We start from the raw sequence: 57,671 nt of genomic DNA, 5'->3' as shown, positions 1-57,671 counted from the left end.
TAATATGAGGAGATCGTACATAATGCATGACACACAGATTGAAGATTGGTTGAAACTCGCAGGAGGCAAGGAGAACATCAAGCTCGTAGAACACGATAAGGGCACGACGACGCTGGTACTGAAGGACAGTACACAATTGAACATGTCGGTTCTTGCCTCCACAGATGTTGTAGCAGATATTCGGGTAACAGGTGAGCAGTGTCATCTGACAATAAGAGATGAATCTTCCCTGATCTACAATGCGTTACTGGGTATGGACGCTTGGGATTCGACAGGGACAGCGTTGCAGAAAGCGGGACACGCGAAGAAGAACAGATTCTCGATCTTACATTTTGTATCCGATGTATTCAGGCCCTTGATGCCTGGGATTCTCGGAGCCGCTGTTATTAAAATTATAATCGCCATTATTGCGTTAATGGATACGTACAGTTCTGCGGACTCTTCTGCATTGATGGACAGCCAGACCTTTACGATCTTCAGGATCCTTGGAGACGGTGTATTTTATGTACTGCCTGTATTGGTAGCAATCAGCACAGCGTATCGGTTGAAGAGTAATATCTATGTTGCAGCATCTATTGGCGGATTGATGTTTTATCCGGAGATGACCATGCTGATGTCAGGTGAAAAAGACGTGCATTTCCTTGGCTTTCCACTCGTGTCCCAGCCGGCTTTTTACACTACTGCCATCTGGGTCATTCTAACGATCTGTGCAGCGTCCTATCTGGAAAGAGCCGTTCAACGAATAAGTCCAAAATTCTCCAAAGGGATGTTTGTTCCATTCCTGACGTTACTGATTCTTGTTCCGCTAGTATTGATGATACTTGGTCCAGTTGGCACCTGGATTGATGAATATCTGCCGGAGGCATTGGATTCACTAGTAGCTAATGCTCCAGTGGTGTCGGTGATGTTACTGGGAGCAGTCTTCTCACTAATGTTAATTATGGGATTACACTACTGGATGCTTGCCATCATCATTAATGATATGGTCATGAATGGTTCTTCCATGGTGATTCCTGCTATGTTAGTGGCGATTGTAGGACAAGCGGGGGCCGCGCTTGCAAACGCTTTGCGCTCGAAAGAGTCAGCTTCCAGAAGAGTTGCTTTCTGGGCAACGGGAACAGCCCTCCTCGGAGTGGTAGAGCCTGCATTGTATGCAGTCAACATGAGAAAAAGATCCTCTTTCTATGCGGCATTGCTGGGTGGAGCTGCGGGTGGACTGTATTATGGTTTGTTATCTGTCAAGGCATTTGCTATCGTTGGGAATCCGAGCTTGGTCAGCCTTCCGCTTTTCATCGAAGGGGGCAGCCTGAATCTGTTACACACATGCATTGGTGTGGTTATTGCGTTCGGTGTCTCAGGTGGACTGACGTATTGGATGGCAGGAAAAGGACAGAAATCGGGACAGGCATCACCGAATGCTAGCATCGAGTAATACGTAGAACGTATTATTGCAAAAGTAGCATTACAGTTGTAAGAAAGAGCCTATATCTGATGGTACGGGCTCTTTTTGTTGTTTTTTATCTGAAAATATAAGTATGAAATGTATAATAGCTGTCCTCCATTTTATTCATGCCATAGCTTGTTGGATATGGGGATGTCATGTATTTTGATATAGTGAAACGTAATAAATCAGGATGATTAATCCCTTAGAAAGGATAACGATATGACTGACAACATGGAATGGATCGCTCAGTGGAAGTCGACGAAGGCATTAACCAGTGCATGGATAACTAGAGGCGAAATGCACCACTTTTTCAGTCACACCTTGATATTTATTATTGATGGAAAAGCGATCTGGGATATAAATGGACACCGAGTTCACGTTTCCTATGGAGAATTAATTGCGCTTGAAGAGAACTCCGTAATGGAGGTCATTGAAGGTGGCAACCTGGATCTGGCAGGCTGGCATGTTCAGTTCGATACATATTCGGTGCTGCATGATAGACGGGAAGCTGAGAAGTTCGAATGGCAGTTACCGTCAGGAGAGGCGTATCAGAAAGTGCAACTGTCCGGTGGAGCTCTGGCAAGTATCATTCAGCATTGGAGTGAAGTGCATTCACAGGATCAGAGTGCAGAAAGGGTTGGCCATCAGCATTTGTTATATGAGTTGTTAAGTAATCTATATCGGAAACAGCCGGATGACGAGTTGAAGCCAGAACACGGTATAATTCGATCCATTGACTACATGCAGCAGCATTATGATCAGGTCATTACACGTACACAGTTAGCTCAGATTGCCGGTATTAGTCCATGGCATTATTCCCGCAAATTTAGTGAGCGATATGGTAAGCCACCTCTGGATTATCTGGCCCACTACCGGATCTATCGCGCGCAGGAAGAACTGATATTAACCGCTGCAACCTCACAGGATATTGCCAAAAAGTCTGGATTTGAAGATGCTCATTATTTTAGCCGACGCTTCAAACAACTGACTGGCGTATCACCTAAGATATATAGGCAGACGATGACGCAGCGAAAGATCGTATCACTTTCTCCAATCTGTGCAGAAATTATGATTCATCTGGGTGTCATCCCCCATGCCGTAGTGGTCACCCCAATCCTGCTGTCCCCACATCACCATGAACAATTTATAGCGCATGGAGTGCAGATGCTGGAGGTTACACAGTATGAGGTGGAGATAGAACTTGTTCGACAAGTTCAACCGGAGATGTTGATAGGAAACGTATTGACGGAAGAGGTTAAAAGGGAGCTGCGCACAATTGCACCGATTCTTACCGGACTTCATCAAGATGTAGAACCAATGCTCGATCAATTGGCAGTCTGGTTTCTCAAAGAAGAAGAGGCTTATAGACTGCATCAGCAGATGAAACATGAAGTCAGCGTAGCTAAGCGACAGTTGCAACCCATCATCCAATCCGCGTCCACTGTCATGCTGCTGAGGGTAGAAGCGTTTGGTTATCGATATCTGGGTGGGCATTCACACGGGGTATCACACTTGTTATATGAACAGCTTGGATTAGCACTGCCGCAAGCACTGGATTCAGGTACAGCCTGGTTTAACCCTTGTTCGCTTGAACTGCTCACACAGGCCAATCCCGATTACCTCTTTGTTGAGAAGCGGATCATGCAGCACTTCAGCGCTGAAGAGAATATGAGGAAACTATGGGAGAGCACGCAATGGAACGAGCTGAAGGCTGTGAAAAATAATCGGGTATTTTACGTAGATACTCACCTGTGGGTAGACGGTCACGGAATTACGGGTCACACTCTGATTCTAAATCAGATCATTCGCCATCTTACGGAACCTCTTCATGAGAGAGCACAATAATCCAACGGAATACGCACGATATGCTATGGAAGCAACACTTCTTATTTGATACTATTTGATAATAATTATCATTATCAATATACATAAGGGGCGAAGTATATCATGTCACGAAGATTTAAAGGGTTTGGTATCATGCTGTTGGTGATTAGTGTAATGCTGGCGGCATGTTCCGGTGGAACCAAGGAAGAGAACGCTACAGCTGGAACAGCAGGTGCTCCAACTGAAGGAGCAGCGAGTACTGCAGAAGAAACAGTGACTGAAAGTGGGACTAAAGTGGTGAAGGATCAGTTTGGAGAAGTAACGATTCCAACTCATCCTCAAAATCTGGTTGTGTTTGATTCGATCTATGCCGAGTATCTGATTGAAATGGGTGTTACACCCCAAATCGTTTTGTTAACTCCAGAGGTTGAAGCGGAATACCGCCCTGATTATTTGAAAGAACATGGAGTCCAGATCATTGAAGTCGAGCAATATCAATATAATTATGAGCAGTTGCTTGCGCTGTCACCGGATATGATCCTTACAGCCGGCGAAGGTATGGAACAGGGCGTATATGATGAATTGTCCAAAATCGCTCCTACAGTGGCACTGGATGCCAACAGTGAAATGAAACGTGCTATGCCAAAGCTGGCTGCCATATTTGACAAGACCGAAGAATCTGCCAAAGTACTGGCTGAATTCGACGAGAAAGCCTCACAAGCGAAAGAGAAAATTGCGACAGCCCTGGGAGACAAGACCGTATTGGTTCTCCGGGTAGAGCACAATCGTTACCGTTTCATGGGTCCCAAAGGAGGAAGCAGCAGTGTTTTCTTCTATGATATCCTGGGTCTGAATAGTCCTGAAGCGATCAAAGACTCTACAGATTGGTTTAGCCAGTTCTCACTGGAATTTTTGCCTGAGATGAATCCGGATTATATTTTCCTGGAAGACAGAACCCTCGTAGGTTATGACACGAAGAAATCTATGGAAGATCTGAAAGCAAGCCAGGTGTGGTCAAATCTGGAGGCTGTGAAGAATGATCATGTCTTCCCGTTGAAGACAAGCCAATTCGTATCCGGTGTAGGTCCGATTGGCTCTGTAAAATTGATGGACTATGTTGTTGAAAAGTTGGTGCCTTAAATGACAACGGAGACACAATTGGATATCTACGATATTACGATTATAGGTGGTGGGCCTGCTGGAATGTACGCCTCCTTTTATAGTGGCATGAGAGCCATGCGTACCAAAATCATTGAAGCCAAACAGGAACTGGGTGGATTCATGCGTACGTACCCGGAGAAGCTGATCTGGGATGTAGGCGGAATTGATCCGATTCGCTGTGAGATGCTGATTGAATCACTGGAGAGACAAGCGAGAACGTTCGATCCAACGATTGTGTTTGGGCAGGAAATAGCCGAGCTTGAACGACGTGAGGATGATATATTTGTACTCATTTCCAAAACAGGCGAGCGTCATTACACACGTACCATCCTGTTATGTGCGGGCAGAGGCATGACTCAGGTGCAAAAGCTGGATATCGAAGGTGCCAATCGGTATGAGCTGACAAATCTGCACTATACGATAACCGACCTGTCCCGATTTGCCGGGAAGCGTGTTCTGATCTCGGGTGGCGGCGATTCCGCAGTCGACTGGGCGAATGAAATGGTCAAGATAGCAAGTGAAGTCACGGTATCACACAGACGTCATGAATTTACCGGACACGAGTCGCCAGTTGCTCAGATGAAAGCTCAAGCGAGCGTCATGACGCCATTTAGCATCTCACGCTTATACGGTACAGGTGACAAAATCGATCGTGTTGAGCTAGCCCATGTAGAAACTGGTGAGATCACACTTGTTGAAGTGGATGAAGTTGTTGTAAGCCATGGGTATGATCGCGATTTCGGTAACCTCGTGCAATGGGGACTGGCGCGGGAAGATTACGGCGTATCCGTTGATCAGCGCATGCGTACCAACATTCCAGGCATATTCGGAGCAGGTGATTTCATTACTTATGGAAGCAAAGTCAGGCTGATCGCAGGTGCTTTTAACGATGCGGTGCTCGCAGTCAACAGTGCCAAGACCTATTTGGAACCTGCTGCTTCCGATATGGCAGGGGTATCTTCTCACAATGCCCGGTTTTATGAAAAAAACAAAGCTCTCTCCAATACGTAGATAGGTTTGCGTGAATGGAAGGCAATCTGAAGAGCCCGACACAATTTCGAGATCTCCTCGAACTTGTGTCGGGCCTCAAAAAAAGTTTACACAAACAGCGCCCATCAGAACGAGGTTGCGCTGTTTTATTTGGTTTGAACAAGTCACTATTATCAATAAGGATACGCCGAGATGGATAAGGAGTCTTGAATCACCAGACCGATCTTGGCGAATGGAAAGAGGATTTTCTAAGGAACTCAGGACATCTTATTTGGCCTTCAGGTCCTCTTTTTAAATTCTAAGGAACATCAGACACGTTATCGAACAGAATCCCCTGATAAAAACATTGAAAACGGCTTTATAATCCGAAATAGAGTGTCTAAGGTTCCTTAGATTTCTGCAGACGCTTCAAATCGTTGAATAAGACGGCTCAGATTCGTTAGTGCTCGCTCCATGTTATGATCCAACCGGGAGTCGTGAGGACGACCCTGAATCACGCGATAATGGTCCAAGACATGGGCTTGATCAAGCTTCAGGCAAACCATGGCAGAAGTCCATCGAGACAGATCACTGCCGGATTATGGCATATTAATTGTCGCTCACGCAATGAACTGTAAGACTTATCGACCAGATATCATACATATATGCATATCCCGAAATGAACCAACCATATATGTGAATATCTGGTGAATTTATCGATGTTTAAGTCCATCATAGTTTATTCTCTATTATACTTAATGAAAACGGACGAGGAGATGGACTCCAAATGAAGAAACAAATGTGGATCATTGCAAGTGTTGCAGTTGTAATTGTAATCGGAACCTATCTGTTTGCAAACAATACGGGCAAGGATGAGGCGGGTACAGCCAGTGCACCCAACATCCGAAAATTGGTGGAAGATATCAGCACAGGAAAAGAGACACCGGAATCTGCTTCCATCACTGCCAAACAGTTAATCGTCACCGATCAAGATGAAGAGACCACTACATACGATTTGCCTGAGAACGAATTTTTCCTTTCCATTGCACCCTATGTGGACCAGACCCATCCCTGTGCAATTCATAGCTTGACCGGTTGTCAGGGGGAAATGAGTAATAAGGAATTCAGCGTTACCATTCATGATTCTCAAGGCAACACTTTTATGAAAGATGAAGTGATTAAGTCTGGTGCAAACGGATTTTTGGATTTTTGGGTGCCAAGAGACAGAACCTATCTCATTCGTATTGTTCGAGATGGAAAGGTTGCAGAAACGCAATTGTCTACATACGAAAATGATAATACATGCATCACTACGATGCAGTTGAGTTAATGCAAACAGAGAAGCGATGGAAGGGAAGGATGGCCATTGAGCTATCCTTTCCTTTTTTATTTGATAAAAGAATGGGAATAAGGTACTTTCCATTGACAAAAATTCATTCCTACGGCATAATCCAATAGTGATAATGATAATTGTTATCATATAAATACATATTAACAGGGGAGAAAAGAGATATGAAAAAAGGGTTGAATGGACTGTTGATTATGCTGGCCTTTGTGCTGGTTTTGGCGGGTTGTGGTAAAACCACGACTACAACAGATACAAGTCAAGGTAGTGACTCGGGTAGTGCTCCGGCTGAAGAGACAGCAGGTCCTGTTACCGTGAAGCATAAACGTGGAGAGCTTAAGCTGGACAAGCCAGCAGAACGTGTCGTTACACTTGAATGGACATATACGGAAGATGTTATTGCCCTGGGTGTTCAACCAGTAGGTAATGCAGATAACGCTAACTATAAAGTGTGGGTAACATCCGAAGCAGCACTGGATGACAGTGTAACGGATATCGGAACACGCAGTGAACCAAATCTGGAAGCTATTGCTGCATTGAAGCCAGATCTCATCATTGCTAATGCAGATAATAATACGGCGGTCTACGATCAGCTGAATGCAATTGCACCAACAATCGAATTCGATCCGTACGATGGAGACGGTTATAACTATGATAAAATGACAGAAATTCTCAACTCAATTGCAACAGCTCTCGGTAAAGAAGACAAAGCAAAAGAAGTTCTGAGTAATCTCGATCAGCACTATGTAGAAGCCAAAGAAAAACTGGCTGCTGCGGGTAAAGAAAACTTCAAATTTGCACTGACACAAGCGTTCACATATCAAAATGCAGTCAGCCTGCGCATGTTTACCGATAACTCGGTTGTGATTGGTACATTGGACAAAATCGGACTGGTGAACGATTGGCAGCCGGATAAATTGGAAAACTACGGCTTCTCGACAGTAGGAATTGAGTCGTTGACCGCTGTAAAGGACAGTAACTTCATTTACATCACCCAACCAGACGATGATGTCTTTGGCACAGCTATGAAGGATAACTCGGTATGGAATGGACTGAACTTCGTGAAGGACAAACGCACCTATCAACTGGATAGCACAACATGGACATTTGGTGGACCGATCTCCTCCAAAGTATTGGTTGATGGGGTAGTCGAGGCGATTACCAAATGAGTTCGGTTCAAGGATCTAAGCCAGCTATGAATTGGCGCACAATAAGCATATATGGGGGCGGTCTAACCGCTCTCATCGTGCTTTTTTTTGTAAGTCTGTGTTATGGAGAGGCATCCATTCCTTTGCATGTCGTGTGGGATGCACTTACAGGCAGACAGGATTCATTAGAGCACAATATGGTCTGGGACTTGCGCATGCCGCGTACAGTGATCGGTATTCTTTCGGGTGGTGCACTGGCTGTTGCGGGCGCTTTGCTGCAAACGATTACTCGTAATCCATTGGCTGCTTCAGATACATTGGGCATTAATGCAGGAGCATACTTTGTGGTGGTTCTGGGAGCTATCGCTTTTCCGGGTCTATTAAGTCAGTCGCCTTTTCTTTTCGCAGCCCTAGGTGGTTTGCTGGCAGCATTTGCGGCTTATTTCATGGGCGGCGGACGAACATCAAGCCCGGTTCGACTTGCGTTGTCCGGTATGATTGTATCGATGGTGCTTGGTTCATTTACAAGCGCATTACATATTTTTTTCTCCATGGAGACACAAGGGTTGTTCCTTTGGGGCTCCGGAACACTTGTCCAGAATGACTGGAGTGGTGTGTTTTATGCTTTGCCTTGGGTGGTTGGTATTACCCTTCTCGCGTTAATCCTGTCCAGACAGTGGGATATGCTGGAGCTGGATGAATCAACGGCTTCTTCCTTGGGACAAAAGGTTACATTGGCTCGTGCAGTAGGGTTAATTCTTGCTGTATTGCTGGCCGCTGTGATTGTCAGTGTAATTGGACCGATTGGCTTCGTGGGACTAGTTGCACCTCATCTGGTTCGATTAAGTGGTGTACGTTCTAACCGATTACTTTTACCCGGTGTGTTCATATGGGGCGCAGCGCTCCTGGTTGGAGCAGATGTCCTCGCCAAGATGGTGCATAACTCCAGCATGGAACTACCAACGGGTGCCGTTATGGCGATCATTGGTGCACCGTGGCTCATCTGGCTTGTTCTTACACGCATGAAGGCTGCAAACGGATCAGGCATGTCAACTTCAATGAGCACAGGAGGAGCTGCGCGTCGCTTTGCATTTGGCCCGATGGCTGTATTATTCTCAGTCATAACGGTCGTGCTTATCTTGCTCAGTACGATGTTTGGTGGTATGCGAATTCCCCTGGCCGATTGGTTACCAAGTCTGTTCCAATCGGATGGACTGTTCTCCGCGCTGATTCAGCTTCGGATTCCGCGTACTCTTGTTGCCGCAGGTGCAGGAGCTGCACTGGCAATTAGCGGTGTGCTCATTCAGATGGCGGTACGTAACCCGCTGGCAGATGCTTCAATTGTTGGTGTGTCCTCAGGTGCAGGGCTTGGAGCCATGATGGTCATCATCTTATGGCCGGGTCTTCCGATATACTTGCTGCCAATTGCGGCAATCATCGGTGCAGCCATTGCTGCAGTGGTGGTGTTCTCCCTCGCCTGGAAGAAAGGACTGAACCCTTCGGCGGTTGTGTTGCTGGGGATCGCGATGTCTGCCATTGCTGGAGCAGGTATTCAGATTCTGATTGTCCGTGGTGCGGTATACGGTAGCAGCGGATATATCTGGTTGACAGGAAGCACCTATGCTCGTACCTGGGAACAGGTGAAGGTTATCGGATTATTTTTAGTTATTCTGGTACCGGTGGCTTGGTGGCTGGCACGCAGATTCGAACTGCTGGTATTTGACGACAATAGTGCATCCGGGCTTGGTCTCGGAGTACGTCGTACACGATTATTAGCCATGACAGTGGGTGTATTACTTGCAGCAGGTGCTGTTGCTTGCGTAGGAACCGTTGGTTTTATCGGCCTGATTGCACCACATATGGTTCGGTTACTGACGGGGAATAAGTTAAGACGATCCATGTTCCTATCCGCATTAGCGGGTGCAGTCATGCTGGTGCTCGCCGATACAATCGGCAGAACCGTCATGGCACCGACAGAGATTCCATCAGGCATACTCATTGCGATCATCGGAACGCCGTACTTCCTGTATCTGATGTATCGTTCCAACTGGCGCAAGTCTGTATAAAAAGTTCAAACCAAAAGCCTGCTCTCCGAGCAGGCTTTTCGCTGCCACGGTATGCCCTCCAGCCATGATCTTATGTTCCTGTTTAACCCGGTTGCATAGATATTGGATCATTGGACCTGACGTGGTACCCACAGATAACCTCTCCCGATGAATGTCTACTCCCGTACCAAATGACAAAATCCCCTCACGTCTACAAGAAGTAGAGACCACGTTATCAAACGTGAAACTCTTACTCCCTGTGGACCTTGAAGGGATTTTTGATTGAGAACATTCGAATCGTGCTCTCGTTAGCTGGATTTCAAAATCCCGCTTTCATCAACTGATTGTACCGCTTGTTGCAATATTTCATTGTCCTGAACGAGGGCGAAGCGCACATACCCTTTACCTGAAGGACCAAAGGCACTGCCTGGCGTTGCGATGACTCCTGCATGTGTAACCAGATCCATGGCAAATTGCTCCGAGCTGTCGTAGTGCGCCGGAATCCGGCTCCAGACGAACATCGTTGCCTCAGGTTTGGCAATCGGCCAACCCAGACTGCTGAAGCCTTCACAGAGGATGTCTCTGCGCTGTTCATAGATTGCTCTGACCCGTTCAACCTCGGATTGATCACCGGTAATGGCGGCAATTGCTGCTTTTTGGATCGGTAGAAACATCCCGTAATCCATATTGGATTTTAGCTTTTTCAGCATGGAGACCATGGTTGTATTGCCCACACAGAAGCCGATTCTAGCTCCTGCCAGTCCGTACGTTTTTGACAGGGAATTGAATTCCACACCGACGTCCATGGCGCCAGGGAATGCGAGGAAGCTTCCACATGACTTTCCGTCAAATACGAGCTCGCTGTACGCATTATCGTGAAGCACGATAATATCATACTTCTTCGCAAAGGCAATCAGGTCGAGATAGAACTGATCTGGTGCCATCGCAGTTGTTGGATTGTTAGGATAGGAGACCAGCATGAATTTCGCTCGATGAGCGATATCTTCCGGTATATCCTGAAGCTGAATAACATACCCGTTTTCTTCTTTTTGCGGCATATAATACAGTTCTGCACCTGCCAGTAACGGTCCATCCGCGAAGACGGGATAGCAGGGGTCAGGGACGAGCACCAGATCACCTTCATCGACAATGGAGAGGGATATATGTGCCAGCCCTTCCTGTGAACCGAGCAAGGAACAGATCTGTGTTGCCGGGTCTAACTCGACCTGATAGCGTTGCTTGTACCAATCGCTTGTAGCTTGCAGCAACTCACTCTGATCATTCACAGCATATATATAATTAGCCGGATCAGCAGCGGCCTCGCATAGTGCAGTTATAATATGCTGCGCAGGTGGGATATTCGGCGTACCCACACTGAGATCAATAACGGGCTGACCGTTCTCCAGTCTGCGGCGTTTGATCTCCAGCAACCGGGTGAAAATTCCTTCGTTGAAATGATCCATTCGTTTGGCAAAGTTCATGATGATGATTCAGCCTCCAATCCTCTTCGTACGCATATTCATTAATAATAAATGGACAGCGACTAAAAGAGAAGAGCAAGGGAACGCTTGCGGATCATGACTTTACTTTAAACTGGCTTAGTTCGTCTTGCAGTTTGCCAGATAGCTGGTTCAACTGTTTCGACAGATCCGCTACCTGTTCGATACTATCCAGCTGATCCTGCGTGCTGGCGCTTACTTCTTCCGTCGATGCCGAGTTCTCCTCTGTGGTGGAGGAGATAATCTCCAGTGCCTGGAATATCTCATCTTTGTGTTTGTGTACATTGGCGGTATTAGTGGTAATCTGCATCATACGTTGCTGCAGATCTTTCAGGTCTTTGTTAATACTGAAGAATACATGTTTGGTATCTTCTACAGATTTGGCATTCTCCTCCGCAATCTTCATACCGCGCATGGTATGTTCAACCGACAGGGTTGTTTTCTCTTCAATAACATTCACCTTTTTGTTGATTTCCTCTGTTGCCTGAGCCGTCTGTTCTGCAAGTTTGCGGACCTCTTCGGCAACGACGGCAAATCCTCTTCCATGTTCGCCAGCACGTGCAGCCTCAATGGAGGCATTCAGGGCGAGCAGGTTCGTTTGAGAGGCAATCTGTTTGACTGTATCCACAAAACTGGATATTTCATTCCGACTCAGGTCAATCTCCTGAATAATAGAGGACATTGCTTGGGTGGACTGATGGTTTTCCTCGGACCATCTCGATAATTGTTCCACGACCGCAAGTCCTTGGCTGCTTTGATCAGCAGATGTCTGCACGACCGTTCCCATAGCCTGCGCATCGGTAGCAATTTCATCAATTTGGCTGGATAACGAGCCTGTTTTACGTAAAATATTTTCCGTTTCGATGGACTGATAATTCGTTGCATTGGCAATCTCGTTGATGGCTGTTGATGTGTCATTCATGGTCACAGCCGTTCGTGAGGAGATGGCTTGCAGATCATTCGACGACTGGTTCAGGATTTGCGCCGAGCTGCCGACCATTTGCAGCATGCCCTGAATTTTCTGCACCATGGAATTCAAACCTGTGGCGATCTGTCCAATTTCATTATTAGATTTGATATCCAGTTTGACAGTCAGGTCACCTTGTTCAATCTGATTAATCTTGGCCAGCAGCTGTGGTATGGAGCGTAACAGACGGCGAAGGGTAATGTAACAGATAATCACAAGCAGAAGGGTGGCTGCAGCAAAACCGCCAAGCGTAATCCACGTGAATGTTTTTAATTCCGAGAGAACTTCTTCTTCGGATATGGTCAGACCAACGGACCATCCCGTATCTTTGCTGGTAGCGTAGCCGATATATCGACGTTCCCCATTGTCGTTCATAAGTTGTACGCCGTTTTCACCCGCAAGCATTTTCTTGCCGATGTCCCCCATGTCCCCCGTACTGTTCAGGATGTTCTCCTTCAATACCTTTTCTTGATCTGGATGGTACAGAATTTCCCCGCTCTTGGACAGCAACATGGAATAGCCCGTGCTTCCAAGGGAATAACTCTCCATAATCGCCGGAATATCCTTGAATGCAATATCCGCTGCGGCAAAGCCGATCGTGGTGTTGTTTTCGTCTTTGATCGGATTAAAGATACCCATGAGTACATCGCCTGCTGCAATATCAATGTACGGATCGGAGAAATAAAGTCCGTCTGCGTCGGTAACCGGCTTGTAGTATGGACGTGACTGGATATCAAAGTCCGGTGCAGATACGACACCATCATTTTGAATCCAAAAGCCTTTTCCATCCAAGCCCGCGACCCAGGCATCGGCAAACGAAGGCTCTGCCTTAACGATAGCGGCGAGTGTCGCCTGTGTTTGCGCAGCGTAGGTTGAACTTGCCGCATCCGCAGCAGATGCTGTTGTTTCTATGTATTGCTGAAATAATGTATTAGTGGACATTTGCTTGACCAGCGCACCTTTTTCCTTGAATAGTGCATCAAATTCACTAACAATGGCTTGTGTTTTGGTCTGGAGCATGGATTCCTGCTGTTTCACCAGAATGTTTCGTGTGCTTGCAAACATAAATGTTCCCAGCACGGCAAAGACAACTACGATAATGATCAGCAGCACAATGGACAACGTATTTGCCATACTGGATGTCCGTGCTCCCGTTTTCCCCCACTTGTTCAACATGTTCGACATATTCCATCTCCCCAGATGATTAATAAAAAGCTCAAAACGCCTAAGTTATATGTCGGCTTAATTTATAGTTTTATGTAGATTTCTGTCGAATAATCCCGAAAGCAACGGGAAGGAAAGACATGAGTATGAGAAGGATGAAAGGGGAGGGATGAAAAAGAAGAAAGGAATGAAAAACGGGGATCGGTAGTGGTTCATCCAGACGATCTTGTTTATAATGGAATGAATTGGAACTATGGATGGAAAAGGGGGATTATCTGTGAGTGAGTTATGGCATGCTTCAATACAGGGGGTTCCATGGAATGCCGAAAAGATGCACCAGGCGGTGCATCTGTTGCGCCGCAGAGCAACGGTTCATTTTCGTGTTGACGCGGATACATACGAGGACCTTGCCGAGCTCGATGCCAAAGTGTTCTTTGCCCGGCCGGATCTGATCCTACACATATCACATAAGGACCCTAAAGGGGTATATTCATCCGGATTTTTGGGGCGACTGGCACAGTTGAAACATGTGTCTGCCTTGCAGCTTGATCTTTCGCAGGCACAGGATTTGACGATTCTGGGTGCGATGGAGCAACTGCAGTTTCTAAGATTGAATTCACCTGCAAAGGCGACCGTGCTCGATTTTATTAAACACTACAAACGATTGACCTTTCTTGAACTGCGTGGCAAATTCAACGGATTTGCTTCCATTGCGGCATGCCTCCAACTGCATACGCTCATTCTGAACTGCACGGTCGAAAGTGCTGATGTGTTGGCGGAACTGCCTATGCTTCAGTATCTGTCCCTGGATCACTGTGAGTTAAAAGGGGGACGGGATGTATTGACACAGTCAACCATCTCGATGTTGAAGCTCAGCTCTGTTCGCAAACTGACGAGTATTCAGGGACTCGAACAGATGCGCGGGCTGGAATATCTGCATCTATCCTTGCCCAAGCTGGAGCATTTATGCGACTTTTCCCATATGACCTCTCTCAGACAGCTCGAACTGGACTATATGAAATCGTTACGGGATACCACACATCTATGGACAGCCCGTGCTTTGGAGTCTATTGAACTGAAAGAGATGAATACGGCGCTCAAGGCGGATTCGTTTGCTGGACTGACCGGGATGGAGCACTTGCGTCAAATCGATTTTCGTTTTATTGATGTTAACAAAGGACGAATTGCAGCTATGCGTGATCACCTGGCCAAGGCTGGAAAATCCCATTTGTTATATGAAAATATCCCTGAGCATGAACGCCTGAATTCCATAGGTATTACACACTTGTCGCATGTATTAATTTAAACGGGCTTCTGTCCAGCGTGTGTATACAGAGCGCACTCCGGTGAACGGACCGATTGAGGCGTGTAGATGTCATTGCTATCTAGGTGTTCGTATCCGTTAATGCAGGCATGTTGATCTCTTTTACGCAGGCCGCTTTGGACAAGCTGATGATACATCGAACGATGGCGACCATATCCTGCAGGGGAATGCGGGTCCCATCATACTCGGCCAGTGCACGTTCCATCCCGTCTTCATACGGAATTTCTGCCGCCAGTTCTCCCGGGTTGATGCATGTCACCGCGATGCGGTCATTCCTCGTATGTTCTCTTAGAGCTTCCGTAATACCCCGTATGGCAAATTTGGAGGCGACAAAAGAAACCTGGCTGCTGCCTGCATTGCTCAAACCGGCTGTTGAACCGATCAGGATAATCTTCCCTGCTTCAGACAGGCGGAGCTGAGGCAGTAAAGCCTGTATACATACAATTGTAGAAGTCACATTCACATGGATCAGCTGACTGATATCTGCGGGTTCATCCTTATCAAACGTGTAGTGCTCTTCAAATCCTTCCTTTTCCCAGATCCCCACGTTATAAATAAGCACATCCAACGTCTCGCCTTGAAGTTGGCTGGCAACTTGCTCTGCGGCCTGAAGCTCGGAAAGATCAGCCTGAATCCATATTCGCTCGACGCCATCCTCCACGGACAGACTTTCCGGCTTGCTGCGGGAGACCCCCCAGACCTTATCACCGGATTGTGGCACGCCTCTGACAAATGCATCGCCTAATCCCTTGCTTGCACCAAAGACAATTATATTTTTCAAATAAAGCCCTCCTTATCAATTAAAATTTAATAATATTTACATTAATCTATATCTTACTATAGAGGTGATATATGGAACATGAAGTTTACATGAGGTATGCTTCATCCTTATCAAGATTCGGGATTTTTGAAGTTGAAAGGTGAAGCTCTTCATAAAAAATGTACTGAAAAAGACCTGGCTCCACACATGGTGAAGTCCAGGTCCTGATCAATAAGTGAAAAATTAATAACCGAATAAAACTACATTTATTCTACGCGGAAATAATCGAAATCTGCATATCCTCCGGTAGACTTCGTTGCATAATTGAATAGTGCAAACCGGTATCCCATAAAGTGTGGCAGGGTGTAAGACATTTGAAGTGTATTGCCAATGTTTGTCCAGTTGCTACCATTCAGGCTATAAGCAAAGTAGGCTTTGTCGGTCTGGTTCGTAAAATCACAGATGACGCGGAGATAGATTCTGTTCTGGTTTAATGGCACAGTTGCTACTTCAGTCATGGTGCCGGAACTGGCATTAGTCATAATAATGGATTTGTTGCTGCCTGTCATTTTAACGCCGACAAAACCATATTTGGCCTGAAAAGCAGCGAGTCCAGCATAATCACCATCCTTCATGCCGGCTGTATCCAAAGCGGTCATCCCTGTGCTTTTTGGACCAAAGGTTCGTTGTGTCAGCGTGTTGCGGGCTTCTAACAGGTTTTTGCTGATTTTGCCTGCGGTTAACCGCATGAAACCGGGCCGCTGGAGCAGGGACCAGTTGGCAGCATCAGGGTTATGATTCCACTGCCAGAAAGTAGCGAGACTGGATGTACCAGAAGATGAATTGCTTGTCAGGGAGAGGTCATCCACATAAAACGCCATCAAATCATTGGTCGGGTCCGGATTCGAGTTATACGGTGTTTCCACAAAAATGAAGCTTTGGGACAGGTCTGCATTCGACGGAACGGTATACGTACCTTGAATGGTACCCCACTGTCCACGGGTTAACGTCGCACTGCCCATAATGGTAATTCCGGTATAACTTGCACCGTTCTGGATGCTAAGATTGAACGTTTTGGTTGCAGGACCAGTAGTGTATTTGATCTTTGCCGAAAAAGAGTATGTTCCTCCCGGTACCAGCTTTCCTGTAACCATCTGTTTGGCTCCGCCTGCTGTCTGCTGTCTGCCGCTGACGAGCAGGCTTTTTGTACCGCTGAATGCTTCGGCATTTGTTACGGTGATGTTTGCCGTATTGTTGCTGGTCCACGGCTGAATGCTGCTTTCCTCAAAGCCGCCGTTCACTAACAGTTGCGTTACTGAGGGTATGCCTGATGTGGATGCGTTGAACTCATCGGACCCGTAGATTTTGGCGGCAGGCTGACCTTCAACGGGCATATTCATGTTAAGGGGAACCTTGCCGTTCACCCCAAACACAGGCCAGTTATCCGACCACGTGACTGGAACGAGATAGGGGATGCGTCCAATGGCCCCGCTATCACGAAACAGCAAGCCGTACCAAGCGCCGGATGCGGTATCCACGATGCCTCCTTGGGCGATTCCCGAGTCTCTGAGTACAACTTTACCTGTGTATGGACCTGTCAATGTGTTTGCACGATAGGCAAGCTGAATGCGACCATCACCCGAAGGCCAGGCAATCAGGAATACATAGTACATACCATTGATCTTCTGAATGTGTGCTCCTTCTGCCTTTACAATCATGTTGGAGCCGGCAACACTACTCGCGTTTGGAATCAGGACCTGATTGAGCCCGCCGGACTTGACGGCCTTGGCATCAGGTGTCAGCTCAACAATACTGATGTTATCACTGCCATGAACAAGAAAGGTTCGATTCCCGTCAAACAAAAGGGAGGGGTCATGGTAATAACTGTTCAATGTGTAAGGTGTCCATGGCCCTGTTTCAATATTGCTGGTTTGGTAAATATACGTCTTGCCCGTAGAAAGCGAGCCAAAGGCCACATAATATATACCGTTGTTGTACCGCAAGCTGCTCGCCCAGGAACCACGCCCATACTCGTTTTGTCCATTGTTCAGATTCTGTATATCCCCGTTTCCAAGCGTATCGTATACATAGTTTACGATGCTCCAGTTGACCAGATCATAAGACTTCATGACGGGTACTCCCGGATTCATGTGCATCGTTGTGCTTGTCATATAAAATGCATTGCCCACCCGAATGACATCACTGTCAGGAACATCCGCGTAAATTACCGGATTGCTGAACGTTGCTGCGGAAACAGATGGACTTGTCAGAGGGAGTGATGCTATAAGCAAAGGAAGAGCGAGTAGAAGAGTACTCATTTTTTTCCACATATTCTATCCTCCCGAACGATCATGTCTCTAGAATTATTGCGAATGTTCAAGGTAATCAATATAGGCATCCCATGTGCTATTATCCGTTGTTACGACTAGTTTAACTTCCTGATCGCCTGTAGCATGTGTGATGTTCGAGAGGGTCTGTACGGTCGGTTGTGTTCCGGTAAAGTAGAATGAACCTGCAGTTACACCCCCGATGACAAGATCGACACGTGCAGTATTATTGTTGTTGGAAGCACCGCGGACAGAAAAATTATGGGTCGGGAAAGCATAATATTGATTGTAGGCTGCATAATCATTGTTCCCGTAAAGAGCGACTCCATTAAAAGGGGAACTGACTACGCCAGCGTATTGACCGCCAAGCGTCATGTTTTCCGTTTCGATTCGAGTAACGGACGGGTTAGGATTGGGGTTACCGCCCGAACCGGATGTGAACTGCCAGTAGTCCAGTTTGAACAGATTTCCATTTCCCGAGCCTGTAAACACCAGATACAAACGATGTACCCCTGTAGCGTTGGTAACATTGGTCTCCATCTCGCGCCAAGTTTGCGAACCGCCAGTTGAACTTACGTTAAGTGTTCCAACTAGTGGGCCTGTCGGACTGTCCAGTCGAACCTCGATGTTGCCATTTCCGGTAGAAGCGACATTGGCCTTGAATTTGGAGGCTCCAGCTGAGCCAAAATCAACATTGCCGACCGCGATCCAATCCCCGTTATGAATATTAGTGACATTCTGATTGGCTACAGGTCCACCGCTCGCTTGACTTGGTTCAGTGTTAATTCCTGCTTGCCAGCCAATGGTTTCCGCTTCCACCCGGACATACGGGTTGAGGTTGGACGTTTGGGATACACCAGTCATGTTACCCTGCACTTCCTGGATGGAGCCATCCGCGTTGTGGGTCAGCTTATTGATATGTGTGGAACGGTACCCTTTGCCATCACCGAGGAATGCCTTACTCACCGTTTGTGCATGGTACGCCACATACCATGCGTTGTTGAACTGAAACACGGCATGGTGGTTATTGCCGCCTACGCCGAAGAACGTGCCGGGATTTTTCAGGAAGTGTCCTTTATACGTGAAAGGTCCCATCGGGCTGTCGCTGACCATGTATCCGATCTCACCTTTTGGATATGCAGTGGGATGTGTTCCCGCGAAGTTGATACAGTAGGAGTAATAATATTTGCCGTTATACTTGTGGATGCCAGAATCTTCGAACATATAAGGAGAATCAATAGTCACAGCACTGCCCACCACACTGGTCATGTCGGCACCGAGACGAATGACCCGAGCTGTTTTGGGATTGGCAATGGAAGCAGCGTTGGTATCGTTCGGAATGCCGCCGCCAGCATACAAATAAGCAGAGCCATCATCATCGACAAGTACAGCCGGATCAAAGAGCCAAGTTACACCGGACATACCCGGTGTTCCGTGTGTCAGGAGGGCACGTCCGAGCGGGTCGGACCACGGTCCAATGGGGGAATCCGCCGTGAGCACGCCAATACCTCCACCTGAGTTGGCAAAATACAGGAAGAACTTTTCTTTGCCAGCAATGGTTTTCTTCGCCATGGCAGGAGCCCAGGACTGGGTAGCCCATTTGGCAATTCCTTGTCCATTATTGGCATTATTCGCACCTGCTACCGGGATGGAGCCATGGTCTGTCCAGTTCACCATGTCAGCTGAAGAGATGACGTTAATTTTCCCGATCGTGCTGTACTGGTTCTCTTTGACAGAGCCGTCACTGTTATACAGATATGCATCACCTGTCATGTAGACATAGACCCGATTGTTATGGACGAGCACATAAGGGTCGGCTCCCAGTTTATGATCGATGAGGGGATTGGAATTTCCAGGAAGTTTGGCAACGGCTGCATTGGCTGCATGGCTCGATTCAACGGGCAGGGTGACAAAGATTAGCAGACAAGACAACAACAAAACTAGCGGTTTACGAATCATACGTTTCGCCTCCATGAGATTGGATTAGTTGGTGAGCTGAAATTCAGAATAGCAGTGATGATGAAATGCCGAAAAAACGAAGAGATTTCCCTCATGTCACCCCCTTCTTGAAATAATGGTTAGGTTGGCTGTTAGGTTAAGTCTTCGTGTTGTCATATATGGTTTAAGCCAGACGACCTGTGCACCGGGTACGTGGTCACGGCAGCAAGGGGAGTGGCTATAACCCGAAGTAAGCCTGCATCTGTGTGTACGATTAGAAAAGCTATAATCTGTCAGGTTTCTTTTTGTAATCGCTTTCAATAAAATGTGTTAGAACACTGAAATTTGGCGAAGAAAGAGGATTGGTCACATTTAAATGTAATTATTTTTCATATTTTCTTTTAAATGTTTATTATCTTGACGATATCATATCACAATTTTAAGATAATACAATCTTTTTCTATTTTTTAGTAGAAGATGAAGAAGTTTATTATTATTCTATGTGTTTAACATTGGGCTTGATGATAAAATACGATCTCATATTCTATAAAACTACACTTTCAAGCAGCTTTACCCGCCCCATGAATTAGATACGAAAAAAAGACGTCTTAAGCTGTGACCGTTTCCCTGGAATCTACCGGGGGGGCGGTCATTTCGTTTTTTTCTGGAATCGATCCTGGTTATATAACAAAATACTCGCTTACTTGTTGTTCAACTTGCACTAGCATAATTTCATCCCCATGTTGTACATATTCCAGTTTTTGTATAGCTAAAAAGCGCAGAAGGTTGTTGTTTATTGATATTGGTGGATTGCCCCCTGTGTTTTGTCCACACCGTTGATTGAGTGTTTGAATATTACTATCTAGTGAGCTTATGCCAAATACTGCTAGAGTCAGAGGTTCATAAAAGGTGGGATGGGAAAAATGGCTATTTTGTCAACTGGACCGATTGAAAACAATCCGGTTTCCGGGGTTAGACCGACACAACAGGTAACTATTAGATTGGTAAGTCGGGCTGATGTGGATTCTGTAACAGTATCCATTCAGGGTTATGTGTTAAGCACAACAAGAACGCTGTATGTGAGTGAAGTAATCGGTATTGCCCCTAATGAAGCAGTGACCAGAAATTATTTTGCAGATTTAGATGCTTTTGAGTTTGTTTTTGGAACAGATGTGGAAGGCGTGGAGGAAGTAGAGATTTCAGTGTGGGGCAAACAAGCCTCTGGACAATTGGTTGATGCACACCGGGTGGTGGAGCACGAACAAACAGTTAATAACAGCTAAAAGATAAAATCTACTCAAAAAGGAGATGTAGCGATGAGCTTTTTATCAACAGGGCCAATAGAAAATAATGCTGTTAGCGGTGTAAGGCCGACTCAGACAGTTACAGTCAAAATTGATAACCGCAGTGATGTGACTACCTCAACCATACAAATTCAAGGGTATTACATGAGTGGTGGAATGAGGGTTCTGTATGTCAGTGAGTTTTTTGACGTCGCACCCAATCAAGTAGTAACCAACAACTATTTTGCGAATCTTGATGCCTTCGAGTTTACTTTTACAACAACAGCGACGGTTAATGATCCTGTGCAAGTATCCGTATGGGGTAAGAGCAGCACAGGCGCATTGGTAACAGCCCATCGTTTGGTTTCTTCCGAATTGCTGGGTGAAACCCCAAGCATCAACGGAGCTACAGGCGCAACCGGAGCAACAGGAGCGACAGGCACAGCAGGTACAACCGGAGCAACAGGAGCGACAGGCACAGCAGGTACAACCGGAGCAACAGGAGCGACAGGCACAGCAGGTACAACAGGTGTAACCGGAGCAACAGGCACAGCAGGTATAACAGGTGTAACCGGAGCAACAGGCACAGCAGGTGTAACAGGTGTAACCGGAGCAACAGGCACGGCAGGTACAACGGGAGTAACAGGAGCGACAGGCACAGCAGGGACAACTGGAGTAACGGGAGCGACAGGCACGGCAGGTACAACGGGAGTAACAGGAGCGACAGGCACAGCAGGTACAACGGGAGTAACGGGAGCAACAGGCACAGCAGGGACAACTGGAGTAACGGGAGCGACAGGCACAGCAGGGACAACTGGAGTAACGGGAGCGACAGGCACAGCAGGGACAACTGGAGTAACGGGAGCAACAGGCACAGCAGGTACAACGGGTGTAACCGGAGCGACAGGCGTATCAGGTACAACGGGTGTAACAGGAGCGACAGGCACAGCAGGGACAACCGGAGTAACGGGAGCACCAGGCGCACCAGGCACAACCGGGGCTACGGGTGCAACAGGTTCTGGAACAATTATTCCTTATGCATCAGGACTTCCCGTTGTCTTGACTACAGTTTTGGGTGGACTTTTGAATACTTCCAGTTTAGTTGGTTTTGGCAACAGTGCTACCGGAGTAAGTGTTAGCGGAGGAATTATTGATCTCACAGGCGCTGCAGGCACATTGCTTAACTTTGCTTTCTCGGCATCGCGTGCAGGAACGATTACTTCACTGGCAGCTTATTTCAGCACGACAGCCGGACTTAGTTTGGTTGGATCTACAGTAACCTTAACTGCACAATTATTCCGATCCACTACACCTAATAACTCCTTTACAGCTGTACCGGGTGCATTGGTAACCTTAGCTCCTCCACTGACCGGCATTTTGGCACTGGGCACAATATCCAGCGGGGTGACTACAGGACTGAGTATTCCGGTATCTGCCGGTGACCGCCTGCTTATGGTGTTCTCAGCATCAGTAACAGCCGGAATTGATGTGGCTACAACCGTAGCCGGATATGCAAGCGGCGGCCTTACCATCACTTAACGGAAAATCAGCTATATCACAAGTTCATAAACAGGGGCCCCTTGCGTTCATGGTGAGAGGTCCCTGTTTATGTGTGTGCTTTTGTTTTCAAACTCTCTTCAAATGAAAGATAAGGACTATACAAAAACATAAAAAGACGAGGATTGCTCCTCGCCTCGTACATACCGTGGTCTACTCAATTTCACTCCGTTTTGGTTAGGGTGTCTACCACAAATTTAAGTTGGGCTTCCAACGAAATTGGGTCACTAAACACGAAGCCACGGCTTTCCTCGCGATAAACGTGATTATTCTGGACAGCAGGGAGGTTATCCCAGATAGGACCTTCAAAAACAGAATCCCCACTCTCATCACCTGTCCATCCACTTTTGAGTTTTTTTTGGATTTGTACTTCACCGTTTCCTTTACAGTCTTCCAAAGGCTACGATCAATGCCAGAACTATAAAAAAAGATATTTACGCCGAGCTCCCGGTACTCTTTACGCCAAACATGAAACAGCATCCCGAACAGGGTGACCGTAGCCAAAGCGATTGCGGCGATAGGTGTAAGCACCGGAGTGATGTTCAGCGCCCAAGGCAAAACAAGGCCCAGCGCTCCGAGTAGCTCCGCGATTCCGATCAAAATAACTAGACTTTTTGGCACATCATTGACCCAGGCCCAGGTCTTTTTTGACGACTCGATACGAATGGTTTTCATCCATCCTGAATATATGAAACCTAGGGCCAATATGATTTGCACGATCCATAACGTTACATTCATCTTTTCTTATCCCCTCACTTGCTCGATTTTAATATCTGCCTCTATACTAAAGTGAGAAGGCCCAATCTGGAAGTAGGCACTTAAACCTAACCAGGTAACCAAAAGTATACCCGGGTATGGTCAGAAAGTGAGGAATAAGAATGACGGTATATTGCAAATTCGGAACGGCCTTGGATATCCTTACGGGTAAATGGAAATCTTTGATTCTTCTACGACTGCTGAGCAACGGTACAATGCGGTTCAGCGAATTACAAAAAGCCATTCCAGATATTTCAAAAAAAATGCTGACCCAGCAGTTAAAAGAACTGGAGTATCACGATATTGTGCATCGCGAAGTATATGCTCAAATTCCGCCTAAGGTCGAATACTCGATTACGGAGTACGGACAGCTCATGAAACCTGTGCTCCAGACAATGAGCGACTGGGGAGCCGGCCATATGCAGCATATGGAGAAGCTGTACAGCGAAGAAGACGAAAAAGGAGCACACCCATCCGAACCACGGAGAATCGATTCCTTGGGGGGATAGGGTGACAAGGGAGAGTTAGTTTTGAATAAACAAAAAATTGTGATTATTGGTGCAGGGATTGTTGGGGCGTGTATGGCCTATCATCTAGCCAAACGAAATCAAGATGTAACTGTTATTGAACGGCACTCAGCCGCGGCGCGTGAAGTCACGGAAAAGTCATTTGCCTGGATACATACGACGCATAGAGTGGCTCCTGAATACTGGCATTTGTACGATGCATCTGTGGAAGAATATCACACCCTTCAGCAAGAGTTGTCCGAACTGAACATTCATTGGCATGGTGCGCTAACTTGGGACACTCCGCCTCTAAGGGATCAACACTTTCAAAAATTAAACCGGGAGCAGCTTGAGGCATTGGAGCCCAATCTGAAGGAATATCCGGATGAAGCCATGTTTGTCAGCGAAGAAGGTGCGGTGGACCCTATAGCGCTAACGGAGCTGTTGTTGAGCAAAGCGCAAGAGTACGGAGCAAAGATTCAGTTCGACACCAACGTTACACAGCTGAAGCAAGAGGGTTCCCGTCTGGTTGGTGTTCATACATCCAAGGGTTTTGTGGAGTCGGATGTTATGGTATTGGCCGCAGGAACAGGTACACCCGAACTTTGTAACCCGTTAGGTTGTCACGTGCCGATAACTTCGTCACCATCGATTCTGATTCGGATGAAAACTGCTAATAAACTGATACACACATTAATCTCCAATGCGCAATTTGAAGCGCGTCAACTGACAGATTATACGCTGCTGGCTGCGGAAGATTATATCGACGAGTCGGAGGCAAACGGACCACAGGCAGTCGGTAAGCGAGCTTACGACACATTGCGTCGCAGTCTCAAGCACGGTAATCAACTGGAACTGGAGAGCATAAAAGTTGGATGGAGACCCATGCCTGAAGACGGTTATCCGATTGTGGGCTTCCATGATCACATGAATGGACTTTATCTGACGCTAATGCATTCTGCAATTACGCTGGCGCCGCTGATTGCGAATCTGGCTGCAAGTGAAATTATTGATGGCAAATCAAGATATGAATTAGACCCTTGTCGCCTCTCACGGTTTTAGAATCACCACACAACGAAAAGTACATCGCTCAAGTGGCGATGTACTTTTCGTTGTGTATATTTGTTGGAGTCTTCTACACTTCCCCAGTAGCCACCGGATTCTCCTCATAACTGTATTCGCAGCCACTGGCGATTGGCAATTCCATGCTAGCTATTCATCTACCTGTGAATCTCGCTAGCGGATTTGGCACCTTGACTTTCAAGCCACGGGATCAGTTCGGATGAAAAATTACGTTTTGCTGTGTCCAGTGGAGTCATTCCATCCCAGCTGGCTATCCAGTTCAGTTCGGCGCCTTGGTCAAGCAAGTATTCGGCTGTTTCTCTTTGACCTCCATGGCAAGCACACCAGAAGGCAACGCTTACTGCATCGGGAGGAGAAGGGGAGGTGCTTGTTCCCCAAGGATAACGTTCCGGGAGTTTGGCTACTTTAAAATGTTCTTGTATAGCGTGAATATCTCCAAGGGCAGCCGCATGCCAAAGGGCAAAGATCGCGCCACGCTCAACCAAGCGCCGTGCTGCATTCCATTGTGCAAAAGCAATAGCATCATCCAGCGGCGTGCCACCGGCGATCACCGCCCCAGGCGCTTCAATGTCTGCGCCAGCATCAAGAAGGGCATCAAGCACTTGAACATCATTGGAGCTTGCAGCCCAATGCAAAGGTGTCTCGATGTTTGGACCGACAAAAGGAGCGTTCACTTCCGCACCGAACTTGGTCAATACTCGCACGGCATCCGCTCCATTAGGGAAGTGCCCCGGCCAATCCGTCACCACGTGCAGCAGCGTTCGAGAGATACTGGAGTCTGCATCTACGTTGTCAGGCTTTCTTTCCAATATTCTTATGTTTGCCAATCCCGGATTCTCTGCCAGCAGTTGCTCTAACGTTGGAATATCTCCAGTGTGAATGGCTTGAATAACGCTCACTGCAAGTTTTTCATCTTCGTGAATAAACTCCATGCTCAAATCTCCTTCCAGGCTTATATCCATATTCATGAAAGCATCTGAACTACACATCTGGCATGATACTCCGCGAGCCCCCTAGCGAATTGTTGATCGGGGAATTGTCTGTGAAGCAGTTTCAGTCCTCCTGATATCAAGGACAAATGATGGCAAAATCGATAAAATGTCATCCGCTCCGGGTCAAGATCGTTATTTTTTAAGTAATGATAAAAGTCTCCAAATCGAAACTCCAGAAAGCTATGCTCATGTTCGAGATCGAAGAATCCTGCGCCCTCAATATCAATAAGGCATGGTTGCATAGCATGATCTATCCATATATGATCCGGACCTAACTCTCCATGAATGAAATTATAGAGATCTCTAGGTTGAATTGCTGCTTCCAATTCGCAAAGTTTCTCAAGCAACCTTTTGTCATTTTTCCTTATATCTTTCATGTGTTTGGATGCATAGGATAAGGCTGTTTCGGCATCCAACCGTTGAACTTGGTAGCAAGGCCCAGCCTTTTTGCTGTTATCGTTGGCGTTTCCATAAACGTTTCTTTGGATTCCATGCATATTAGACAACATATCCCTGATCCGTTGAAACAACTCATCCCGATCTTTGTGATTTTTATGCTGGAAATACGCTTCGGCTTTCTGTCCATCCACATACTCAACAAGAGCAAAATCATAAGAGTGCCGGTCTCTATCGTTATTTAGATCATACAAGATTGGTGTTCGAATTCCATGTTGAGCGAGAAAGCGAGTATTCAAAGAGAAAAGTTCGCTGCCATAGGAACTGTGGAAAGTGGGTTCATTCAAGATCTCTTCTTGAAAATAGTTGCTGGAAATATCCCAAACATACAGCATACAAGTGAAACCATTCGTGCAGTCAATTTTGTAAATGACTTTTTGTGCACCTCCATGTATTCTTGCGCTCTGCGTTATGAGGTAACTGGCGCCAAATACATGTTGCACATAATCCTGTAATTCTTCACGAGTAAGATGGTTGTTGGACATCATCGACTTAAGCTCCGTTTCAACTGTATTTTGCCGGCCAGCAACCTAAATATATAGAACATTTTCCCAAAAATATAGACTGTTTCTTTTCGATCTGTTAAAGTGTTGATTAAGGTCTGTATATCGATATGTATATCAAAGCAAGGGGTCGGGTACTCACGTTAGTGGGTGATCCGGCCCCTATTTTGCATGCAAGTTGACTCTCTGTTGACTATATATGACCAATGATTTTAAGGAGCTGGGAAGCCATCTTACATTTCAATGAAAATCTTTTATTATGGAACAAGGCATCTATTAAAATAATGGATATTCGCCATATAACTATGCAAAGGAAGGAGGGACTTCACTCCTATCGATTCCCTGCGAGCTGTTTCTTATACACGGTGCGTGGCAATGCTGTTATACGGTTGGATGGAAAAGATCATCAGGTCTCACGATTCCATGTTTTGCATGGTGGGAAGGGCTGTTGCCTGAACATTTTGCCTGTTGAAGAGGACCTTGAATATTATATGATTTATTACAAAGCCATCATCCCGCTACCTGAGCGTCAGGATATTCTGGCCTTGATGGAGCACCGTAATCCCTTCAAGCTTCAATACGGCTTTGCACCTGATCAGCCTGTTTCCTTGTTAAGCAAAGTACAATACATGATGACAGCTTGGGAAGAGCAAGAGGCACTGGAACAGTTCCATGTAAAGTCATTATTTTATCAATTTGTATACGAGTTGTTATGGCAAATCCACAATGGGCGCGTGCCAACAATAAAGCCAGATCTGGTAGCGCAAATGAAATACTATATGCAGGAACACTATGCTGAACCCATTACAATGGACTTGTTAGCAGAGCTTATGGACAGCAGTCCACGTCATTTATCAAGGCTATTCAAACGCCAGACTGGTTGTAGTCCGATTGATTTTGTCATTCAAAATCGAATGAACAAAGCGAAGGAACTGCTGCTTACTACAGATGCTACTTTACAGGAAATTGCCAAGGCTGTTGGTTATCCGGATGGTTATTATCTTGCTAAAATATTTAAAAAATATATGGGGATTGCACCTATTCGTTATCGAAAGCAGCATGAAAGTCCTAATGTACCATCGACTGTGGCACGATTAGGCATTGTACAGGATCTAACTTCCTTATATATTGATAATGATTATCATAATCATAATCAGCATATATTTGAGGAGGAATTATTGATGTACAGAAGTAGAAAGACACCCTTGGCTATCACATTATTACTTTGTTTAACCCTATTGCTCAGCGCTTGTTCAACTGGTGGGGTAGGAAGTCCTGCAGCCAATGAAGGTTCTCAGAAGCCAACGAATCAGGTAGCGGCCAACAACGCTAACCATACAGATACACAATCTCAAATGAAGACTGTAACCACCTTAAAAGGGGATATTGAAGTACCGGTTAATCCACAACGAGTAGTTGTCCTGTATTTAATGGGTGATTTGCTTGCTTTAGGCGTTAATCCTGTGGGGATCTCTTCTGTAGAAGAAGGTGCGGCTTTTGCGAGCGAGCTGGAAGGTGCCACCTCATTAGGAGCATTTAATCCGGACCCGGAAGCAGTAACTGCGCTTAATCCCGATCTCATTATTGTTACCAATGAAGAAATATATGAAGGACTTAAAATGATTGCCCCTACAGTATATATTCCTTATGACCTGCCAGTAGAAGAACGTATGAATTTGCTTGGAGAAATTCTGGGTAAAGAGGGACAAGCTCAGGAGATGTTAGATAACCTTCACAAAAAGGTTGAGCAAAGCAAGGAAAAACTTGAACAAGCAGGTATCTTGGATAAAACCGTCACAATTATGGAAAGCAACAAAGGTTCCATGGCTGTAATGACAGGCTTGGGCTATGGCCGGGGGTCGCAGATTATTTATCAATATTTAGGGATGAAAGCACCTGAAGTCTTGCAACGTGAAATTGAAAATGCAAGAAACGATGCAACAAGCAAGGACGTTTCTTATGAAGTATTACCTGAATATGTGGGTGATTATATATTCCGTTCTTCCTTTGAAGGAATGGTTGATCTGTCAGACAATTCAATTTGGAATAACATCCCCGCAGTCAAAGAAGGACGTCTGATTGATATGAGCTTTGGTTTATTTTTCTACAATGATATTTATTCGTTAGACAAACAGCTTGATTTTATTGTGGATAACTTGCTTAAAACCGCGGAGTAATTGGAGGGGCCGCTTAACCTGTATAATTGATTGAAAGGCACTTTATTTGGAAAGGAGACATCATTCTTTTGAACTATTATTTTCTGGAATCTCAATATCCACGTAGAGGGTTTATTAGTGGCGGAACAACCTTCACTCCCCAATTAGATATGAATTATTTGGCGATAGAGAATCCGTTTCCTGAGGGGACAACGGCAGAGGTTGAGTTAGTGTCTACGGTACGCAACCTGAACGTAGATTATTTTGAGACGATCACAGGAACGAGACACGTATCAGATCTTTTTAAAACGCTGTTGGAGGAAACGAAAACGAATACACAGTTTATTCCAACAACGGTGTGTTACCACGACGGTCGTGCGGTTGAAAAAACCTATTGGACTGCACATCAGCTTGATCGTTTGGATGTTTTTGATTATGAACGTTCGGAATATGGGCGCAAAGCGGTCATTGCTGCATCTGTACAACAACCTCCACGTAAGATCGTCAAAGTTGTATCTCGAATCTGCCTTCATGAAGAGCGAATTGGCGAGCATGAATTTTTTATGCTGGATTATATAAATATCTTCAAACCCATTGTTTCAAAAGATTTTTACGAAGTATGCCGAAAACATAGGCTGAATCTGAACGTTACAGAGGTCGGAAATGTAAGCATCTAAAATAATACATGAATATAATGAAAACACAAAGAAGCCCACGTTTGACGTGGGCTCTTAGTCTTTATTTTTCCCCGATAGCCACCGGATTCCCCTCATAACTAATCCAGTAACTCCAACTTCCGGATTACAACTTCACATTTGAGTATCCCGCTTCTTCCAGTGCAATCACGTGTGGACAGGTGATTAAGCCTGAACCGGAGTGCAGTAGTATTCCTGGGGCGGGTTCATAAAAATCAAAGACATACATAGTTTTCCTGTAACTTAATTTCGTTTGTTCAAATCTCTGAAGAAGGTTCCTTAAGTTTACTAAATGTATTTAAGTTTTACATGACCTAGTTGTGGTAAGTATATTTACATGTTATTTATATTTATAAGTTTATTCTTGGAATGTAGTTCATTTATGTTATTTTTGTTAACAAAAAAATATTGTTGTAAATTTATTTATATGTTAGTGTTTATTTGTGTTAGAAAATATTACATAGGATAGAGGGGGAACATAATGTTTATTAACCGAACGATTAGGAAATTTGGAGTTTCAGTAGGGATTATAAGTATGTTTACATTTGCTCTACCTTCAGTGGGCTTTAGTATGCCACTGCAACCAACAACCATCGATAAGGTAGAAGGTGATTATTATGTAACGTCTGCGATTGAGAACATTCGCTGGGGATCACTGCCTAATCGAGAAAGCTCTCCGATTCTTACTGTACCATCAGGAAGTGCTGTAACATTTGATACGGTATCGCATGAGGGACTGATAGAGGATCAAGGGAGAAATCCAGTGGAATACTTCGGCAAATTCGGGATCTCACCCGATGGAGTATTGGATGATGCGAAGGTGATTGCGGCTTCTGAGATTAAGCATGATTATGTAAAAGACGGACCTCATATTATCACTGGGCCAGTAGCGGTTGAGGGAGCAGAGCCAGGAGATGTTCTTAAAGTAGAAGTCCTTTCGTTGCAAACTCGAGTTCCATATGGTGTCATTTCTAACCGCCATGGTAAAGGGGCCCTTCCTAACGAATTTCCAGAAAATACAGGCCCACAAGAGGGAGCTAGCGCAACAAAACCGGAATTATATAATAATGTATCTATATTTACGCCTATTGAAGAAATCAACGGCAATTGGTATGGAGTATTACCAACAAAAGCTGGCAAAAATGTACGTTTCCCAATTAACCCGTTTCTAGGTGTTATGGGGGTTGCACCAAATACCAGTGAAGTTGTAAGTTCTATCCCACCTATTGAAACAGGAGGGAATATGGATATTAATGAGTTGGGTGTTGGTGCAACTATTTATTATCCGATTCAAGTTAAAGGCGGGCTATTCTATACTGGAGATCCACACTTTGCTCAAGGAGATGGGGAAGTAGCGTTAACTGCATTGGAAGCTTCCTTAAGGGGGACAGTTCGTTTAACGGTGTTAAAGAAAGGTGATCCATCACTACCACACAGTGGAGAATTTACGCAACCCTTTGCTGAAACAGAGGATTATTGGATTCCAATTGGACTGGACCCTGATTTGGATGAAGCCATGAAAGAATCAGTACGTGAATCGATTCAATTCTTATCCGATAAGCTTGATATGGATAGAAGTGTAGCATATGCGTACCTATCGGCCGCAACGGATTATGAAGTATCTCAGGTCGTAGACCGAACGAAAGGGGTTCATGGACTCATTCGAAAAACCGATTTCCTTGAACATGTTGACGTTGCAATGAACGTAGGTGGTACGTTAATCAAACCGGTTGTTCATAACAATGAATTCTACGTACCGATTCGAACAATTTCGGAGTTATTGGGCGGTACAGTAGTGTGGGATAATAAGACGCGTACAACGCAAATCAAATTAGGTACGAAAAATATAAGTGCTCAAATTGGTTCAGATGTGTATTCAATTAACGATAAACTAGTGTTCAATAGTAACGTACCTAAGCTTTTAAATGGCGAAACCGTAGTTCCGGTTTCTGTTATTAATGAAATACTAGGTGCTTATGTCAACTGGACGACGATCGACAAGACGTTAACAGCTAATGTATCGTTAAGTAAAAAGTAATAATAGATTTCATTATTCAACCGTGGTGGACAGATGTCCATCACGGTTTTTCTGTCATCATGAATGACTCCGAACATAGAAAAATACATCGCCGGGGCAGATAAGCCACCTAGCGATGTATTCAACATCAATACGCTGCTATACGTCTTTGTCCGCTTCCGAATTACCTGTAGCCACCGGATTCCCCTCATAGCTAATCCAGTCGCTCCAGCTTCCAGAATACAACTTCACATTCGAGAAACCCGCTTCTTCCAGCGCAATCACGTTAGGGCAGGCCGAGACGCCAGAACCGCAATACACGATAATTGCACCATCCTTGTCCAGCTTACTGAAACGCTCTTCTAACACCCCAGTATCTGTCCAACGTCCATCCCAATCCAACACATCTTTCCAAAAATAATTCACCGCACCCGGAATATGTCCGGCCTTGGCATCAATCGGTTCCTCCAGACCCGCATAACGGCGAGCATCACGGGAGTCAATTAGTACGGCACTGTCACTTGCCGATGCCTGCTGAACATCATCAACACTTGCCAGCATGGCTGGCTGCACATTCACCTCAAAGGAAGACGGGATCTGAACTGGCTCATCCACGGTCACCGGGAACTTGGCGTTTTGCCAAGCAGAGAAACCTTCGTCCATGATATACACCTGTTCATGACCGATATAGCGAAGCAGCCACCATAGCCGAGATGCATTCATTCCGCCTTGATCGTCATAAGCAACAATACGACTATTGGAGCCGATGCCAGCTTTGGAGAGACGACTTGCGAGCACAGCCGGATCAGGAAGCGGGTGACGTCCTCCGTGCGCAGACACAGGAGAAGAAAGATCTTTTTCCAAATCGAGATAGACAGCTCCTGGAATATGTCCAGCTTCATAGGCTTGTCTTCCAGCCTCCGGCTGACCGAGCAAGAATCGGCAATCTGCAATGACGACATCCGGTTCATACATTCTGGCGAGCAGCCAGCGCATGGATACAATATTTTTCATCAAAATACACCGCCTTATGAGAGTGGTAGAGTCGTTTATTACTATGATTTACGAAAAAATACGTTATACCGTTGTAGGTTCAATAGGCCCTTTTCCCGCAACAGAAGCTTCTGTTGAAGCAATCTGAGGTTTGGTTTTGCCATATCGAATGAAAATCCATACCCCGAATATGATGACGACCCCGGCAGACATCTGTAATGCACTGAGGGATTCGCCGAGCAGCATCCAGGCCAGTAATGAAGAGAATACGGGTTCCCCAAGTACGCCCATGGATACCGTTGTGGCATTCATATATTGAAGCAGCCAGTTGAAGAGATAATGTCCAAAGATCGTTGGCACAATGGCGAGCAGCAGGAAGATTCCCCACTCTGATGCAGCGTAACCTCCGAACGGATGGCCCATGATCAGATTATATACCGCCAGCGTGCAAGCAGCCACGAAGAACACCCAGAAGTTATACGAAAATGCACTAAGTCCCGCTCGCAAAAATTGACCCAGCAGCATATGAACGGCGACTGCGATTGTGCCAAGTAAAGACAGGACATCACCTTGCAGGGCAGTACCTGCCAACTGGAAATCTCCTGCGCCAATGACGATTGATCCAAGCAGGGCGATGCCCATGCCGATGATCATCATGCGGTTAATTTTGGCTTTGAACAGCCATACCGAACCGGCAAGAATCAGTATAGGCTCCAGCGCGAGAATAACTGTGGAACTGGCAACACTGGTGAGCCGTAGCGAACCCATCCAGAGCAGAAAATGAAGGGCCAGCATCACACCGGATGCAAGCAGCAAGCCCCACTGCCGTAAGCTTAGACGCATCATCTCATGTCTGTATTTCCAGACAAACGGAAGCATTAGCAGGTTGGTGAGAAAAAGACGGTACATGGCAATGACCGCAACATCTGCGGTAGACCAGCGTACAAAGATCGAAGAGAAAGAAATGGCAATAATGCCGACAAAGAATAACAGATAGATGGATCTGCCGGCACGGTTCAAGCTTGTCATGGGTGTAGCTCCTTCTTGAAGTCTGATAGCGTAAATCACTTCATTATACAGGAGAAGACAACCGCAGGAAAGATAAAGTGAACGAAGAGATAAGTAGATTGTAACCGGGCTTGTAACTATTCTGTCATTCTCCCGATCCATTTTTCTATTAATCTTCTATATAGAGACATGAAACGAGATAATATACCAATAATCGGGAAAAAATGAAAGTAAGGAAGTGGCATGACAGTGAGAGTTCAACAAGAGAGAGCGGGAGAACGTGGCAGTATTCCGCCTAGCACAAGTCGCACGAAAACACATAAACGAAGAAAAATCCGGTATGGAAGGGTAATCATAGCTCTAATGCTCCTGGTTCTGTTCGTTACCGGTATTACATATGTATTCTTTGGCATGACGCATTGGATCAAAAGCGTTGTGGCGCCGCCTCCGATTACTGTAATCGAACAGCCGGCCAAGCTTGGCATGATACAAGTTACTCCTGATGCGAAGGAGGAGCCGGCACGGTTCCAGGGCCAGGTTCGCAAATTGGCTTACATAACGTTTGATGATGGGCCAACTGAATATACAGAACAACTGCTGGATATATTGAAGCAGCATGAGGCGAAAGCTACCTTTTTCATGATCGGACGTCAGTTGAATCAGCATCCGGAAGCAGTGAAACGGCTGTTGAAGGAAGGCAGTTATCCTGGGCTTCACAGCATGACGCATAACTATAAAAAGCTGTATAAGAGTGGCAGCTCTGCGAACTTTGTGAAAGAGTTCAAGAAAGAGCAGAAGATGGTGCAAGACCTGATTGGTTTTACACCTCATCTGATTCGTGCACCTTATGGCAGCAGTCCACAGATCGGTGAAAAGTTCAGAGGTGACATTGCGGCGGCTGGATTCAAAATGTGGGACTGGACGACAGATTCACTCGATTGGAATCTTCCCGGTCAGCCGGACAAGATTGTGGCCCGGGTGAGCAAAAGTGTACATCGTGATAAGGAAGTGATTCTGATGCATGAGCGGGAGCAGACGGTTCAGGCTTTACCACGCATTCTGAAGTTACTCGAAGATCGGGGTTACGAGTTCGAAGTATACGATCCGGATGCACACTGGGTAGCCAATTTTAGCGGAGATACCCGCTTGTAATATAACAACAAGATGATGCAAGAGAGGAAGGACTTGGGTGCTAACGAGTAAAAAAGTGGCGCTTGCGGCAGTCAGTGTATTGCTAATTCTGCTGGCGAGTGGTTGTGGAGATCCGCAGGAGCCTGCGGCAAATCAGATAAACCAATTGGTGCTCAGCGGTCAGGAGATCGATCAGAGTTTGAAGACGCTGGCCAGTCATGAGCAGGAAGATATGAAGTTATACAAGTCTATTTTGGACAAAGGCAAGAACAAAAATAGTGATCTCGAAGCACTATTGGATCAGGCAGCAGGTCATATTCATGAACGAAGAACGTTGTTGAAGCAGGCGGAAGAGGCCATGAAACTGACCAACGAGAAGACGGTGGCTCTGCGCAGTTCCCTTAAGGAACTATCATTTGAAAAAGAAGAAACGTTGGCACAGGCTGAAAAGGTGCTGGATCAATATGAAGCAAGAGCACGTGCATTGGAAAATTTTGTTGCTTCGTATCAGTTGAGTCTGAGTGCCGATGAGCAGTTGTATGATCTGATGAGAGAAAGTGCAGAACCTAATCTTGTTAAGATTAAGCGAGCCATTCGGGTACGGAATAGCGAATATGCGAAGCTTGCTGAATTCCGAAAGCAATTTAACCTCCAGACCAAAGCATTTAACGGTGCCAATGCCAAACTGGTACAGATGGATCAGGCCAGCTGAGCAGAGGATCTGAGCAACCATTCAGACATTTTGCATGATTGAGCTGCCTGTCTCCCGTGTAAGTACTAGTATACAGCCAAGCCAATGGATGAGAAGCAACATGGACAAGCATCATTGCGTATAAGCTAACGGAGGTGTTCATATGCGAAAAGGAAATACAATGAAAGTCAGTGCATCACTCCTGGTTTTACTTATGGGATTCTCGCTTGTGGCTTGTGGGAACAGTAATCCTGCTGCACAGCCAACAGTGAATAATACGGAAGAACAGTCACCAGCACTGGAGCAACAACCAAATGAAAGTGCTGCAATAGAAGCAGAAGGTATTCTGACTGGATGGGCTGATCCGCATACCGTTGAGATTCGAGTGAATGAGAAGCCGATGTCATTCCAGGTGAGCGAAGATCTGCAGAAGTCTCTGGATGATATCGATGACGAAGATTCCGTTCGTTTCAAATATGTAGAGAAAACGATTGATGCAACAACGAAACAGTTGGTACTTACAGAGATTGCAAAGATTGAATCGAGTGATGACAATAACGGTTCCAATGCAGGCGGTACAGTAACGTCCGATCGTCCGAAGACATCAGAGCTGGAAGTGACGGTAGAAGGAATGACCGAGAAACGCCCAGTGAAACTGGCACAAGCGAAAGGTTATTCACTTTATGTGTTTGAACCGATGGCTTTTGACGCCGAAGACCATGAATTAACAATGAAGATTGATCCGGATTATGAGGTAGAGATTGAGAAGCTGCCGGCGAATTACAATCTGGATGCGCTGAAGATGGATGCCAAGGAAGAGTTGTCCGAGACCGGAGAAGTGAAGCAATTAACGGCTGAACAACTCAGCAACGGCTCGATGAAGGATGCAAAATTATACATGATGTCCCAGAATGATAAGAAAACAGAGTACTTTATCGTGAAAGAACTGGACGGCAATGGTTTCATTTTCCACATCCAAGCACCTATTGGTGAACCTTCGGAAGGTTTCCTGCCCATGGCATATGCATCCCTCAATTCCATTATGAATGAGTAGAAAATTAAAAAGATTCCCTAAACAGCGTGTTTCCTTGAGAGAGGAGATACGCTGTTTTATTAACGTTACTACAATATAGATAGATGTGCCGTGCCACGCCGTGCATAGACAAATAGCCGGAAGGAGCGATGCTGCTGCATAGGTTCCTCCCGGCTTCTTGGCCGTGCTTCTATTCAGTTTGCAGGATCAAACCCATGCCCTGATCCGTTACTCAGGTTAGTATGGTCGATTCCTTGCGTCCTCTGAGTTCCTGATAACGGGCGATTACATTCTGATGAACGGGATGTTCGTCGGGAATTCCCATGCGCTCACGGATGAAGGCGGAGACGCCATCTTCGCGAATCATGTGTTGTAGTTTCATGGCTTCCTCGTCGCGCTTGTCATTAAACAGCATTGCGGCCGCCATAGCAGAAGTTAAATGAGGAATTTCAATTCCGAATTCACTGGCTTGCATCGCTGGGCGAACAAGCCGATCATGAGGTGAAAGCTTGCGAAGGGGGGAACGTCCGACCCGGGTAACCTGATCCGTCAGGTTGGGATTGGCGAAGCGTTCCAGTATGGTATCGATATATTTGTTATGCTTCTGAGCGTTGAATCCGTGCTTCTGGATGAGCATCTGACCGGTCTCTTCCATAACATGACGCACCTTGGCCCGCAGGGTAGAATTACTCATCACCTGGCGGATCGTCTTGAATCCTTCGAGATAGCCGAAGTATGCAGCGACACAATGACCTGTATTTACCGTAAACATTTTACGTTCAATGTAAGGTTCAAGCGAATCCACATAGTGGACGCCATCTATTTTCTTAAAACCATCCAGAAGTGCTGGACGATGAACGACCCATTCGTAAAAAGGTTCAACAGTGACCTGCAGCGGGTCTTTGTGGTTTTGAGCCGGAACAATCCGGTCCACAGCTGCGTTGGGGAAAGAAACATAACGTTCGGCTTTTTTGCGAGTTTGTTCATCTAAAAATGGATAAATGCGTTTCTTCAGCCTGGTGCTACCACCGATGGCATTTTCGCAAGCGATAATATGCAGTGGAGCCTGATTATTGTTTTTCATGCGAAGTTGAATGCCTTTGGCGATCGGTTCGGCGATATCTCCGAGTGCAGATACCCCCACCGCGGTTGTGATCAGATCGGCTGAAGCGATCTCTTCAGCAACGAGATTCTGCTCACTCACATTGATAGCCGTCACGTTGTTGACAATCGTTGTATCCTGATCTCTATTGGCAAGGGTAATCGGATATTCCTGTCTCTCTTGAAGCATGGAGATTTTCTTCGGGTTACGTGCGACAAAGCAGACTTCGTAGTCGGAAGCGGACAACATATGACCGATAAAACCGCGGCCTATATTGCCCGCACCAAAATGTACAGCTTTCATGTGTGGACTCCCCCTTTAAGGATTAAATCGCGAAATTCGTGCAGACCTTAGACGGTAGTGACGAGTGGCTTCGAAATCAAATCGTTAAATGTAAGGTCAGTCAAGCAAGACAGCCGTTGGTGAGGCATATCGAATTCCAGTGTTCCTGTGATGGTATTCGAGATGACTACGCAGTGCATACCAGCCGCAGCAGCTGCACGCGCGCCGTTAGGTGAATCCTCAATCGCTACGGCTTCGTCTGCAGTTACTCCAAGGGCTTCAAGCGCTTGAGTATAGAGTTCCGGGTCAGGCTTCACATTTGCAACATCATCTGCCGTACGAATGACTTCAAAATAATCTTTTAGTTTCAGTTGTTCCAGATGTTGTTCAACCCACTCACGTTTTGAGCTGGATGCTACAGCCAGTTTCAGCCCGGCTTCACGTGCTTGTTCAAGATATTCCTGAATACCAGGACGCACCTTTTCTTTGTTCATCAATGCAGCGTGCTGCAACTGAACGGATTCCCTGAACGCTTCCCGATCGATCGGAAGATTCAAATCTGTGATGAGGTACTCATATGGATTAAATGTTTTCAGACTGGTACCGATGCATTGTGAATACATCTCCAGGGTTAAATCTACGCCGTGTTCCTTGTAAGCATCACGAAAAGCAATATACCATGCTGTCTCTGTATCAATAATCGTTCCGTCGAAATCAAACACCAGTGCCTTAATCATAAATTTGTTCCTCCTGTTTCAGAATTAGTTTGGGGATAAAAAGTGAAAATTTTCTGCAAATTCATTCCCTGTATTCATTAACCTGCGGGATATTAGTTGACGCAATACACCGAAAATGAATATTAATTTGGGAAAAAATATGCGTTTTAAGCTAATAAAACCGTAACATAGGACAAACCGAAGGGTCAAGCGCGTCATGATTGTTTACATTGAAAATTTTCACATATATGATTTGTTTTCAGAAAATGATGAACGTTGCAAACCGTTAACCCTTTTGCATGTAAGCGGTGTACTGAATAAACTGTTTTTACAGCTCAAAAAAATAAAACTTTTTTTATGAAAATTTTATAATCTGGTAGTTCAACAGCTTTCGACACTTTTATAATAGAAGAAATGGAGCTGAATTTATTGGATTTTATTAGCTTTACGCCAGATCAGGCCCTGTGGGAGAATGGAAGAAAGGTTCTGAAAGTATATGGAGTAAGGGAGGAAGACAAGCATGTTGCAAAAGGACCGTTTTAATGGCTGCTTCATCGGGCTTGCAGCGGGTGATGCGTTGGGAACTACCGTGGAATTCAGCAGCCCGGGCACATTTGAACCCGTAACGGATATCGTGGGTGGCGGTGTATTCGGGCTGGAGGCAGGGCAGTGGACAGATGATACATCCATGGCTCTGTGTCTGGCAGAAAGTTTGGTACGTAAAGCAGACTTTGATCCTGCGGATCAGATGCGAAGATACACCAATTGGTACAAGGTCGGGTATATGAGCAGCACAGGCGATTGCTTTGATATCGGCGGGGCCACAAGAAGTGCCTTGGAGAGGTTTGAGATAACTGGAGAAGCCTACAGCGGATCAACTGACCCGATGACGGCGGGCAATGGCTCTATCATGAGGCTTGCACCTGTCGTGATGGCTTACGCTAATCAACCTAACGAGGCGGTTCGTTATGCTGGGCTGAGCTCCCGGACAACACATGCTGCAACGGAAAGCGTGGAAGCATGTGAAGTGCTGGCCGCCATAATTGTTGCCGGTCTGCGCGGAGCGGACAAGAGCGTCATGCTGATGCCGGAGACATGCAGACAGTGGAGGGAAGAACCTACTTTTTCGCCCGCTATTGAAGAGGTTGTTATGGGTTCCTATCAGAGCAAAGAACCGCCGGAAATTAAAGGCAGTGGTTATGTGGTTCGTTCACTTGAGGCAGCACTATGGGCGTTCTATAAGTCCTCAAGTTTTGAGGAAGGCGCGTTGTTAGCTGTTAATCTGGGTGATGATGCGGATACCACGGGTGCGGTGTACGGACAAATCGCAGGTGCTTATTATGGATTGAGTGGTATTCCGGCACACTGGCGGGACAAGCTGGCTATGCGTGAAACATTCGAACAACTAACAGATGCCTTGTGGTTGAAGGCGACAGAAAATCGTTGATTCAGAGACAGGAGAAGAGAACATCTATGAGCACGACTGGACACACAGTGCAACCACAGGTTTCACCGTCAGGTAAACGAGGGGCGTTTCCATTATCCCTGTTATGCCTGACGATAGGAGCATTTGCGATTGGTATGACCGAGTTTATTATTATGGGCTTACTGCCTAATGTGGCAACAGACCTGAATGTAAGCATTCCACAGGCTGGACAACTCATTACGGGATATGCGCTTGGTGTAGCGGTAGGTGCGCCGATTTTGACCGTATTTACACACAAGATTCCGCAGAAAAAACTGCTGGTGCTGCTGATGTGCATTTTCATTATCGGAAACGCATTGTCCGTTATCGCTCCCACCTATGGGTTGTTAATCTCAGCACGGATATTAACGGCATTTGCCCATGGCACGTTCCTTGGAGTAGGTTCAATCATGGCGACGCGGCTTGTTGCGCCCGAGAGAAGGGCAGGAGCTGTATCGGTTGTTCTCGCAGGGCTAACGATTGCCAACATTATTGGCGTTCCGTTTGGTACATTTATCGGGCAACAGCTCGGATGGCGGTCATCTTTCGGGGCGATTACGATCTTGGGCATCATTTCGTTGATTGGTATCATTCGTTTCATCCCCGTCCTCCCGCATGGAGCACCAGCGAATCTCGGACAGCAATTCCGGAATCTGGTTCGTCCCCAAGTATTATTGGTTCTGCTTGTTGGAGCGATGGGATGTGGGAGTCTGTTCGCCGTGTTTACTTACATCACGCCCATGCTTGTGGATATTAGTGGTTTTGCCGAGCAGAATGTGACTTGGATTTTGGTGCTCTTCGGCTTCGGTGTTACCTTGGGTAACATGGTTGGCGGCCGTCTGGCAGACTGGAAGCTGATGCCTTCCCTGATCGTCAACTTTGGGATCTTAGCTGTTCTGTTAGCTGCACTTACGATTACACTAGATAATCCTTATCTCGCGGTAATCACCATATTCTTCTGGGGTGTAGCCGCTTTTGGTATTATGCCGGGACTTCAGATTCGGATTATGAATATGACTCGTGAAGCGCCGCTGCTGGCGACAACATCAAGTCACTCCGCATTTAACCTGGGGAATGCAGGTGGTGCCTATCTGGGCGGATATGCAATTACGCATACGGGACTTATATCTGTACCTTTGTATGCCGCAGTTATTGCCGGATTAGGTTTGCTAGGACTGCTCTTCAGTCTGTTCATGGAGCGTAAACATCATGGGCCAGAGATTGTCGAGGTTGCAGAGGCAGCGTCGGCAAGTTGAAAATGAAATCGGTTTGCCTCAATTCTTCCGTTGAACACGGAGCGTTGAGGTTTTTTTATATCATGATGAGATACAGAGTAGGGGAGCGAATAGACGGTCTGGTGGTGTGAAGAAGTATACTTTTTAAACTATAAGATATAGTTATTTAAGTTTTTTGATGATGTACAGGCCTTGTGAGGTGATATAATAAAGATGTAATTGGAATTGATTGTAAATTATGGATCGCGGATGTTTACTTCCGTATTGGGAAAGGTGAAGGATAGCGGTCCGTATTCATGCGTGGAAAGGAGGGACTTCGTTTTAAAATGTAAGGGCTTTCAATTTTGGTTTGTGTGTATCTGAAAGACCTGTTATGAGGTTCGTACACGGTTTAAAATCATATTCCAAAGGAGATTGATATTTAATGAAAAAACGTCTGTCCAAGATTCTGAGTCTCTCCATCACAGCAGCACTCCTTGTGCCAACGATGGCGTCTGCAACGGATATGCAGGAAACTCCAGCTCCAGCCCCCTTTCAGTCTGTGATAGATCAGGGAGCGACCGGCACCATGGATAATACCGGGCAAAATGCGCTGGCTAACACTCCGGTGGTGCCGGCACCACCGGGTTATGATGGCTATCGAAACAATATTCCGCACGGAAATACCAATCTGATATCCTATTACTCCACAACGGTAGGCAATACACGGAAAGCGACGGTGTATACACCGCCAGGATATTCTCCGAATAAAAAGTATAACGTCCTGTATCTCCTGCACGGCATCGGCGGAGATGAGCATGAGTGGGTTAATGCAATGAAACCAAAGAACATTCTAGACAACCTGTATTCTGAAGGTAAGTTGTCCCAGATGATCGTTGTTATGCCGAATGGTCGTGCCATGAAGGACGATCGTCCAGTCGGTGACATTTTTGCTCCGGACAAAGTGGCTGCGTTTGAACGGTTTGAGCAAGACCTGATCAAGGATCTGATTCCTCATATCGAGGCCAATTATCCGGTGTACAAAGACAAGAATAGTCGTGCGCTAGCCGGACTGTCCATGGGTGGTGGACAGTCGCTTAACTTCGGATTGAAAAATCTGAATACCTTCGCTTGGGTAGGGGCCTTCTCGGCTGCACCGAATACGCAATCTGTATCGCAGCTGGTTTCCAACCCGGGACAAGTCGCTAGCCAACTCAAATTGTTGTGGATCTCCTGTGGATCGAGTGACGGTCTGTTATGGGTCAGCCAGAACTTCAAAAACGGCTTGAGCAGCATGAACATTCCGCATACCTTCTATGTGGATGTAGGTGGACACGAACCATCTGTCTGGAACAGCGGCCTGTATCAGTTCTCACAACGAATCTTCAAGTGATTAACCGGTATTCATAGGGATTCTCAGATAATTACTGGGATTCATATTGGATAAGCCACTGCCTCAGTTCTGTTTCGTACAGAGCTGAGGTTTTTGTTATGAATCAAGTCATCTGAAAGGAGCACATGGGTATTTTTAATTTTGGGGATGGGGTTAATGAGAGTGTAAGTAATGGTTTAATTTAGTACATAGGTAGTGTTATGAAGGAGAGGGATCTGATGTTTTATTACAAAGGTGCGTTTCGGGAAACGGACAATGTGATCTATTTTAAAAGCGATGTCTCATTAGCCCAGAATGATGTTGTCCTATTTGGTGAAAAGAAGTATTTTATCGAAAGTGTGGAAAAAGAATTTCTCCTGCTTCAGCGGGTAGGCTCCATAGTTTCTGTGAGTCTGTGAAATCTTCGCAAGATCATCCCCTTTTTCAAGTGTACGTGCACTTCTGGGCCTCTGCCTACATACAATAGATCGACCCTGTTCCCACATGTGCTCAGGCCAGATCGTTGTAAAACTGCAGGAGGTGTCATCTGTGCCCGGATTGTTTACCGCAATTGCTCTATTCATTAAAGAGTTAACGTTACTCGTCTCGTATGTCAAAAATAATGCGTTCCCCCAGCCACTGGCTGAGGGTGATGAAGCCAAACATTTGCGCCTTATGGCTGAAGGCAATGCTCACTCTCGCAATCTGCTCATTGAACACAATCTGCGCCTCGTCGCGCATATCGTCAAGAAGTTCGACAATACGGGTGAAGATCAGGAAGACCTGATTTCCATCGGAACCATTGGTTTGATCAAAGCCATCGAAAGTTTTCAACAAGGCAAAGGCACGAAGCTTGCCACATTTGCGGCGAGATGTATTGAAAACGAGATACTTATGCATCTGCGTTCCCTGAAGAAAACACGCAAAGATGTATCCCTGCACGACCCTATCGGTACGGACAAAGAAGGCAATGAAATTACATTAATCGATATCCTTGGCACAGAAGCTGATGATGTTGTAGATCGGGTACAGCTCAAGATTGAAAAAAGTAAAATTTATCGCAATCTAGACATCCTGGATGATCGGGAGAAGGAAGTTGTAATCGGTCGATTTGGCCTGGAAGCGGGCGGGGAGGAACGAACTCAACGCGAAATTGCGAAGGAACTGGGCATCTCACGTTCTTATGTATCACGGATTGAAAAACGAGCGTTAATGAAGCTGTATCATGAGTTTTATAAGCAAAAGTAGTTGTTGGTTAGATAGCACTTTTCGTTAAAAAGATGGTGCTTTCTGAACCTTCCATATTTGTAGCGAGATGCATTAAGATCGAAAATTTGATACACCGCGCTCTTTGAAAATGGTACGGACAAAGAGGGCAATGAAATTACACTAATTGATATCCTCAGAACAGATTGGATAAGCAAAAGGAATAGCTGAACAACCAGAGGGCACCTTTATCGGGAGCCCTTTTTACTGTGAAGATGCTTAAAATTGGTCTATATAGTATTAATTATTTGGGATTATGACCTAAATAAAGGAATTTTAATTCCTGTTGAAGAATATCTTATACACAGACCAATTTAATATATAAGGAGTACATCATAATGAAGCAGCTTTTTCAGAAAACTCCACTGTGGTTTTTGTTAATCTGGATCGTAGGATTTATGATGATCGTGTTCAACTCGTTTCAATCAAACTCGGGTACCATTAACTTGCTTGCATTATTCATAATTAATGTTGCTAATGCTATTCGAATTTGGAAAAACGAACGTTCATTAGCAATTACCTTTTTAGTCGTTGCCGCTCTATGCTTGGCTTATATTTTTAAATACTTCTATAGATATGTATAATCAGCATGACATGGCATGAGGATAACAAAGGAATGTACATAGGCTGATGATAGTATGGATCGAATGCAACTCAAGATTATAAAAGCAAAGGGCATGAAATACGAGCGTATCAAAAGGTCACCTCTTACAAAGGTGGCCTTTTTGCTGTGCAAAAAAATATATAAATGAGGGATATGTATTCTGAGCAGATTATTATATGATGAGTAATAATATTTTACATCGTAGAGAGCATTTGCAGAAAGAGAGTGGTGGTTGATCATGCAGCAAGAAACGTTAACAAGGGGATTAAAGAACAGGCATGTGCAGTTGATGGCGATCGGAGGTGCGATCGGTACAGGTCTGTTTCTCGGAGCAGGCAAAACGATCCAGCTAACTGGGCCATCCATCTTGCTGGCCTACATTATTACGGGTGTTGTGTTGTTCCTGATCATGCGTGCATTGGGGGAGCTGCTGTTAAGCAACTTGCAGTATCATTCCTTTGTCGATTTTGTGCGTGATTACCTGGGAAATATGGCGGCATTTATTACAGGCTGGACCTATTGGTTCTGCTGGATCTCCATTGCTATGGCTGATATTACGGCCGTTGGTTTGTATACGCAATTTTGGTTTCCGAATGTACCTCAGTGGATGCCAGGGTTAATTGCGCTGGTCATTTTGCTAATCATGAACTTGGCAACGGTCAAGTTGTTTGGGGAGATGGAATTCTGGTTTGCACTGATTAAGGTCGTAGCTATTCTTGCACTCATTGTTGTTGGTTTATATATGATATTCAAAGGTTTTACCACGGATCAGGGTCCAGCGAGTTTCACCAATCTGTGGAGTCATGGGGGATGGTTCCCGAATGGCCTGCATGGGTTCATCATATCGTTCCAGATGGTAGTGTTCGCCTTTGTAGGCATGGAACTGGTGGGACTGACAGCAGGGGAAACGGAGAACCCGGAGAAGGTTATTCCGAGAGCCATTAACCAGATTCCGATCCGGGTACTGCTCTTCTATGTTGGCGCACTGCTGATTATTATGAGTATTTATCCGTGGAACGCCATTGTGCCTACTGAAAGTCCGTTTGTACAAGTGTTTGCCGCTGTAGGTATTGCGGCTGCTGCAGGCATTGTGAACTTCGTGGTACTGACGTCCGCAGCGTCAGCGTGTAACAGTGCCATCTTCAGTACAAGCCGTATGGTGTTCTCCATGGCAAAGGATCACAACGCACCTGAATCATTTGCACGACTGAATAACAGGAAGGTTCCTTCCAACGCGCTGTTTTTCTCCACGATTGTTATTTTGATCGCGATTGTGCTGAACTATATCATGCCAGAGGGCGTATTTACGCTGATCACGAGCGTGTCGACCGTGTGTTTTATCTTTGTCTGGGGCATCATGGTAATCTGTCATCTCAGATATCGTCGTACTCAGCCGGAACTGGCGAGTCGCAACCGCTTCAAACTGCCACTATATCCGTTTTCGAACTACTTAATCCTGGCGTTTCTGGCGTTTGTGCTAGTGGTATTGGCATTGGCCGAGGATACGCGTGTGGCACTGTTTGTCACGCCAGTGTGGTTTATTCTTGTTGCGGGGATCTACCTTCTCAACAAGAAAAATTTGAGTAATAACAGACAGTAGTCTTACCATCGTTGCCAAATAAAGCCGCCCAATGATATTGGGCGGTTATTCGTATTTATATTCTTGCAGCCTCTTTGCCTTCACGAATGCCCGTGTAGACGGCATTACAGATATCGGTGGTATACTGGCCCGACATCCCTTCAAGTGCCGTGTTGGTGAATGCTGCAACACTAAGTTCTTCTTTTGGATCAACAAACCAGGAATGACCGTATGTTCCACCCATTCGCCATGTACCCGCTGATTCAGGTGTACCGGCTGCGACAGGATCTTTAAGTACGGTAAAACCAAGGCCAAACCCTCTTCCTGGCCAGTATGGCATCACGAGATCACCGATTTGATTGGTAGACATCTCAGCCGCAACGGCTTCTGTAAGGAGCGGCTGTCCTCCTTGTCGCAATGCTTCAAGTAAAGTAAGAAAATCTCCGGTACTTCCAACCATACCCGCTCCGCCCGACAAGTAAGCAGAAGTACGATTCGCACGATTGGGTGACAGTCGGAAGCCAGCAGTGCCCTCAATAAAAGGAATCAGCTCCAACACCTGATGAAGAAGACGCGGTTCTTCAGAACCATCAGCGTATGCAGCGGTCAACCGATTCGAATCCACTGCAAAAAAATCAGTGTCCGTCATGCGAAGTGGATGAGTAACCAGCGTTTGAACAGCTTCTCGTAGTGACATCCCAGTTACCTTTTCGATAACGGCACCAAGTACATCTGTCGCAATGGAATATCTCCACATGTTGCCTGGCTCATACAGAAGCGGAGCAGAAGCCAGCCTTTGCAGATTCTCCTCCAGACTAATTTCAGACCAATCCATTCCATCCGATACTCCTGCAAGCTCATAGGTTCCCTGATCTTCTTGGAAGAAACGGTATGTCAAGCCTGCCGTGTGTGTCATCAACTGATGTACTGTTATTAAAGCATCCTGACCATTAGCAAGTTTGGGCCGGAATGCAGGAAGCCAGCGTGTCACCGGATCATGTAGACTCAGCTTTCCTTGTGAGATTAATGCCAGAGCTGCTGTCGAGACAATAGGTTTGGTTACGGAAGCAAGTCGAAACAGAGCGTTTTCCGACATGCTGCGTTTTTGCTCCCTGTCTGCGAAACCAGCAGCCCGGCTATATACCAGTTCCCCTCCTACTGCAACTTGTACAACTGTTCCTACGATTCTTTTTTCGCTTAGAGCGCGGTCAATAGCTTCATCAACATAATTATGCAATGTCGTCATGTCTTTTTTTCTCATGCTTATCTTCCTCTCACCAACTGATGTATTTGATTTCTCGTGATAACTGTGTTTATTATATAAATGATTGATCTTGTAATACATGGTTTGTTAAAGGCATTATAATGAATTGGCGAATATACTTAAGGTAATTTATGAATATATCTTATGTATTTAAAGGAGTGGATCACATGGACGAAATAGATCAGCATATTCTGTATCACTTGGAGAATCAGGCGAGATTATCCATGACCGAACTCGGCAAACTGGTGGGGTTATCTCAGCCCGCTGTTACTGAACGAGTCAAACGAATGGAAGAAAAGGGAATCATCGAGGAATATCGAACCGTGATCTCCCCCTCCAAATTGGGCAAGCAAAGCACAGCCTATGTTCTTTTTCGTACGCGGGATTGTTATCCTTTCCTGGATTTCTGTCGTGCGTCCCCTGAAGTTGTGGAATGTTATCGGATAAGCGGGGAGTACAATTACTTGCTGAAAATCCTCACAGACACCATTCAGGGACTCGAGGAGTTTGAGAACAAGTGTGATCCGTACGGTACTTACATGACTTTAATCACCATGTCTTCTCCAATTGCACATAAGAATCTCGTGGAAGGACCAAATCTGTTGGCACGGGCAGAATAAGATTCTGGTCTTAAAAATGAAAAACAGAAGAGGAGTCCACATCAAGTGAACTCCTCTTTCCTCCTGTGTGTAACTCATGCAAAATGCCTTCCTGTTATTTTACTTACTTGGGAAATCCATATTTATAAGCACGCATAGCTACAAGCAACGCAGGAATGAGCAAAATAAACAGCGCCCCAGAAAGGTATCCTGCTCCAAATACTTCAAGAAGGATGCCCCCGATGATGCCTCCTCCGCCAATCGCCAGATTCCATGCTGTAACCAGCATCGATTGAGCGACATCTGTGCTTTTGCCTCCGGCTTGAGCGATGGCAGTCTGTAACAGTGTCGCGGCTCCGCCAAACGTAAGTCCCCAGATCATGATGCCAAGGATAATAATCACAGGTTGATGAGTAGCGATTCCCATCACGACAGAGGCCAGAGCGAATGATGCCAAGCTAATGATAACCAATCTCCTCAAAAATCGGTCAATGAGCATGCCGGTTAACCAAATTCCAACAATGGAAGTAAAACCGAAAATGAGCAAAATCAAGTCGACTCTGTTAGCAAATGCGGTCTGGGCAAGGTAGGGAGAAATATAGGTATATAGGATGTTATGGGCAAGCATCCAGGCCAGAACAACAAACAGAATAGGCTTAACTCCCGGAATTAAAAACACCTTATGCAGCGGAAGACGTTCACCAGCTGGCTCTCCGGCAAAATCCGGCATTTTCCAGAGAACCCATACGATTAAAGCTACGGTCAGAAGAGATACCATCCCGAAGATGAGGCGCCAGCCGATATAAGAACTAAGAAAACTACCGATTGGAACACCCAGGGCTAATGCTAACGGTGTGCCGACCATAGCCACAGCCATGGCTTTACCTTTTAGCGAATCCGGGACCATCCGACGAGCATAACCTGCTGTCATTCCCCATAACACACCCGCAGAGACTCCCGCCATGAAACGAGCAGCAAGTGTCAGGATATAATCCGAAGATAAGGCGGTAACGGTGTTAAAGACAAGAAAACCACTAATGCATACTAACAGTAGAGGTCGGCGTCTCCATCCGCGTGTAGCAGTAGTCAAGGGAATGGCAGCAACAAGTGATCCAATGGCATAAAGAGTCACCAACTGTCCTGTGAGGGCCTCTGTGATCCCCAAGTCTTTTGCAATCTGCGGCAGCAGTCCCGCAGGCAGGCTTTCAGTGAGGATGCAAATAAATCCCGCCATGGCTAAAGCAAGTAGCCCAGCCCACGGAAGGCGTTCTGAAGATATGGAAGGCAGCTCCCTTTGTTTTGGGAGGGATGTGTGAGCGGTCATGAATAAAACCTCATTTCTTATATTTTAATCCTATCCAGAACTATGCATATAAGCTTATCTGAAAAAATCAAACTTTTGCATACAGGATTAAAGGTAAGAAGGAGGTTTTAACATGATTTTTAATTTAATTTGTGAGTTTATCCGTTAATTTAGTATGTTCTAAAGTGGACTGAAAAAATGAGCAGGGAGAATGTCTTCTCCTGCTCATTGGCTCAAGTTATTACTTGATTGGATTTGCTTTCATTTCCTGTCCCATTTTCTCAATGCCATCCAGAATTTGATATCCATAACCCCAGAACTGGCTGAAATCTGTGACATAGATCTGTTTGTTTTTGATTGCGTTCATACTTTGCAGGGCAGGGTTGGCATACAGGTTCTCAATTAGCTTATCGATATCCGGTGAACCGGCATAAGCGGACAAGAGTAGGTAGTCCGGGTTCGCTGTAATCAGTTGCTCAACACTAACTTCACCTTGCACACCATCAAACGTATTTTTCAGTTTCAGCAGGCCAAGTGCATCAAGCTGATACGTATCGTTCTGCATGCTGCTTACCGTAATGGTGTCTTCCGTAGCGGGTACGATATAAGCAAAAGTATGATCAGGCTGATCGGCTACACTTGCCTTAATGGCTGCAACACGAGTCTTCAGACTTTCCGTGAATGTTGTGGCATTATCTTGAATATCGAAGATCTGCCCAAGTTGTGCAATATCGCTATAGAGGCTATCTAGTGTGCCTTTGTGATTCGTCGTTTGCAGGAACGTCCGTATATTCATGTCATTCAATCCATCGACCGTACCCACGCCCCAGTCTGCATCAGCGAACAGGTCGCCCCGTCCGAGTACCAGATCCGGGCTTGCACCTACAACCAGCTCTTTACCTACATAATCCTTGGACAATACCGGAATTTGGGCGAAATCATCAGCCACATCCGGTGTAACGGAACCGTATAGAGCAGCAACACCGACCATTTTATCGGTCAGACCTAATTTGATGAGCATCTCAGCCGCAGACTGGGTATTCGCAACAACACGTTCAGGTGCTCTATCGAATACTTGCACTTTGGGTTTCCACTCGCCGCCCTCACCCGAGATCGTGAAATTCTCAAAGGTGAGCGGGTACGTCGTTTTATTTGTATTCTCAGCAGGAGCTGAAGTTTCTGTCGTGTTAGTTGTTGAAGTTGTTTCTTCGGCAGGGGAAGAAGTTGATGCATTTGAACAGGCTGCAAGCAGCAGTAACAGGAGGCTTAGAGCAGCGATGCCAATGGTTCTGGATGTGAATTTCATTAAATGATGAACCCCTTTTCTATGTGTTTTAAATTGACAAAGATAATCATTCTCAATTATAATCCGAGAAAACACATTGTAAATAGCTAAATTTAATTTGTTCTACATTTTACGCGAATTGATGGGGGAAGAGATGGCACAGACCGTTCAGGTTCAGACACAGCGTATGGGGAAAAGAGAGTCTCTAATTCATAGTAAATCCGGGTTTGCTTTACTGATTGCAGCTTTAATCATGATTACGCTTATATCCGTAGGTATTGCAGTTTCCATTGGACAGGTACAAATTCCACTGGCGGAGTCGTATCGTATTCTTTTATACAAATTAACGGGATTTCAGTGGGGGACAACACCCATTGAGGCAGGTTCCTTTACCGATATTATCTGGCAGATTCGTTTCCCGCGTGTGCTGATGGCGATGTTTATCGGTGCAGGCTTGGCCTTGTGCGGTGCTGTTATGCAGGCTGCTGTGCAGAATCCACTTGCTGATCCTTACATACTGGGTATATCCTCAGGCGCTTCACTTGGAGCAACCTTTGCAATTCTTATTGGATTCGGTGCGATTGGGTGGCTAGGTCAGACGGGGGTGGCTTTCTGGGCCTTTGCCGGTGCGATGGGTGCGTCCTTACTGGTCCTGACTTTGGCAGGGATTCGGGGGAAAATGACGTCGGTCAAGCTGGTGCTTGCGGGAATGGTGATTAACGCGTTATGCAGCGCTTTTTCGAACTTTATTATTTATTTTGCCAACAATGCTGAAGGCATCAAAACGGTGACGTTCTGGACCATGGGCAGCCTGGCGGCTTCCGGATGGAACAAGCTTCCACTCGTGGGTATCGTCGTGCTGGTGGCGATTCTATTTTTCCTTTTACAGTCCAGAGTTCTTAATACGATGTTATTGGGGGATGAAGCAGCCGTTACACTGGGCATTAATCTGAGTGTGTACCGCAGGGTGTACATGCTGTTAACCGCTTTGGTGACAGGCGTTATGGTGGCGAGCTGTGGCATGATTGGTTTTGTTGGACTCATTATTCCGCATATCGTCAGAGGTCTGGTGGGTTCCGACCATCGTAAAGTGATGCCTGTATCCGTGCTGTTTGGAGCCATTTTCCTCATCTGGACGGATGTTATTGCACGATCCCTCATATCCAGCGTGGAGTTGCCAATCGGTATTATTACGGCCATGATTGGTGCACCAATGTTTATGTATATGCTGGTCAAAAAAGGCTACGGTTTTGGAGGAAATTAAACATGAAACTGAACGTAGAAAATGTATCCATCTCTGTGCTGAACACAGACATCATCAAGGATATTTCATTACAGGTGAACGGTAAACAGTTCGTTGGACTGATCGGACCCAATGGTTGTGGCAAGTCAACGCTGCTCAAGAGCATCTATAAAGTGATCAAACCGCAGCAAGGTAAGGTTTTTCTAGACAATACCGATATTCTCAAATCCAGTCCAAAGCTTGTATCCAGACACATGGGCGTTGTTGGCCAGTTTAATGAATTGAGTTTTGATTTTACAGTACGCGAGATGGTCATGATGGGCCGTACCCCACACAAAAAAATGCTGGAGACGGATAATGAACGGGATCACGAAATCGTCGAGCAGGCTTTGGAAAAAGTACATCTGACTGGACATGCAGACCGCAATTACGTGTCTCTGTCTGGTGGAGAGAAACAGCGTGTCGTATTGGCGCGTGTCTTGGCACAGCAACCTCAATTCCTGATCCTGGACGAGCCAACGAACCATTTGGACATCAAATACCAGCTTCAGATTCTAAATATTGTCCGTGGACTCGGCATTGGCATATTGGCAGCGCTGCATGATCTCGAACTCGCCGCAGCATATTGCGATTATCTCTATGTGGTGAAAAAGGGCCAGATTGTGGTCCATGGCAAACCGGCTGATATTCTGACTCGCGAGATGATTGGTGAGGTATTTGATGTCGATTGTGAAATCTATACAAATCCAGTTACGGGCGGCTTAGGCATTGCTTACCTGAGTACACGTTGATTGGGACTATATCTTCGTTTGGATGACGTGGAGAAATCTTTCGAAATATCAATTGAAGTGAACATAGACCGTACCTGTCGGAGCGATGTTGTTGAGTGCTCACAGGGCTGGTCTTTTGTTTTTTAGATGGGGGTAGGGATTAACTATTGAAGCTTAGGATCAACGGGATGAGCATGAGCACCTTTGCTAACTTCTTGGAAAATATCTGAGGAGTTATCGCTATGCCAAGCTCATGATTTGCGATGGGCTGTACAATCGTTGTTCCGATGGAGATCATGATGACGGTTGTGGCGACACTCATCTGTGAGATCGACTTGCGTCCTGCAATGCGCAGCAGAATTATGCCGATAAGTACAAGTAAAACAGATTTCCATATCCAGTATACGTATATTCCTTTCTATTCCAGTATGCGCTTTGTTTCTTAGGCTGTTCTGGAGTTGGAGGGATTATGCAGTTGGCTGAATCCATAGCTTTCATTCCGCCCACCGGATCGTATACAATAGGGTATTGATGAAGTGAACAAAGGAGCGGGTCACAGTGGCAAAACAGAAATACTATGTTGTCTGGGAAGGCAAGAAGCCGGGTGTGTATAACACATGGGCAGATTGCAAAGCGCAGACGGATCATTATACCGGAGCAAAATATAAATCCTATGAGTCCAAAGCAGCCGCAGAAGAAGCGTATCGTGCTGGGTGGAAGGGAAATTGGGGATCAAGTGCAGGCGGAGCGTCGAAGACAAAATCGGCTGGTAGCGGAAGAAGTGCTGGCATGGAAACGTCAGAGGAAGTGGATTACGACAGCATCTCTGTTGATGTGGGCACACGTGGTAACCCCGGACCTGTAGAATACAAAGGGGTAGACACCCGCACCGGTGAGGTTATTTTCTCCGTCGGACCGATCTCCAGAGGCACGAACAATCTGGGTGAATTTTTAGCCATTGTACATGCCCTCGCACATCTGAAAAAGGAAGGCAGTACCAAAACGGTGTATACCGACTCGGTCAATGCCATGAAATGGCTAAAGCAGAAAAAAGTAGCCACAACGTTACCAAGAGACAACTCCACGGAAGAAATCTGGCTGATGATTGACCGTGCGGAGCAGTGGCTCCAGACGAATACGTATAGCAATAAAGTGCTAAAATGGCAGACCAAACAGTGGGGCGAAATCAAGGCAGATTACGGCCGGAAGTAGGGATTTTTCCAAAGGATGCCTCCTTAATTTCTGGTCTATTAGAATCGTTATTTACAATTTCCAGTTTCCGCTCTATAATCATCTGAATATGATTAGTTAAACATATGGAGGAGCCTGTCATCTGCAGGCCCTCTTTATCTTTTTGGTCCATTGATTAGCAAGTCCATTCAATAGAATGGGGTATTTGAGTATATATTGCAGGAGGCAGACATGAGTTCCATTTATAGAAGTGAAGAAGGCAAGAGCAGCATACTTGAAGAGTATGAGATTTATTTGAACGAGTTGGGTGAGGAATTTACTCGGGAGTATGTAGAGACGCGTTTTGGAAAGACACATGTTTTACTGACGGGTCCTCTAGATGGCAAGCCGTTATTTATTCTCCAAGGCGGTAATTGTGTGAATCCGATGACGTTGTCCTGGTTCTCTTCTTTATTTAAAGAATACCGGATTATTGCTCCTGATACGATTGGCCATCCTGGTTATAGTGAGGAAGCGAGTATCTCGACACGGTTTGATAGCTTGGCATTATGGGTATCGGATCTGCTGGATCACTATGATATCGAAAAGAGTGCATTTATCGGCCCATCGTTTGGAGGAGGCATTATTCTCAGACTGGCTACCTATATTCCGGAACGCATCTCGTGTGCTGTATTGGTTGCTCCTGCTGGTCTTGCGGTCAATTCCAAAATTAAAACAGCTCAGGATATCACGTTGCCACTCGTCAAGTATCGCATGACGTCTTCACCATCTTCTTTGCAAAAAATTACGGACAACATGTCGTGCAACTGCATGAAAGAAATGGATAAAAACATTATCGGTAAACTTTTTAAATACGTCAGCATAGATCAGGATCTGCCCAAGCTCACGGAGCGAGAAGAACTGGTGAATTATACGTCACCAACCTTGTTATTGGTAGGAGAGAAGGATGTCTTTTTCCCAGCGGATAAGTGTATTGAGCGAGCTCAAAAGATTATTACGAATGTAGAAGCCATCAAGTATGATACAGGACATTTTCCTTCACAGGACGTATTGGTTCAGATGAACGAGGAAATCGGGCGTTTTTTACAGAATAATTATTAATAAAAGCTGTAAATGAAGGATGGGAAATGTTTTTCTCCAGTTTAATAAAGTAATTACATCCATCTGTCGATACTCTATATAAGAGAATGCTTTTCTTCTATAGAATAGTGTAGATAGGGATTAGCAGTAGAACGAAGAAGGCTTGATATCATTAATATTTAAATATTTCGCGTTAAGGTGTTTCAAATTGCATCATTTGGTTTATATGTATAGTTGGCGATGAATTGCTGACTGGTTAAACCAAGTGATGCATTTACGCGGAAAGTCTTCCGATCGACAAGGTTGAAAAGAGGTCTGTTATGAGAAAAGACAATTGTAAAATGACATTGCAGCGCAATGTGATTATAAATGATACATATCAGGTAAGACAGGTATTAGCCAGCAGTGAGTTGGCTATTGTATATGCAGGGCGAGATCGTAACACAGGTGCAAAAGTAGCCATTAAGGAATTTTTCCCACAGAGAATGGCTGAACGGCAGGCAGACAAGCGAGGGGTGTTCTGCTCTTCGCGTGGATACGGTGGGCAATACCAGGAGTTGCTTGGTGCATTTTTACTCGAAGGTGAACTGTTATCGAAACTGGATCATCCTCATATTGTATCATATTTGGATCATTTTGAAGCGAATGGTACGGGGTATCTCGTTATGGAATACTGCACGGGAATCACATTGACCGAGTATTTAAATGAACATAATCATGCTCTTGATGCTGCCTTCATAACGGAGACGCTGCTTCCACTGGTGGATACATTGGATTACATACATAAGCAAGGCATTCTTCACCGGGATGTGAAACCTTCCAACATTATGGTCATGGAGGATGGTACACCCAAACTTCTGGACTTTGGCTCAGCTACCCGTTGGCCTATGCAATCCGGAGAGAAACAGGTGATATTTACATCGGCAGGTTATTCTCCGCTGGAGTTTTATTCGGAGAAATCTAGTCAGGGACCGATGTCGGACATCTATAGTTTGGCAGCTCTGCTCCATTATTGGACATGCGGGCAACCCCCTATGGACGTGAAACAGCGGTTGTTCCAGGATGAATTGCCATCTGTTCGCTCACATAATGAGTATGTGAATCCTTGGCTCGCTCGTGTTATTCATTGGGGGTTGACGGTTCGTTCTGAGAAACGCTGTGCTTCCTTAGCTTGGGTCAGAAGCTCGCTACGAGTTCAAGCCTGGGTATGGAAAGTGCGCAAGCCAGGTACAGTGGAATGGTCTTTAGCCGAGAATCAACATACGCAGGTCTATGAAGTGGAGTCGAAAAAGCAACATGAGATGGCTTGAGTTATAACACCTCTTTTATAAAATGGTATGCTAGATGAGCATATTCGTACAATAGATTAAACCAAGTCGACTTATAAAAGAGGAGATTTGGTTTTTTTGTTATTTATTATGTTATAGGGAATCGGATGTAATTGAATGACGTTATATTTTATGGAGTTCGTCTCGGAGTGAGCCAGACGATGAATCATGCCGTGATTAACAGCTCCACCTATAGATGAATTTGAAACGAACACCCCAACTCCGATACAATGTTCTCATAGAGTCTGAGAGAATGGATCAAATACGGTGCAGAAATGGAGAAAACCAATATGACTGATTTTATCAACGCTGACGATATTAATGACGTAATTCTGGCTGCGGCAGCAAACGAGCTGGAGCAGATGGTGGACAAAATGTGTGAGCTGATTGGCACGCCTTTGGAACAGACGACAGAACTGGAGCGTCAGGTCATGGCTGCTTTTGGTTTTGGCGCGGTGTATGGCATCACTCATCGGGATCAGCTAGCGGAGCCGCAGGCCCATGCCTTGAGCATTCGGATGCTGATTAAACCGTTTAATTACAGTGAACAGCAGGCGGTTGATTTTGCCGATGATCTGATTCGGGTGGCTTCCGATCGTGAGGTTCATCCGGTGATGAATACGATTATCCAACGTGGGATTGATGGACACCGCCAATTCAATCAGGAAGACGATGAAGGATTGGAACGTAACATTCAGGAGATTTTAACAGCGGTTCAATCGCAAAAATAGACGGTTTTAATAGATGCGGGAGATGATTGTATTGGATCTGATGAAATTAAGCAAGGAACTCTCATACGCTCTGCGACATGCACCATGGGAGTATGAGCTGGAACTGGACGAAGAGGGTTGGGTGGAAATCTCGCAATTGCTGGTGGCTTTACATGAAAGTCCGTACTGGAAGGAAGTCACGCAAGCCGATCTGGAGCAGATGATTCAAGCCTCGGAGAAAAAGAGACATGAAATCCGTTCTGGCCGCATCCGGGCATTGTATGGACATTCGACACCCCATAAGATATCGAAGATATCTGCTGAGCCACCGGAAACCCTGTACCATGGGACCCCGGCACGCGCAGTGCATTCTATTATGGAACATGGCTTACAGCCGCGGCAAAGGCAATATGTACATCTGTCCGCAGATATCGATACGGCCAATCAGGTGGGACGAAGACGGGATGATCAGCCTGTCATTTTGAAAATCAATGCTGCTCAAGCGGCCACAGACGGAATCCTC

Annotated in this window: 47 protein-coding genes and 1 pseudogene (1 of these 48 only partly in view); 32 read left to right on the top strand and 16 right to left on the bottom strand. The window is 45.7% G+C overall.

Annotated elements, in window-relative coordinates:
• Positions 1–22 precede the first annotated feature (22 nt).
• The 7 genes from J2Z28_RS01515 to J2Z28_RS01485 all read left to right on the top strand — a co-directional run bounded on the left by J2Z28_RS01515 (position 23) and on the right by J2Z28_RS01485 (position 9,957).
• The gene (locus tag J2Z28_RS01515; RefSeq protein ID WP_211080901.1) at positions 23–1,432 is read left to right on the top strand and encodes a PTS transporter subunit EIIC; all 1,410 of its coding nucleotides are present in this window, start codon (positions 23–25) and stop codon (positions 1,430–1,432) included.
• Between the two features lie 231 nt (positions 1,433–1,663).
• Positions 1,664–3,289, top strand: a complete 1,626-nt coding sequence (locus J2Z28_RS01510) for a helix-turn-helix domain-containing protein (RefSeq protein WP_211080900.1) — start codon at positions 1,664–1,666, stop codon at positions 3,287–3,289.
• A 102-nt stretch (positions 3,290–3,391) separates the two neighbouring features.
• Positions 3,392–4,408: an ABC transporter substrate-binding protein gene (locus J2Z28_RS01505; protein WP_211080899.1), complete on the top strand. Its 1,017-nt coding sequence runs from the start codon at positions 3,392–3,394 to the stop codon at positions 4,406–4,408.
• Positions 4,409–5,440 (top strand): NAD(P)/FAD-dependent oxidoreductase, encoded by a 1,032-nt coding sequence (locus J2Z28_RS01500; RefSeq protein WP_211080898.1) that lies wholly within the window; start codon positions 4,409–4,411, stop codon positions 5,438–5,440.
• A gap of 745 nt (positions 5,441–6,185) precedes the next feature.
• Entirely contained in the window at positions 6,186–6,728 is a 543-nt protein-coding gene (locus tag J2Z28_RS01495) for a CueP family metal-binding protein (protein ID WP_211080897.1), read from the top strand.
• A 182-nt stretch (positions 6,729–6,910) separates the two neighbouring features.
• A complete protein-coding gene (locus J2Z28_RS01490; RefSeq protein ID WP_211080896.1) occupies positions 6,911–7,912 on the top strand; it encodes an ABC transporter substrate-binding protein in 1,002 nt (333 codons plus the stop codon).
• Complete coding sequence (locus tag J2Z28_RS01485; protein ID WP_211080895.1) at positions 7,909–9,957, top strand: iron ABC transporter permease; 2,049 nt, start codon at positions 7,909–7,911, stop codon at positions 9,955–9,957. Before J2Z28_RS01490 ends, J2Z28_RS01485 begins: the two co-directional genes overlap by 4 nt.
• A 287-nt stretch (positions 9,958–10,244) precedes the next feature.
• Here J2Z28_RS01485 and J2Z28_RS01480 read toward each other — a convergent pair whose 3' ends face one another.
• A complete protein-coding gene (locus J2Z28_RS01480) occupies positions 10,245–11,417 on the bottom strand; it encodes an aminotransferase class I/II-fold pyridoxal phosphate-dependent enzyme (protein ID WP_211080894.1) in 1,173 nt (390 codons plus the stop codon).
• A 94-nt stretch (positions 11,418–11,511) separates the two neighbouring features.
• Complete coding sequence (locus tag J2Z28_RS01475; protein WP_211080893.1) at positions 11,512–13,587, bottom strand: methyl-accepting chemotaxis protein; 2,076 nt, start codon at positions 13,585–13,587, stop codon at positions 11,512–11,514.
• Positions 13,588–13,843: 256 nt separating this feature from the next.
• On the opposite strand from J2Z28_RS01475, the gene J2Z28_RS01470 reads away from it, so the two are divergent.
• Complete coding sequence (locus tag J2Z28_RS01470) at positions 13,844–14,872, top strand: leucine-rich repeat domain-containing protein (RefSeq protein WP_211080892.1); 1,029 nt, start codon at positions 13,844–13,846, stop codon at positions 14,870–14,872.
• Positions 14,873–14,951: 79 nt separating this feature from the next.
• On the opposite strand, the gene J2Z28_RS01465 is transcribed toward J2Z28_RS01470, so the two are convergent.
• The 3 genes from J2Z28_RS01465 to J2Z28_RS01455 all read right to left on the bottom strand — a co-directional run bounded on the left by J2Z28_RS01465 (position 14,952) and on the right by J2Z28_RS01455 (position 19,936).
• Positions 14,952–15,671 carry an SDR family oxidoreductase gene (locus J2Z28_RS01465; RefSeq protein ID WP_211080891.1) on the bottom strand — a complete coding sequence of 240 codons (720 nt, stop codon included), beginning with the start codon at positions 15,669–15,671 and terminating at the stop codon, positions 14,952–14,954.
• 245 nt (positions 15,672–15,916) lie between these two features.
• Positions 15,917–17,980: a beta-xylosidase family glycoside hydrolase gene (locus J2Z28_RS01460; protein ID WP_211080890.1), complete on the bottom strand. Its 2,064-nt coding sequence runs from the start codon at positions 17,978–17,980 to the stop codon at positions 15,917–15,919.
• Positions 17,981–18,013: 33 nt separating this feature from the next.
• The gene (locus tag J2Z28_RS01455) at positions 18,014–19,936 is read right to left on the bottom strand and encodes a carbohydrate-binding protein (protein ID WP_211080889.1); all 1,923 of its coding nucleotides are present in this window, start codon (positions 19,934–19,936) and stop codon (positions 18,014–18,016) included.
• A gap of 902 nt (positions 19,937–20,838) precedes the next feature.
• On the opposite strand from J2Z28_RS01455, the gene J2Z28_RS01450 reads away from it, so the two are divergent.
• Together J2Z28_RS01450 and J2Z28_RS01445 are read left to right on the top strand one after the other, a co-directional pair.
• Positions 20,839–21,198, top strand: coding sequence for a hypothetical protein (locus J2Z28_RS01450; RefSeq protein ID WP_211080888.1), 360 nt, complete (start codon positions 20,839–20,841; stop codon positions 21,196–21,198).
• Positions 21,199–21,231: 33 nt separating this feature from the next.
• Positions 21,232–22,737, top strand: coding sequence for an exosporium glycoprotein BclB-related protein (locus tag J2Z28_RS01445; protein WP_211080887.1), 1,506 nt, complete (start codon positions 21,232–21,234; stop codon positions 22,735–22,737).
• Between the two features lie 204 nt (positions 22,738–22,941).
• On the opposite strand, the gene J2Z28_RS31000 is transcribed toward J2Z28_RS01445, so the two are convergent.
• On the bottom strand, positions 22,942–23,493 hold the full coding sequence (locus J2Z28_RS31000; RefSeq protein ID WP_244988033.1) for a DoxX family protein: 552 nt from the start codon (positions 23,491–23,493) through the stop codon (positions 22,942–22,944).
• Positions 23,494–23,633: 140 nt separating this feature from the next.
• On the opposite strand from J2Z28_RS31000, the gene J2Z28_RS01435 reads away from it, so the two are divergent.
• Together J2Z28_RS01435 and J2Z28_RS01430 are read left to right on the top strand one after the other, a co-directional pair.
• Positions 23,634–24,020 (top strand): winged helix-turn-helix transcriptional regulator, encoded by a 387-nt coding sequence (locus J2Z28_RS01435; protein ID WP_100529012.1) that lies wholly within the window; start codon positions 23,634–23,636, stop codon positions 24,018–24,020.
• Between the two features lie 21 nt (positions 24,021–24,041).
• Positions 24,042–25,079, top strand: a complete 1,038-nt coding sequence (locus J2Z28_RS01430; RefSeq protein ID WP_211080886.1) for an NAD(P)/FAD-dependent oxidoreductase — start codon at positions 24,042–24,044, stop codon at positions 25,077–25,079.
• Between the two features lie 158 nt (positions 25,080–25,237).
• On the opposite strand, the gene J2Z28_RS01425 is transcribed toward J2Z28_RS01430, so the two are convergent.
• Together J2Z28_RS01425 and J2Z28_RS01420 are read right to left on the bottom strand one after the other, a co-directional pair.
• Positions 25,238–26,032, bottom strand: coding sequence for an ankyrin repeat domain-containing protein (locus J2Z28_RS01425; RefSeq protein WP_244988032.1), 795 nt, complete (start codon positions 26,030–26,032; stop codon positions 25,238–25,240).
• Between the two features lie 32 nt (positions 26,033–26,064).
• Complete coding sequence (locus tag J2Z28_RS01420; protein ID WP_211080884.1) at positions 26,065–27,036, bottom strand: phosphotransferase; 972 nt, start codon at positions 27,034–27,036, stop codon at positions 26,065–26,067.
• Between the two features lie 404 nt (positions 27,037–27,440).
• On the opposite strand from J2Z28_RS01420, the gene J2Z28_RS01415 reads away from it, so the two are divergent.
• Both J2Z28_RS01415 and J2Z28_RS01410 read left to right on the top strand, forming a co-directional pair.
• Positions 27,441–29,228, top strand: a complete 1,788-nt coding sequence (locus J2Z28_RS01415) for an AraC family transcriptional regulator (RefSeq protein WP_244988031.1) — start codon at positions 27,441–27,443, stop codon at positions 29,226–29,228.
• A gap of 68 nt (positions 29,229–29,296) precedes the next feature.
• The gene (locus J2Z28_RS01410; protein ID WP_211080883.1) at positions 29,297–29,884 is read left to right on the top strand and encodes an imm11 family protein; all 588 of its coding nucleotides are present in this window, start codon (positions 29,297–29,299) and stop codon (positions 29,882–29,884) included.
• A gap of 61 nt (positions 29,885–29,945) precedes the next feature.
• On the opposite strand, the pseudogene J2Z28_RS30995 reads toward J2Z28_RS01410, so the two are convergent.
• A pseudogene (locus J2Z28_RS30995) lies at positions 29,946–30,086 on the bottom strand (sulfurtransferase); the annotation flags it as partial.
• Positions 30,087–30,383: 297 nt separating this feature from the next.
• On the opposite strand from J2Z28_RS30995, the gene J2Z28_RS01405 reads away from it, so the two are divergent.
• On the top strand, positions 30,384–31,940 hold the full coding sequence (locus tag J2Z28_RS01405; RefSeq protein WP_211080882.1) for an acetamidase/formamidase family protein: 1,557 nt from the start codon (positions 30,384–30,386) through the stop codon (positions 31,938–31,940).
• Between the two features lie 138 nt (positions 31,941–32,078).
• Here the strand turns inward: J2Z28_RS01405 and J2Z28_RS01400 are convergent, their stop codons facing one another.
• Entirely contained in the window at positions 32,079–32,933 is an 855-nt protein-coding gene (locus J2Z28_RS01400; protein ID WP_211080881.1) for a sulfurtransferase, read from the bottom strand.
• 63 nt (positions 32,934–32,996) lie between these two features.
• Positions 32,997–33,941, bottom strand: a complete 945-nt coding sequence (locus J2Z28_RS01395) for a DMT family transporter (protein ID WP_211080880.1) — start codon at positions 33,939–33,941, stop codon at positions 32,997–32,999.
• Between the two features lie 228 nt (positions 33,942–34,169).
• On the opposite strand from J2Z28_RS01395, the gene J2Z28_RS01390 reads away from it, so the two are divergent.
• The 3 genes from J2Z28_RS01390 (at position 34,170) to J2Z28_RS01380 (ending at position 36,796) form a co-directional block, all read left to right on the top strand.
• Entirely contained in the window at positions 34,170–35,072 is a 903-nt protein-coding gene (locus J2Z28_RS01390) for a polysaccharide deacetylase family protein (protein WP_235193735.1), read from the top strand.
• Between the two features lie 37 nt (positions 35,073–35,109).
• Positions 35,110–35,763 (top strand): YkyA family protein, encoded by a 654-nt coding sequence (locus tag J2Z28_RS01385; protein ID WP_211080879.1) that lies wholly within the window; start codon positions 35,110–35,112, stop codon positions 35,761–35,763.
• Between the two features lie 142 nt (positions 35,764–35,905).
• A complete protein-coding gene (locus tag J2Z28_RS01380; RefSeq protein WP_211080878.1) occupies positions 35,906–36,796 on the top strand; it encodes a hypothetical protein in 891 nt (296 codons plus the stop codon).
• Positions 36,797–37,007: 211 nt separating this feature from the next.
• Here J2Z28_RS01380 and J2Z28_RS01375 read toward each other — a convergent pair whose 3' ends face one another.
• Positions 37,008–38,180, bottom strand: a complete 1,173-nt coding sequence (locus tag J2Z28_RS01375; protein ID WP_211080877.1) for a mannitol-1-phosphate 5-dehydrogenase — start codon at positions 38,178–38,180, stop codon at positions 37,008–37,010.
• Between the two features lie 47 nt (positions 38,181–38,227).
• On the bottom strand, positions 38,228–38,896 hold the full coding sequence (locus J2Z28_RS01370; RefSeq protein ID WP_047843848.1) for an HAD family hydrolase: 669 nt from the start codon (positions 38,894–38,896) through the stop codon (positions 38,228–38,230).
• A 499-nt stretch (positions 38,897–39,395) separates the two neighbouring features.
• Here J2Z28_RS01370 and J2Z28_RS01365 point away from each other — a divergent pair, with 499 nt between their 5' ends.
• The 6 genes from J2Z28_RS01365 (at position 39,396) to J2Z28_RS01340 (ending at position 46,396) form a co-directional block, all read left to right on the top strand.
• On the top strand, positions 39,396–40,322 hold the full coding sequence (locus tag J2Z28_RS01365) for an ADP-ribosylglycohydrolase family protein (RefSeq protein ID WP_211080876.1): 927 nt from the start codon (positions 39,396–39,398) through the stop codon (positions 40,320–40,322).
• A gap of 26 nt (positions 40,323–40,348) precedes the next feature.
• Positions 40,349–41,596: an MFS transporter gene (locus J2Z28_RS01360; protein ID WP_211080875.1), complete on the top strand. Its 1,248-nt coding sequence runs from the start codon at positions 40,349–40,351 to the stop codon at positions 41,594–41,596.
• 403 nt (positions 41,597–41,999) lie between these two features.
• On the top strand, positions 42,000–42,947 hold the full coding sequence (locus tag J2Z28_RS01355) for an alpha/beta hydrolase (protein ID WP_211080874.1): 948 nt from the start codon (positions 42,000–42,002) through the stop codon (positions 42,945–42,947).
• Between the two features lie 218 nt (positions 42,948–43,165).
• Positions 43,166–43,345, top strand: coding sequence for a hypothetical protein (locus tag J2Z28_RS01350; RefSeq protein WP_036615241.1), 180 nt, complete (start codon positions 43,166–43,168; stop codon positions 43,343–43,345).
• A gap of 130 nt (positions 43,346–43,475) precedes the next feature.
• Positions 43,476–44,174, top strand: a complete 699-nt coding sequence (sigK, locus tag J2Z28_RS01345; RefSeq protein ID WP_017687130.1) for an RNA polymerase sporulation sigma factor SigK — start codon at positions 43,476–43,478, stop codon at positions 44,172–44,174.
• 860 nt (positions 44,175–45,034) lie between these two features.
• The gene (locus J2Z28_RS01340) at positions 45,035–46,396 is read left to right on the top strand and encodes an amino acid permease (protein ID WP_211080873.1); all 1,362 of its coding nucleotides are present in this window, start codon (positions 45,035–45,037) and stop codon (positions 46,394–46,396) included.
• A 55-nt stretch (positions 46,397–46,451) separates the two neighbouring features.
• On the opposite strand, the gene J2Z28_RS01335 is transcribed toward J2Z28_RS01340, so the two are convergent.
• Positions 46,452–47,636 (bottom strand): serine hydrolase domain-containing protein, encoded by a 1,185-nt coding sequence (locus J2Z28_RS01335; protein WP_211080872.1) that lies wholly within the window; start codon positions 47,634–47,636, stop codon positions 46,452–46,454.
• 170 nt (positions 47,637–47,806) lie between these two features.
• On the opposite strand from J2Z28_RS01335, the gene J2Z28_RS01330 reads away from it, so the two are divergent.
• Positions 47,807–48,259, top strand: coding sequence for an Lrp/AsnC family transcriptional regulator (locus tag J2Z28_RS01330; RefSeq protein ID WP_211080871.1), 453 nt, complete (start codon positions 47,807–47,809; stop codon positions 48,257–48,259).
• A gap of 103 nt (positions 48,260–48,362) precedes the next feature.
• Here J2Z28_RS01330 and J2Z28_RS01325 read toward each other — a convergent pair whose 3' ends face one another.
• Together J2Z28_RS01325 and J2Z28_RS01320 are read right to left on the bottom strand one after the other, a co-directional pair.
• Positions 48,363–49,562 carry an MFS transporter gene (locus tag J2Z28_RS01325; RefSeq protein ID WP_211080870.1) on the bottom strand — a complete coding sequence of 400 codons (1,200 nt, stop codon included), beginning with the start codon at positions 49,560–49,562 and terminating at the stop codon, positions 48,363–48,365.
• A 220-nt stretch (positions 49,563–49,782) separates the two neighbouring features.
• On the bottom strand, positions 49,783–50,847 hold the full coding sequence (locus J2Z28_RS01320; RefSeq protein WP_211080869.1) for an ABC transporter substrate-binding protein: 1,065 nt from the start codon (positions 50,845–50,847) through the stop codon (positions 49,783–49,785).
• Between the two features lie 166 nt (positions 50,848–51,013).
• On the opposite strand from J2Z28_RS01320, the gene J2Z28_RS01315 reads away from it, so the two are divergent.
• The 7 genes from J2Z28_RS01315 to J2Z28_RS01285 all read left to right on the top strand — a co-directional run.
• Positions 51,014–52,090 (top strand): FecCD family ABC transporter permease, encoded by a 1,077-nt coding sequence (locus J2Z28_RS01315; RefSeq protein WP_211081028.1) that lies wholly within the window; start codon positions 51,014–51,016, stop codon positions 52,088–52,090.
• 2 nt (positions 52,091–52,092) lie between these two features.
• Positions 52,093–52,860: an ABC transporter ATP-binding protein gene (locus J2Z28_RS01310; RefSeq protein ID WP_127545022.1), complete on the top strand. Its 768-nt coding sequence runs from the start codon at positions 52,093–52,095 to the stop codon at positions 52,858–52,860.
• Between the two features lie 537 nt (positions 52,861–53,397).
• Positions 53,398–54,051, top strand: a complete 654-nt coding sequence (gene rnhA, locus J2Z28_RS01305; protein WP_211080868.1) for a ribonuclease H — start codon at positions 53,398–53,400, stop codon at positions 54,049–54,051.
• Positions 54,052–54,261: 210 nt separating this feature from the next.
• The gene (locus J2Z28_RS01300; protein ID WP_036615225.1) at positions 54,262–55,131 is read left to right on the top strand and encodes an alpha/beta fold hydrolase; all 870 of its coding nucleotides are present in this window, start codon (positions 54,262–54,264) and stop codon (positions 55,129–55,131) included.
• A gap of 299 nt (positions 55,132–55,430) precedes the next feature.
• Complete coding sequence (locus J2Z28_RS01295; RefSeq protein WP_211080867.1) at positions 55,431–56,420, top strand: serine/threonine protein kinase; 990 nt, start codon at positions 55,431–55,433, stop codon at positions 56,418–56,420.
• A 308-nt stretch (positions 56,421–56,728) separates the two neighbouring features.
• A complete protein-coding gene (imm48, locus tag J2Z28_RS01290) occupies positions 56,729–57,169 on the top strand; it encodes an Imm48 family immunity protein (RefSeq protein ID WP_211080866.1) in 441 nt (146 codons plus the stop codon).
• A gap of 31 nt (positions 57,170–57,200) precedes the next feature.
• Positions 57,201–57,671: the 5' portion of an RNA 2'-phosphotransferase gene (locus J2Z28_RS01285; protein ID WP_244988030.1), read on the top strand. The gene runs 69 nt beyond the window's last position; the window shows 471 of its 540 coding nt (coding positions 1–471); the start codon lies at positions 57,201–57,203; the stop codon falls past the right edge of the window.

Source organism: Paenibacillus xylanexedens, from assembly GCF_017874615.1.
In the GTDB taxonomy this organism is placed as follows: Bacteria; Bacillota; Bacilli; order Paenibacillales; family Paenibacillaceae; genus Paenibacillus; species Paenibacillus xylanexedens.
This window is presented reverse-complemented; position numbering and strand designations above follow the sequence as displayed.

Coding starts and splice junctions, on each gene's coding strand:
- J2Z28_RS01375 (WP_211080877.1), bottom strand. CDS start 38,180: ATGAAAGCTGTACATTTTGGTGCGGGCAATATAGGCCGCGGTTTTATC.
- J2Z28_RS01490 (WP_211080896.1), top strand. CDS start 6,911: ATGAAAAAAGGGTTGAATGGACTGTTGATTATGCTGGCCTTTGTGCTG.
- J2Z28_RS01340 (WP_211080873.1), top strand. CDS start 45,035: ATGCAGCAAGAAACGTTAACAAGGGGATTAAAGAACAGGCATGTGCAG.
- J2Z28_RS01455 (WP_211080889.1), bottom strand. CDS start 19,936: ATGATTCGTAAACCGCTAGTTTTGTTGTTGTCTTGTCTGCTAATCTTT.
- J2Z28_RS01485 (WP_211080895.1), top strand. CDS start 7,909: ATGAGTTCGGTTCAAGGATCTAAGCCAGCTATGAATTGGCGCACAATA.
- J2Z28_RS01425 (WP_244988032.1), bottom strand. CDS start 26,032: ATGGAGTTTATTCACGAAGATGAAAAACTTGCAGTGAGCGTTATTCAA.
- J2Z28_RS01420 (WP_211080884.1), bottom strand. CDS start 27,036: ATGATGTCCAACAACCATCTTACTCGTGAAGAATTACAGGATTATGTG.
- J2Z28_RS01480 (WP_211080894.1), bottom strand. CDS start 11,417: ATGAACTTTGCCAAACGAATGGATCATTTCAACGAAGGAATTTTCACC.
- imm48 (WP_211080866.1), top strand. CDS start 56,729: ATGACTGATTTTATCAACGCTGACGATATTAATGACGTAATTCTGGCT.
- J2Z28_RS01450 (WP_211080888.1), top strand. CDS start 20,839: ATGGCTATTTTGTCAACTGGACCGATTGAAAACAATCCGGTTTCCGGG.
- J2Z28_RS01380 (WP_211080878.1), top strand. CDS start 35,906: ATGCGAAAAGGAAATACAATGAAAGTCAGTGCATCACTCCTGGTTTTA.
- J2Z28_RS01370 (WP_047843848.1), bottom strand. CDS start 38,896: ATGATTAAGGCACTGGTGTTTGATTTCGACGGAACGATTATTGATACA.
- J2Z28_RS01350 (WP_036615241.1), top strand. CDS start 43,166: ATGTTTTATTACAAAGGTGCGTTTCGGGAAACGGACAATGTGATCTAT.
- J2Z28_RS01300 (WP_036615225.1), top strand. CDS start 54,262: ATGAGTTCCATTTATAGAAGTGAAGAAGGCAAGAGCAGCATACTTGAA.
- J2Z28_RS31000 (WP_244988033.1), bottom strand. CDS start 23,493: ATGAATGTAACGTTATGGATCGTGCAAATCATATTGGCCCTAGGTTTC.
- J2Z28_RS01395 (WP_211080880.1), bottom strand. CDS start 33,941: ATGACAAGCTTGAACCGTGCCGGCAGATCCATCTATCTGTTATTCTTT.
- J2Z28_RS01515 (WP_211080901.1), top strand. CDS start 23: ATGCATGACACACAGATTGAAGATTGGTTGAAACTCGCAGGAGGCAAG.
- J2Z28_RS01360 (WP_211080875.1), top strand. CDS start 40,349: ATGAGCACGACTGGACACACAGTGCAACCACAGGTTTCACCGTCAGGT.
- J2Z28_RS01400 (WP_211080881.1), bottom strand. CDS start 32,933: ATGAAAAATATTGTATCCATGCGCTGGCTGCTCGCCAGAATGTATGAA.
- J2Z28_RS01445 (WP_211080887.1), top strand. CDS start 21,232: ATGAGCTTTTTATCAACAGGGCCAATAGAAAATAATGCTGTTAGCGGT.
- J2Z28_RS01435 (WP_100529012.1), top strand. CDS start 23,634: ATGACGGTATATTGCAAATTCGGAACGGCCTTGGATATCCTTACGGGT.
- J2Z28_RS01460 (WP_211080890.1), bottom strand. CDS start 17,980: ATGTGGAAAAAAATGAGTACTCTTCTACTCGCTCTTCCTTTGCTTATA.
- J2Z28_RS01510 (WP_211080900.1), top strand. CDS start 1,664: ATGACTGACAACATGGAATGGATCGCTCAGTGGAAGTCGACGAAGGCA.
- J2Z28_RS01405 (WP_211080882.1), top strand. CDS start 30,384: ATGTTTATTAACCGAACGATTAGGAAATTTGGAGTTTCAGTAGGGATT.
- J2Z28_RS01355 (WP_211080874.1), top strand. CDS start 42,000: ATGAAAAAACGTCTGTCCAAGATTCTGAGTCTCTCCATCACAGCAGCA.
- J2Z28_RS01295 (WP_211080867.1), top strand. CDS start 55,431: ATGAGAAAAGACAATTGTAAAATGACATTGCAGCGCAATGTGATTATA.
- J2Z28_RS01500 (WP_211080898.1), top strand. CDS start 4,409: ATGACAACGGAGACACAATTGGATATCTACGATATTACGATTATAGGT.
- J2Z28_RS01505 (WP_211080899.1), top strand. CDS start 3,392: ATGTCACGAAGATTTAAAGGGTTTGGTATCATGCTGTTGGTGATTAGT.
- J2Z28_RS01335 (WP_211080872.1), bottom strand. CDS start 47,636: ATGAGAAAAAAAGACATGACGACATTGCATAATTATGTTGATGAAGCT.
- J2Z28_RS01330 (WP_211080871.1), top strand. CDS start 47,807: ATGGACGAAATAGATCAGCATATTCTGTATCACTTGGAGAATCAGGCG.
- J2Z28_RS01365 (WP_211080876.1), top strand. CDS start 39,396: ATGTTGCAAAAGGACCGTTTTAATGGCTGCTTCATCGGGCTTGCAGCG.
- J2Z28_RS01495 (WP_211080897.1), top strand. CDS start 6,186: ATGAAGAAACAAATGTGGATCATTGCAAGTGTTGCAGTTGTAATTGTA.
- J2Z28_RS01320 (WP_211080869.1), bottom strand. CDS start 50,847: ATGAAATTCACATCCAGAACCATTGGCATCGCTGCTCTAAGCCTCCTG.
- J2Z28_RS01310 (WP_127545022.1), top strand. CDS start 52,093: ATGAAACTGAACGTAGAAAATGTATCCATCTCTGTGCTGAACACAGAC.
- J2Z28_RS01475 (WP_211080893.1), bottom strand. CDS start 13,587: ATGTCGAACATGTTGAACAAGTGGGGGAAAACGGGAGCACGGACATCC.
- J2Z28_RS01325 (WP_211080870.1), bottom strand. CDS start 49,562: ATGACCGCTCACACATCCCTCCCAAAACAAAGGGAGCTGCCTTCCATA.
- J2Z28_RS01315 (WP_211081028.1), top strand. CDS start 51,014: ATGGGGAAAAGAGAGTCTCTAATTCATAGTAAATCCGGGTTTGCTTTA.